The following is a 57,671-nucleotide window of genomic DNA, read 5'->3' on the forward strand; positions in this document are numbered from 1 at the left end:
CCAGCACCGGTAGGCCCGCCTGGGTGCTGCGCACCACGATGTTGCCGAGGTCGGCGACGTTGGCGGCCAAGCCTTCAGTGCGGATGAAGTAGGCAGTGGGCTTCTGGTCGAGGTAGGCACCGCCAGCATTCTGGTTGTTGGCGGCCACGGCCTGGTACACCTGCTCGGAGGTGACGCCCAAGGAGCGCAGGCGGATGGGGTCGAGCTGAATTTCGTACTGCTTGAGCAGGCCGCCGAAGCTGGAAACGTCGGCCACGCCGGGGGTGCCGAGGAGTTGGCGGCGCACTATCCAGTCCTGCATGGTGCGCAGCTCGCGGGCGTCGTACTTCTTTTCGAAGCCGGGCTTAGGACGCAGCACGTACTGGTAAATCTCACCAAGGCCGGTGCTGACGGGGGCCAGCTCGGGGCGGCCGATGCCGGCGGGAATCTGGCCTTCGGCTTCGCGCAGGCGCTCGGCCACTTGCTGGCGGGCCCAATAAATGTCAATGTTGTCTTGGAACACGATGGTGACCACCGAGAGCCCGAACCGGGAAAACGAGCGGACTTCTTCGCGGCCGGGGATGGTGGCCACGCTCTGCTCGACGGGAAAGGACACTAGGCGCTCGATGTCGGCGGTGGCCAGCGAGGGGGCCACCGTGTAAATAATAACCTGGTTGGTGGTGATGTCGGGCACGGCATCAATCGGCAGGCGACTGATGGAATAACTGCCCCACGCCACCAAGGCGAGGGTGAGTAGCCCGATGATGAGCTTGTTGTGAATGGAAAAATGAATCAGCCGGTCAAACATCCGCTATGGGGGTTAGATCTAACGCTTCCGTAAAACCCTGCGGGGCTGCGGCTCCGGGCCTAGATGGGCGGGAACTATGGCACAAAACCTGGCAAGGGAAAAATGCGCACAATGAGGGTAGTAGAAAAGCCACAGGGCTACACTACCCGGCACAGGTCAGCAGGAAATAAGGGGACGGGTTAGGCCTGCGGCGGTTGCCACACAGCCCCGGAAGCCCACGTGGGCGCGGCCACAAGCAAGGTGCCGGGGCGTGGGGTGGTATCCCAAACTGGGTGGGGGACCTGCGTCAGGGCTTGAGCCGTGGGAGTAAGCACTACCGCCCCACCGCAGCAATGGCACTGGCACAGAGGCGAACACCAGTCGCCTAGAGCGTCAGTGGCGCTATCCGAATGCGAAGTTGCAGTGACCGTTGTTTGCGTCTTGTCTTTGCATGCAGGCACCTCGTCCGAGCAGGTCATGCAGGAGAGGCACGCAAAGTAAAAAGCAAATAACAGGGAAAGCAGACGCATCAGAGCAAAGGTAGGTAAAGCACATAATCCGGCGCCGTTTATACCTGCAATTGAGCGTTTCTACTTCTATTCTAAGAGTTAGTAGCTATGTTCTGTGAGAGAGGATAAACGTAATTCATACCTATGTCGCGAACATCCTTTTTCCTGACTAGTTTAGTCCATACGACATAACCTGCAGCTCTAAATTCATTACATTGCTCTTATTGGCTGGGGAAGTATAAGGCATCCATGGCCACCAATAAGCGTAGTAAGTGATAGTAAGACTCTCGGCCTGGTAGGACCATGTCACGCAGTAGGAGGGGGGCATTCAGAAACGCTAATCGGTGCTGACGCTCCTGCTCGCTTGTGAATTGCTCACTGAGCTTCAAGGAGTGACGGGCCGCGAAGGGGCCATAATGGACAACGTGCCCACGGAACTCATTAAAGGCTTTGTATTCCGTCTCCTTGAATGATCGAAGCCATTGATAGGCCTCTAAGTGGTGAAACTCGGCCGGGACCTGATCAATTACGCTGGAGAAATCCACGGCGTAGGGTTTGAGACTTTTAGGCAGAAAGTAGTTGCACAGGGTAGCCTGATGATTCCAGAAGGTGTAGAGCTTCTCGAAGACGCTATCCAGGAAAGTGCTGTAAGGGCGCTCCAGTATCCACCAGGGCCGTAAAGGTGGCTCCCCTTTGCGGTGTCTATGGACGCCGGTCGGCCGGTTGGCTACATGGGGGTGGTAAAGCAAGGCATGGGCTAGGGTGTAAATAGCATCCTCCAGTTGAAAGACCCGTTGGGCTTCGAGAATGAAAAGACCCATTTCCCATTCTAGCTTTTGATCCCATACACGCTGAATTCCCTCTTAAAAGCACTTCTGCAAGTCCAGACCATGGACAATGTAGGTGTTTGGCTTCCCGCCCCAAATACGCTGAAGCCCCTGCTGCTGTAAGATATCCTGGAGTGGCCCTCCAGCGTGTCGATGAACTCTAACTCAGACGTGCCACAAAACTGCCATCTTCTTCCAAGGCACCAGCAATAGATGTAAAATGAATGCGAAAAATTATGTTGTGCCCCAATCTGTACCCCATTAATAAAAAAACGCCCTCAGCTTAGCGCAAAGGGCGTTAATTGTGGTCGCGCCAGGAATCGAACCTGGATCAAGAGCTTCGGAGACTCCTATACTATCCGTTGTACTACGCGACCGTCCGGGTAGGGGTGGCAAAACTAAGCAGAAAACGCTCGGTGCACAACTTCCGGCTTGAATTCCCGGTTGGCAGCTAAGTAGTCAGCGTAAAAGAGAAGCGTAAATTTTTGACTGTTTACGGGTTAAGCATTCGGTTGAGAAACAAAGAAAATTTCTGAACCGAACCTGGGCAGCTATTGGCCGCCGCCGTTGGTAGAATACTCGGCCTTGGCCGCAGGGAGCGGAACCGTGGTAGGTGGCGCGTAGAATGTAGTCAGGGAATGTGTATAGCGCATACCGGAGAGTTTGCGGCGCTGAAACGACAGGAGCTTCTTGGCCCCTTCTGGCAATAGCATCAGGCCGGTAGTAGCGGTTTTTACTCCGAAGCGGTTGTCAAGTACAGTGTCGAAATAGTAGAGATAGGGCTTCAGCCACCGGAAGTAACTTTTGCTGGTAGCCTCGGTGGAGGTACTAATGGAAAGTAATTTGGGCGTAGTAGCCAGTGCCTGCTGCAACTCAACGGCATTCACTGGCTGGCCGGATAGCAACGGTACAATGTCGAACTGACTATCTACCATAATCCATTTGCCTTGGTCTGGTAACCAGGCCTCCGTAAGGGCATGGCCGCCAGCCGAAGCGCGGGTGTCAGCGTCAGGTGCTTTCAGGTATAAAGGCCGGGCCGGAATACCTACTGCGTTGAGGGCAGTAGTAAGTACCGCGCCAAATTCCACGCACTGCACTGATTTTCCGAGCATGGCCGCTCGCAGAATGGCAAATGCGTCACGGGTTTGCAGGTCCTGCCGCCCGTCATGCTCCAATCGATTGTGTACCCACTTTGAAAGAGCCTGCACCCGCTCCAAGTCGGTATCAGCTCCCTGTATGGCTTCATCCAGGCCATACATTTCCCGGAACTGTATCAAGTAGTCGGTGTTGGGTGAGCTATACTGGAAAGCATAGCCGGCCGCATCAGGGGTGGCCTCGAACTCCAGCGCAGGCTCCGAGGGCTCATTGAGAGCCGCAAAGAACTGAGCCTGAGTGGTTGAACTGGAGAAGGTAAGCAAGCAAGAGGCAACTAGTGTATAAATAGATTTTCTCATGGTGCAGCTAGGTGAAGTCGCTTTAACGAAGACAATTCATTCTGGGTTAACCCCAAATTCTTTTCTTCCGTCAAAAGTAGTCTTCTTGGTCTCCCCATGAAATCACATGAATGGGTGATACTGTATCCGAAGAAAATACAAATGCCTCTCTGGCGGACCAGAGAGGCATTTTATTGACCCAAATAGGGGACAAGTATTTTTTAGGAAATGCCCTGCTCCGCCAGCACTTCCTTTACTTTCTGGGCAGCATCCTTCAGTAGCACGGCCGAGTATACCTTCAAGCCGCTTTCGTCGATGATGCGGGCGCCTTCTTCGGCGTTGGTACCCTGCAGGCGCACAATGATGGGCACCTTGATGTCGCCGATGTTCTTGTAGGCTTCTACCACCCCATTGGCCACCCGGTCGCAGCGCACGATGCCACCGAAGATGTTGATGAGGATGGCCTTTACATTCGGATCCTTCAGGATGATGCGGAAACCCGCTTCCACTGTCTGGGCATTGGCTCCACCCCCTACGTCGAGGAAGTTGGCCGGCTCGCCGCCGCTGAGCTTGATGATGTCCATGGTGGCCATAGCCAGGCCGGCGCCGTTAACCATGCAGCCCACGTTGCCGTCGAGCTTCACGTAGTTCAAGTTCGAAGCCGAAGCTTCCACTTCCAGCGGGTCTTCTTCGTTCGTGTCGCGCAGCTCTACGAAGTCTTTGTGGCGGTAGAGGGCGTTTTCGTCGAGGGTTACTTTCGCGTCAACGGCCAGAATCTTGTCGTCCGAGGTTTTCAGCACGGGGTTGATTTCGAACATGCTGGAGTCCGTCTCGTCGTACGCCTTATATAAGGCCTGCACAAACTTCACCATTTCCTTCTGGGCCGGGCCGGTGAGGCCCAGGTTAAAGGCAATTTTGGCGGCCTGGAACGGGCGCAGCCCCACGCGCGGGTCGATGGTTTCCTTGTGGATTTTCTCGGGGTGGGCTTCGGCCACTTCCTCGATGTCCATACCGCCCTCGGTGGTATAGATGATGACGTTTTTGCCGCTGGTACGGTCCAGCAGCACGCTCATATAATATTCCTTGGTTTCGGACGCGCCGGGGTAATACACATCCTGAGCCACCAGCACCTTATGCACTTTACGGCCTTCAGGGCCGGTTTGCTTGGTTACCAATTGCATGCCGATGATGTTGCCGGCTACTTCCTTTACCTGGTCCAGGTTTTTGGCGAGCTTCACTCCACCCCCTTTGCCCCGGCCACCGGCGTGTATCTGCGCCTTAATGACGTGCCAGCCGGTGCCGGTTTCGGCGGTCAGCTTTTTGGCAGCCTCTACGGCTTCTTCGGCGGTGTCGGCCGTGTAGCCTTCCTGCACGCGTACGCCGTAGCGCTTGAGAATTTCTTTACCCTGATACTCGTGAATGTTCATAGAGGGTCGTTTTTAGGGGAAGATTCGGGTGGGTGTTTGCGGCTGCGAAAGTAGGCAGAAATGCGTTAGGAGTTTTTGGTTTTTGGTTTTTAGCTGTTTGCAGGTGGTAGTCCGTCCCGCTGCCTTTCTGGCTGGTACCGGTTGGCCGGATTTCCCAAAATCGAAAAACCAAAAACTGCGACTTCACCGGCCAAACCAGTCCGTCATCACCTGCTCGGCGGGCTTGTGCTGGGGCGTAAAGTCGAGGTGGCGGCGGGTGGCGCGGTCGGGCGTCAAGCCGGGGTACCACTTCCACACAAACAGCCCCCGAAACCACCTCTGCGGCCAGAACGTCTCAAACATAGCGGCGTAGCAGGCCGTCTGGGTGGCTTCGTCGACCGTGGTCAGCACGGCCATGCGGTCGGGCCAGGCCCAGGGCTCAATGGCCGCATCGGGTGTGGTTTTGTAGCCGATTTCGGTGAAGGCCACCGGCTTTTTAAAGCGCCGCTGAATAGCTTTGATCCGACGCAGCGGCTCCTGCCAGGCCCGGAGCAGGGCCGCCTTTTCGGGCCGCTCGGTCTTGCTGAGCGGGAAATACGCCTGAATGCCGATAAAGTCCAGCGCATCCCAGAACGGCACCTGCTCAAACTCCCCACTCCAGTTGGCCGCGTACGTGAGTTGCCCGTGGTATACCCCACGAATCTGCCGGATGAGCGTGCGCCATTCCTGTTCGTGGCCCACGCTGGCGTGCTGGAGCTCCGTGCCTATACATAAGGCTTCCAGCTGATGCTCCTCGGCCAGCCGGGCGTAGTGCAGTATAAACGAGGAGTAGCTGGCAAACCACTGCTGCCAGTCGGCGGCCGAAGTCATGTTGACGTCGCCGGGCCAGGAGCCGGAGCCCCCGCGCAGCCACAGGTGGGGCTTGAGCAGCGTGCTGATGCCACGCTGCCGGGCCCGCTTCGCCGTTTGTACAATGCCCGCGTCACTCTCTCCCCAGTAATGGCGGCTGCCCTTACCGGTTTGCAGGCGTATTTCCGGCACGGCGGCGCCTGCCTGCCAGCCAAAGGGCGTCTGGGCAATCCACGTCACGCGGGCACGCACCAGCGGCTCCAGGTCCAGGGAAGAAACCGAGTCGCCGGCCACCCAGCTCACGCCGCGCAGGCGGCCGTCGGTGGGCGTGGGGCCGGTAGCAGCCGGAGTGGAGCGGGCTGTTGCTGGCTTAGGTTGAGGCGCCCGGCTTAGCTGCCAGGCACCTATGGCCGCAGCAAGTAACAGCACAATCAGCAGCCAGCGGCGCCCGGCGGAAGTAGGAAATGGCATAGCAGCGGGGACGGAACGCATCAACCGCCAAGATAGGCAGCCAGGGCACATGGTGTAGCTTCCGCCGCCGTAGATGCACCCGCAACGCCCGACATTACGTAGATTTGTTTTCCGTACCCGCGGCTCACCTTATTTGCTCCCGATTTTGCTGCAAGCCATAAACGTTCGTAAAAGCTACAACACGCTGGAAGTCCTCAAGGGCATAGATCTGACGATTGAAAAATCTGAAATCGTGTCCATCGTCGGGTCGTCCGGGGCCGGCAAAAGCACGCTATTGCACATCCTGGGCACCCTCGACAATCCCGATTCCGGGGAGGTGCTTTTCGATGGTGAGCCCATCAACTCGCTCAGCCGCTCCAACCTGGCGAAGTTCCGCAACCGCCATATCGGGTTCATCTTTCAGTTTCACAACCTGCTGCCCGAATTTACGGCCCTCGAAAACGTGTGTTTGCCGGCGTACCTGGCCGGCCGCTCTGAGAAAGAAACACGGGTACGGGCCCGCGAATTGCTGGGCATGCTGAACCTGGAGCGCCGCGCTGACCACAAACCCAGCGAAATGAGCGGCGGTGAGCAGCAGCGTACAGCCGTAGCCCGCGCCCTTATCAATTCCCCCGAAATCATCTTCGCCGACGAGCCCAGCGGCAACCTCGACTCTCAGAATGCCCAGGAGCTGCACCAGATTTTCTTTCTGCTGCGCAAGGAACTGGGCCAGACGTTCGTCATCGTAACGCACAACGACCAGCTGGCCGAAATGGCTGACCGCAAGATTGTGATGAAGGACGGGCACATCTGGGAAGGGCAGCTGGCATAACCTCCACCATTGGCCCTGCGTATACAACGCATCCGGAAGGCAACTTCTGGATGCGTTTCTTTTTGACCCCTGGTAATGCGCCCGTTTGTGCCGGGTCATTCAGCTACGGCCGCTGCCGCGTTTTCGAGACGTAGCAGCGGCTGTCTTTTCGTGTCTGAATCGGGGTGATTGAGGTTGAATTCAGGCTTCAGGTATCCATTCAAGGGTATGTTTGAATACTAAAAATATTGGCTGACTATTAAATATTGATTTGGTGCTTGTAATTAATTGATATTCAATGAGAAAATTTACTAAAAAACCGCCCTGTTTTTGCACCTTTTACGTGGTCGGTTCGTTATCTTCACGTAACACAATACGGTACTACAGGACATAAACGGAAAGACGCCATGAGCGAAGCAACCAAGAACATCAAAGAGCCGGTTCGTAAGACTAAAGTGGAGAGCTTTGACATCTCGCGTTCCGACGAGACGCTCCACTTGGCGACGGACCTGGCTAAATTCATCAAGGACAACAAGCTCAGCACCACGGTGCAGGGCAAGGAGTTCGTGAACGTGGAAGGCTGGCAGTACGCCGGGTCGCGTCTGGGTATCGTGCCCATCGTAGACCACGTCATCAACGTTTCCACGGAAGCTGAAATTAAGTATCAGGCCAAAGTGACCCTGTTCGATATGCGCAGCGGCCACACGGTAGGGGCGGGCTTTGCTATCTGCTCCAATAAGGAGCAGGGCAAAAAGTTCTATCAGGAGTTTGCCATCATGAGCATGGCCCAGACGCGGGCCATCGGCAAAGCCTACCGCAACATCCTGGCCTGGATTATCCGAGCTGCCGGTTACGAGCCTACGCCCGCTGAGGAAATGGACTACGGCGGAAACACGCCCGCTGAAGCCAAGCCTGCTGCGGCTCCGGTAGCTGCTCCCGCTGCCGTGACGCCCATGAAGGCGGTGCCCGCCGAGCCCCTGACCCCGGCTGCCGTTGCTTCCGAGCCTGCTCCGGTTGCTTATGCTTCGGCCCCGCAGAAGGAGGAAATCATTCGTCTGCTGAACCATCCGGTTATCACCCGTCAGGAGAAGACCAAGATGCTGCTGAATATCAACCGTCTGGACGAGGAGCGTGCTACAGGCGCCATTGCCAAGCTTAAGAAAGCCATTGAAGACCGCGAAAATGGTCAGGCTGCTACGGCTGCCTAAGGCTCTTATTTATACTGGAAAGCCCGGTTCCGCAAGGAGCCGGGCTTTTTTGTTGGCTGTTGGCGTAGCGCCCGGCCACACTCTACCTTTGCCGATATGCTTCCGCCCACCGACGATATTTTGCATGTGCTCCGTCAGACGTGGGGGCACACCGCGTTTCGGCCGCTGCAGGAGGATATCATCCGGGCGGTGCTAGCGGGGCAGGATGTGCTGGCGCTACTGCCCACGGGCGGCGGCAAGAGCATCTGCTTTCAGGTGCCGGCCCTGGCCCGGCCCGGGCTGTGCGTGGTCGTCTCGCCGCTGATTGCCTTGATGAAGGATCAGGTAGACAACCTGCGCAAGCGCGGCATCAAGGCCGAGGCCGTGTACGCGGGCATGAGCCACCAGGAAATCGACCAAACGCTGGACAATTGCGTGTACGGCCCGGTGAAGTTCCTGTACGTTTCGCCGGAGCGGCTGCTCACGGATATGTTCCGGGCGCGGGTAAGTAAGATGAAGGTGAGCTTGCTGGCCGTGGACGAAGCGCACTGCCTTTCGCAGTGGGGCTACGACTTCCGGCCGCCTTACCTGCGCATTGCCGAGCTGCGCGAGCTGCTGCCCGGCGTGCCCTGCATAGCCCTCACGGCTACCGCTACGGAGCAGGTTCGCCGGGACATTGTAGAGAAGCTGCGGTTCGAGGCCACGCACCGCGTGTTTCAGCAGAGCTTTGCCCGCCCCAACCTGTCGTACTCGGTGCTGAACACGGAAGACAAGCTGCGGCGCCTGCTGGAAGTAGTGCGCGGCGTGGGCGCCGATAAAACCAGCATTGTGTACGCCCGCACCCGTCGCCAGACCGAAGACGCAGCCGCTTACCTGTGTCAGCAGGGTGTGGCCGCCGCCGCCTACCACGCCGGGCTGTCCGCCGAGCTGCGCGCCCGTACCCAGCAGGACTGGATGGCCAACAAAACGCGCTGCATAGTAGCCACCAATGCCTTCGGGATGGGCATCGATAAGCCCGACGTGCGCCTCGTGGTGCACCTCGATGCACCCGACAACCTGGAAGCCTACTACCAGGAAGCTGGCCGCGCTGGTCGTGACGAGAAGTACGCCTTTGCGGTGCTGCTGCATGGCCCCAACGATGCTGATGAGTTGCGCCGCCGCACCCGGCAGGCCTTTCCCGAGCTGGAGGTGGTGCGCCGGGTGTATCAGGCCCTGGCCAATTTCTCGCGCACGGCCGTGGGCGGGGGCGAGCTGGTGGCTTTCGATTTCGACATTCAGCAGTTTGCCGAAACCTACCGCATCAAAGCCCTGGATGCGCACAACAGCCTGCGCCTGCTGGAGCGGGAAGGCTTCGTGCAGGTGAATGAGGCCGTGAACAACCCCGCCCGTGTGCATATCCCCATCGACCACACCGACTTGTACCGGTTTCAGGTGGCCAACGCCCAGCACGACCAACTCATCAAAAGCCTGCTGCGTTTCCACGGTGGGGAGCTGTTCGCGGGCTTCCAGCGGATTTCAGAGAACAGCCTGGCCCAGCATCTGCGCCTGAGCGTAGTGGAGCTGCGCAAGATGCTGCTGTTTCTGCACCGCTCGGGCATCATCCAGTTTCAGCCGCGCCACGAGTCGCCGCAGGCTATGTTTACTACAGCTCGCTTCGATGCGGCCAAGCTGCCATTGGAGCAGAAACGCCTCCATCAGGCCCGGGAGCTGGCCCTGCACAAAACCGAGTCAGTGATTCGGTATGCGGCGGGCGGGGAGTGTCGGCAACAGCTGCTGCTGGAATATTTCGGGGAACTGGAAGCGCCCGCCTGCGGCGTGTGCGACCTGTGCCTGGCCCGCAAAAAAGTCCGGCAGCCAGCGGCGTCCAGCGCCAGCCTGCGCGAACAACTGCTGACCCTGCTGAAAGCCACGCCCCAAACCCCGCGCGAGGTCCTCACGCACTTCCCGCCCGGTCAGGCCACCGTCGTAACGGCGCAACTGCGGGAGCTGGTGGAGCTAGGCGAACTGCGCTACGCGGCCGACGGGCGACTAGAAATAAAGGAACTGAGCTGAAAATTAGCAGTTCATAATAAAGCAATAAACCCCGGCTGCGAGCGTAGCCGGGGTTTGTGTAAAGCCGAAGCTTGCCTGAGAGATTACGCCGGGTTGGTCGTGGCCACCAGATTTACCTCAATGTTGCCGCGGGTAGCGCGCGAGTAGGGGCAGATGCCGTGAGCGGCTTCTACCAGCTGCTCGGCCTGGCTTTGGGCTACGCCGGGAATGTTCACGTGCAGATCGGCCGAGATGCCGAAACCGCCATCTTCTGCTTTACCAAAGCCGATAAAGGCTTCGACCGTCACGTCGTTCAGCCGTACGCCGGCCTGACGGGCAGCTACGCCCAGCGCGCCCTCAAAGCAGGCTGCGTAGCCGGCGGCAAAAAGCTGCTCGGGGTTGGTAGCACCGGCTTTGCCGGGGCCGCCCATAGCTTTTGGGGTGCTCAGAGCCAGGTTCAGCACATCGTCGTTGGACGTTACCTGACCGTCGCGGCCACCTTTGGCTTTGGCCTGGGCCGTGAAGATTTTCTCGATTTTCATAAAGAAAGAAAAGTAAATGGCTGCGCTAGGTCAGCCGGGTTAACAAGGTGTTGAGCTGCTGGCGAAGGGCCTCAAACTCGGGAACCGACAACTGCAGACGTTCGATCAGGTGCTCGGGAATGCGGCAAGCCTGCTGTTGCAGCGCATCACCGGCCGGCTGAATGCCGATGATGACGGAACGCTCGTCGCGCGGGTCGCGGCGGCGGCTCACCCACTGCTTCTGCTCCATGCGCTTGAGCAGGGGCGTAAGCGTGCCCGAGTCGAGCAGCAGCTTGTCGCCCAGGGCTTTCACCGTCAGTTCACGGTGTTCCCACAGCAGCAGCAGCACCAAGTACTGCGGGTAGGTGAGGTCCATTTGCTGCAGGAAGGGCTGATAGGCTTTGGTAAACATCCGCGACACGGCATACAGCGGAAAGCACAGCTGGTTTTCCAGCTTGAGCAGCTCCGGATGGTCGGCAGAAGAAGTCGGCTTGTTCATTGGTTCAGCAAGATTAACGCGTTAGATTGTAGAATGTTTAATTGTGTGCAATTAAAATGTAGTTCCCCGATTAACCGATTAACAGTGAGTAAGTAAAATTCAGGGCGTAATGTTCAGCAAACTGTCCTTCGGCTCAAAAACAACGGGACCCGACACATGGCCGGGTCCCGCACAAGCTCTTCAGAAAAGGCCGCCTACGCTTGTTGGTAGGCCTGCATGCCGCCCAGTAGGTTGCGCACATTGCCAAAGCCCTGTTGGGTGAGAAATGCCTTGGCTGAGGCCGAGCGCCCCCCGCTTTTGCAGTGCACAATAACTTCCTGGTCTTTCAGATCCTCCAGATCGTCGAGCTTGCCGGGTAGCTCGTTCAGGGGAATATTGCGGCTGCCCTCGATGCGGGCTTCCTCATTTTCCCAGGTTTCGCGCACATCAATGATGGTGGGCTTTTCGCCGGCAGCCTGGCGCTGTTTGAGTTCGGTAGGGGTGATATCAGCCATAAAAAGGCAAGGTGAAGGTGGCAGGTTAGAAAAATGGTGCTTCCCGGTAGCCGGAAAACCCAGGGCAAAGGTGCGGATTTCAGCAGAAAAAAGCTGCCTGCCATTGCCTGCGGCCACCGCAACAAATTTAGCGCGTGAGCACCAGCCGGCGCGTAACGTGGGCCGCGCCCGGCAGCTCCAGCTGCACCAGATACACCCCGGCAGGCAGCCCCGTCAGGCGCAGCTCAGGTTGCCCGGCCTCGGCGGCGGGCTGCTGCCACACCGGGCGGCCCAGCGCATCGAGCACGGTAGCGCGCAGGTAGCGGCCCTGCACCTGCACCACCCCGGCGCTGGGGTTAGGAAACAGCGCTACCGTAGCGGCACCAGCCGCAGCCGTACCGGCCGTTACCACCCCCGACATCACCGGCCGCATCATGGGGGCGCCGGCGGGCGTGGTGCTGGTAGTCGTCCAGGCGTTCTGGGCCTGATAGAACAGGTAATCCTGGGGAACGGTGCTGTTCAAATCAAGCCCAAACCGCACGAACTGGCCGATGGAGGGCTGCCCGTAGCCCACCAGAAACGAGCCGCTCACGGGCACCGGGCTGGCAAAGCTGACTTCTACAAACCCATTGCTACCAGCCGTAGCGGGCACAGTGAAGGTGGCATTGGCTTTAGGCTCGGGCTTCGGCTTGCCATCAGTACCCAGCTCCCACACGGCCACCGTAATGCTGCGGCCCGCCGCGTTGGGCAGCTCGGGGTATAACAGCACGCTCTTCACCTGGTCGGGGCGGTTGAGGTCAATTCGGTAAGCAAAATAGGAAAGCGGGCCGCTCGACAAGGCCGGCAGGTTCACGGCCGCTTCGGGCGTGCCATCGTCATAGGCGTAGTAGTCGGCCAGCTCTGTTACGCGCGAAATCGAGTCGTTGGGTTGCGTGAGTGGGTTGGTTTCGCGGGCGTCGAGTACCAGCGTGTGGCGGATGCGCTGGGGGGCGCCCGTCAGCAGCTGGCTTGCTACGGTGCGCAGGTCGCCGGTAATCGGGATTTGCCGGGAGTTGGCATCCACTGAGCGGTTGCCCGTCACGTACGGCAGCTCGGGGCCACCGGGCAGGCTCCGGGCCGTGCCGCGCCACTCAATGGGCGTCGGCTCGGGGCTCACGGCAAAGTTGTTGATGGTCGTAGTCGTCTGGTCGTTGAGCTCCTCGGCGGGGGAAGGAGCCGCGGCCAGCTGCACGGCCGGCATGCTGGCATAGCGCTTCAGCAAAGACGAAAGCGGGGCACTGGTGGCGAAATCCAAGAATGCCAGGTCAGTAGCCGAGCGGTTGCGGTCCAGGCGTACGTAGTCGATGCTCCAGGCGTCGCGGGTAAAGGCCTGGCTGCCGATGCTGTGCAGCCGGAACTGGAAGCCCGCGTGCAAGTACTTTTCGTCGGTCACCGGGAATATTTCCTGCATAAACTCGGTGCGCTGGCCCGTGCTCCGCTGCGTCCAGATGGTTTGCCAGATGTCGTTCTTATCCAGAAATTCCAGGCTCAGGGCCACGGTGCGCGAAGAGCTGGCCGCCGACGGAGCCCCCACGATGCTGCCCGCCTGCCAAAAAAAGCTCAGGTACACGTTGGCGCCCGGCGTTTGCCCGCTCAGGTCGATGGGTAAGGAGGTCAGCGTGTCGGTGTCGCTATACACGGTAGAGCTGCCGTAGGGGGCGCCATTGGCCCGCAGCCCGTCGAAAGTGGCTACGTTGCGCGAGGGCGCCGCTACCGGAAATCGGTTGTTGACCAGCACGCCGCCGCTGGGCTCCCAGTGTTCGGCGTTGGGGTTGCCTTCGGGCTGCTGGGCAAAGTCATCGAAGAATGGTAGCGCCAAAGCCGCCCGGCGAGCGGCCACGCCCCCGCGTGGAGCTGGCGCCTTGCGGGCCGGATCAGCTGAAAGTGGGCTGACTTCCTGGGCCCACGCGTGCTGGCTCAGGAGCAAGGCCGCCAGCAGCACGCCATTAACAATAGAAATACACTTCATCGTAGGCAAGTTACTGGATGTATGCGCTAATGTGGAAAATGTGGTTCTCGTATCATGGCGAGCAGCGACGCCATCCATCCTGAACAGCACCAGACACAGGTTTTGCTCCGTCAATTTCTGGCGCTGGCCAAGCTTCAGCGCATTTCAGGGCTTGGTACGTTGCCTGGGACGGATGGCGTCGCTGCTCGCCATGATCCGAGAACCACTCAACGAAAAAAGCCCGCGGCCAGTGCGGCGGCGGGCTTTTTTCAGACAAAATAGGGGGCTTACTTCACTTCTTTGATGGGCGCCTCGCCGGCCACCCACAAATCGACCAGCTGGCCCGTGCGGATGGTAGCGCCGGGCGCCGACACGGGGCGTTGCCGCACCACGGTGCCCTCGGTCTGGCCTTCCTCCGGCGCTTGGTAGAAAGTAGCACCCAGTAGCAAGCCCTGGCCGGCCAGCAGAGTAGCGGCTTCGTCGGCGGGCATATTCACTACGTTGGGCACCGGGAATTCCTGATTGCCTAGACCGTCACCTACTTGTAGATCTACTTTTGTGCCTTTGGCAATAGGGGCACCGGGGGCTATTTCCTTGCCGTTCACCAGCTGCTTGAGTACCGCGTTCTGAGCTGGGTCGGGCACCAGTTGAATTTGACCGACATTCAAATCATAGCTTTTCAGAATCATCTGGGCATTCTTCACCGAGCCTTCCGTGAGCTTGGGCATCTTGATGACGGGCGGGTTTTTCATGGCCACCGCAATGTAGATTTTGCGGCCTTCCTTTACCCGGTCGCCGGGGCGCGGCTCCTGCGTGAGCACGGTGCCGGGCCGCACCGAGGCATCGTAGCTGCTGTCGTCCACGAAGTAGGCCAGGTTCCGCTCGTCGAGGTAATCTTCCAGGGCTTCCTGGTTCATGCCCGTGATTTTGGGCACCACAATGGTTTCGCCGTGGTTGGTGGTGAAGGGCAGATACACGTAGAAAAAGCCCAGTACCAGCAGGGCCACCAGCGCCGCAATGGCGGCCAGGTGCTTCACCACATCCAGGGGCGTATCCGATTTAAAGAAAGACATGATAGAAAAGGAGGTAGAAGGCGCGAGTAGCTGGCAAAGCTAGGAATTTGGCAGCTATGCCGGAGAGAAGCCAGCAGAGTTTCAATTGATGCTGTCATTCCGAGCAAAGCGAGGAATCTGGGGTTATCATTCACCGGCTTACCTCAGATTCCTCGCTTTGCTCGGAATGACAGTTCTGGTTACACCTGAGCCTTTTCCGTACGCTGCTTGCCGAACTCCAGAATCCGGTCGATGAAGTCGTAGGGTGTGTAGCCGGCCAGGGCAGTCTGGTGGAAGATGCAGGTGGCGGGCGTCATGCCGGGCAGGGAGTTTACCTCGATGATAATCACCTCCACGGCCCCGCTCTGGCGCACCCGCACAAACGCATCAATGCGGGCGTAGCCCTGGATGTTGAGGATTTCCGCCACCCGGCGCAGCTCCTTCTTCACTTCCTCCGAAATGCGCTGGCGCTCCGTGAGGTCAGCGGCGTAGCGGGCTGGGGTAATGTTCTGGCCTTCGCCGGCCAGGAATTTCTCTTCCAGGCTCAGCACTTCACCGGTTGCCAACGCCTCCGAAGCCTCAAACACTTCTATCTGTAGTTGGCCGTTCTCGTCCCAGTGCGTGAGCAAGCCGCCCGTAACTTCCAGGAAGTGGGCCGCGCCGTCGCGGTCGATGAGGGTTTCTACCAGGAAAGCTTCCTTCTGCGGGAATTCTTCCTTGAAGCCCAGGCTGAGCGTGGTAGCTTCGGCGGGCATCAGGTCTTCCTGCTCCCGGAAAATCAGGCGGGTAAAAGCTTCCAGCTCCGCCCGGTTCTTGATTTTCTTCACCGCCGAGGAGCAGCCGTCGTCGGCGGGCTTGGCAATGAAGGGGTAGGGAAACTGCGTTTCGAGGCTGCGGTAGAAGCTTTCGGCGTCGGCGTCCCACTCCAGGCGGTTGGCCATGCGGTGCTCAGCCACGCGCAGGCCCGCCTCGCGCAGGCGCTTGTTGGTTTCGAACTTGTTGATGGTGATGCTGGAGCTTTCCACACCCGAGCCATTGTAGGGCAGGCCGAACTTTTCCAGCTCCCGCTGCAGGGCGCCGTCCTCGCCGGGCCGGCCGTGCAGGGCAATGAACACCTCATCCACCATGCCCGCCAGCTCCTCAAAGGAAACGCGCCGGGGCTGGGCCGTGGGCTGACCAGCGTAGGTGCTGGTAATGGCCGAAGCCTCGCGGCGGATGCGCTCCAGAATGGGGTGCAGGCCGTGGCCCGCTTCCATGTGCTCCACTTTCTCGCGGATGTCGTCGGCATTGTCCTTGAGCATCACGTTGATGGGCAGCACGTAGAGGCGGAACTCTTGGCTGTTGCCGGTCAGGAACACGGGTACCGGCTCGTACTTGACGCTGGAGCTGAGCTTCTCGAAGATGTTGCGGCCGCTTTCCACCGAAATGTGCCGCTCCGAGGAGTAGCCGCCCATAATCACGGCTACCTTGGTGCGGGTACGCTCCTCAGCAGCCCGGGCGGCCACGGCCGCATCCAACCGGGCCAGCAACCCCGCCAGTTTTACTGGCCTCAGCCCGGCCCGCCGCCGCGCCGCCAGGGAGGTGCGAATCAGGTAGGTGAGGAACTGCGAGGGGTTCAGCCCAATTTCGGCAGCCTGGTGGAAAAAGAACGAGGCCGGCAGCATGCCCGACGTGGTGTTCGGGTCGTTGAGAAACAACTGACCATCGGGGCCAATAAACCCGTCGAGGCGGGCATATACCTGGAAGCCGAAGGTGCGGAACATTTCCTCGCAGGCTTCCCGGATGCGCTGGATTTCCGCTTCAGGCAGGTCAATAGGCGTGATTTTGCGGGCCAGGCCGGGGAGGTATTTCGAGCGGTAGTCGAACATTTCCTCGCCCTTCACAATCTCGGTGGGCGGTAGGGCCAGCGGCTGCCCGCTGGGGTCTTCCACCACGATGCAAGAAAACTCGCGGCCCTGTACGAAGCTTTCCACCAACACCTGGGTTTCACCTTCCACGCTGGTCAGGCGCACCGCCTCGGCGGTTTGCAGCCGCTCGTTCAGCGCGTTCAGCAGCTGCTCAGGCTGGTAAATCAGTTGAGTTTCTGGTTTCTGGTTTCTGGTTTCTGGTTGGTCACTCAAACTAGCAACTAGCAACGAGGAACTAGAAACTACAACGGGCAGGCCGATACCCTCGCGGATATCCACCAGCTGCTGCAGCCACATGGTTTTCTGCTGCTCCGATAGCGCCTGCCACTCTGCTTGTGTCACGGTTTTGCGGAACAGGCTGCGCTCTACGGCCGTGGCAAACTTGGCCACGTCGGCTTCGCGCAAGATGCTGATGCCGATGCTGCTGCCCTGGCGCGGGGCCTTGAATACCAAGGGTAGGCCCAACTCCCGCACCAGATAGTCCAGCGTAGCCTGCGCATCGGCCACGTCCCACTCTTCAGCCGTGATAAGGCGGAAATCGGGCGTGGGACGGTTGAGAGCTTTTAGTAGCTTTTTCTGGGCAATTTTATCGATGCCAAAAGCCGAGGGCAGAATGCCGGAGCCCGAGTACGGAATGCCGTACCATTCCAGCAGGCCCTGAATGGCCCCATCCTCACCGCCCGGGCCGTGCAAAGCCAGGAAGGCAAAATCCATGAGGCCAGCTAGCTCCTGGGGCTCCACGCGGCGGCCTACTGCCGAGATGATGCGGTCCTGCTCATCCTGGCTCAGTTCGCCCAGGCTTTCAAAGTACATCTGCACCGGCAGCTCGGTGCGCGGCAGCGCCGACACGGGCGGGTAGAAGTCCCGGATAGTGCCTTTATAGATGTATTCCCACTCCAGCTGAATGAAGTTGCCGCGGCTGTCCACAAATATGGGCACGGCCTCAAACAAGGACTTATCCAGATTATCGTACACGGTGCGGCCGCCCGCGAAGCTGATTTCCCGCTCGCGCGACGGGCCACCGAAGAAGATGCCAATTTTCATATCAAGGGCAAAGGTAAAACATCTGTCATTGCAAGAAGGCACAACAAACCAAAGGCCGATGTATCCCCTGGTAATGACAACTACTCACCGGTCGCGTGTCACCTCATTACCTATCTTCGCCCCAGCCAAACCCAATTCCTGTTCCATGAAAACCCTCGATCAGTACAACTTCGCCGGCAAGCGCGCCGTGGTGCGCGTAGACTTCAACGTGCCGCTCGACAAAAGCTTCACCATCACCGACGATACCCGCATCCGGGCCGCTACGCCCACTATCCGGAAAATCCTGGCCGATGGCGGCTCGGTGGTGCTGCTTTCGCACCTGGGCCGGCCCAAAGGTGGCCCCGAGGACAAGTACTCGCTCAAGCACATTGTGGCCCGCCTGGGTGAGGAGTACGGGCAGGAAGTACAGTTTGCAACTGATGCACTAGACGCTGAGGCCCAGGCCCAGGCCCTGCAGCCCGGCCAGATACTGCTGGTAGAAAACGTGCGCTTTTATGCTGAGGAAGAGAAAGGTAACGCCGATTTTGCGGCCAAGCTGGCTAAGCTCGGCGACGTGTATGTGAACGACGCATTCGGTGCGGCCCACCGTAAGCATGCCTCCACGGCCGTTATTGCTGAGTCGTTTGCCGCCGCAGACCGCGTGGGCGGCTACCTGCTGCAGGGCGAGCTGGACAACGCCAAAAAAGTGCTGGAAGAAGCTGAGCGCCCCTTCACTGCTATTATGGGCGGGGCCAAGATTTCCGACAAAATCCTCATCATTGAAAAGCTGCTCGATAAGGTAGATAACCTGCTCATCGGGGGCGGCATGGCCTATACCTTCGCCAAAGCGCAGGGCGGCAGCATCGGCAATTCCTTGCTGGAGGCCGACAAGATGGATCTGGCGCTGGAGCTGATTGAAAAAGCCAAAGCCAAAGGCGTGAATCTGCTGCTGCCCACCGACAGCCTCATTGCCGACAAGTTTGCCAACGATGCCGAAACGAAAGTGACGCCGAACAACCAGATTCCTGACGGCTGGATGGGCCTCGACCTGGGCCCCGACTCCATCAAGGCATTCAGCGAGGTGGTACGCAACTCCAAAACCATCCTCTGGAACGGGCCCATGGGTGTGTTTGAAATGAGCAGCTTCGCTAAAGGAACCGAAACCATAGCTCAGGCCATTGCTGATGCTACCCAGCAGGGCGCCTTCAGCCTCATCGGCGGCGGCGACTCGGCAGCGGCTGTCAACCAGCTTGGTTTCTCAGAGAAGGTAAGCTACATCAGCACCGGCGGCGGCGCCCTGCTGGAGTACATGGAAGGCAAGGAGCTTCCCGGGGTTACAGCGTTGGGGTAGGTTTAGAAGTGAGTAAGTGATTTAGCGAGTTAGTGAGCTTGTCATTGCGAGGCAGAGCCGAAGCAATCCGTCCTGAACAACGCTCGACACCCTGAAATGTGCAAAGCCCCTGACGTCCGTGCTGACGTCAGGGGCTTTGTGGTAAAAAGATGGGTCTGGTATTGCTCAGGACGGATTGCTTCAGCTCTGCCTCGCAATGACACCCTTACCGTTTCCCTAATTCAGATAAGGTGTTTCCAGGTCCTGGCCCATGAGCTTGATGGAGTCCAGCGACAGGCGGCCGGTGAGGCGGGTGCTGAGCGTGCGCAGCTCCTTTTCCGATAGCACATTGAGGTGGTGCAGCCAGTTGAGGCGGTGCAGCTGCAGCTCGATGGGTCCCAGCGGGTTCACCTGGGCATATTCGTCGCGCAGGTAGCCGTGGGCGCGGCGGCGCAGTTCATCCGTGAAATTTTCCAGCGCGTCGCGGCGGCCGGGCTGGTCGCGTAGCGTCAGGCGCAGGCGGTTGGTGCTGAGCGTTACGCTCCGGCCCAGGTACCGGCGCCCCAGGTATACCAGGCTTAGGCCCGCGCCAAACGCCAGCACGGCTACCCATTCGGCCAGGCCCGCCCCATGCTGCATAGCATGAATGCCAAACTGCACCCCCAGCCACATAAGCACCCACAGCAGAGGCCGGGGCAATGCCAGCGGGCCGGGCACGGCATATTCCAGCGCCACGGGCAGCAGTTCTTCGTAGGGAATTTCACTTTCCAGCCACGCTACCCCGTTGCGCCGCCGCTGGCTCACATACAGCCCATGCCGCCGCAGAACCAGCAGCGTAGTGCCCCGCAGCAGATTTGATTGAGAAAATTGCAGAAACGTCATGAACAATGCCGGCGCGGCAGACGCGCACCCAGCGGATAAAAACTAAGAACTAAACGGCGAAGGCGTAAAGCACAGCACAAAAATAAGCAGCATCAGCCAGCCCAGCACCTTGCGGCCGGCACTAAGTGGCCGCTCATCGGGGGCCGGCGGGTGGTAGATGCCCGTAACCGTACCCAGCAGCAGCCCAAACGCCAGCCAGCCCGGCTGCCCCTGCAGCCCAGGCACCGCCGAGGCCAGGGCTATCTGCGCGGCCCACACGGCCGCCGCCAGCAGCAAACCGCGCCGGGGCGTGGGCAGGGCCTTGCGGAACACCAGAAACAGATACAGCGCGTACGGCCCACCCCAGTACAGCCAGGTTTCGGCGCTGGTAGTGAGCGTGAACAGCCCCAGCCCGGCGTAAAAAATGAAGGCCACGAACAGGGCCGCCGATAGCCGGTTGGCCCGCCGAAAGCCCAGCAGCCCGTACAGAATATGTCCGCCATCGAGCTGGCCGATAGGCACCAGGTTCAGCGCCGTAAAAAACAAGGACAGCGCCCCCGCCAGCAGCACCGGGTAATGCATCAGCTCGTTGGGGTGGGGCAGCCGGCTTGGATCGGCAAACACGTACTCCAACGCCTGGTACAGCAGCGGCTTGGCCAGGGTGAAACTATCTGTCTGGTATTGGTAAACGTACCGGGCATAGTCGGCGCCGTAAGCCCTGTACTCAGGATGAATGCTGAACAGGTATTCCAGGGGCGGCAGGTGCGTGAAGCCGTAGATCAGTACGGGCACGGCCACCAGAAACCCGGCCAGCGGCCCGGCCAGGCCCACATCGAAATATTCCCGCCGCGAGTAGATGCGGTCCTTGATGCGGATAACCGCCCCAAACGTGCCCAGCGTGTTAAAGAAACCGGTAAAAAACGGAATGTAGTACGGCAGCGAGGTGCGGATATCGTTGCGGCGGGCCGTGAAGTAGTGCCCGAACTCATGCACCGTGAGTACCCCCAGAAACGGTACCGAAAACCACAGCCCCTGCAGGATTTCGGCCTGCGTGAGCCAGCCGTTGAGCTTGAATGCATTACCCCGGATAAAGAAGACCTTGCCCGTCAGCCACTCAGCCCCGGCCAGCGTGGTAGTAGTGAGGGTAACGAGAAAGAGCAGCAGATGAAGCGTATACCGCTGCCAGCGGGGCCGTTCAGGCCGTTCGTAGTCGGGGAAATCTATGAGGGCGGCTTCGGCCGGAGCGGGTGCGTCAGGAAAGGGAAGAGGTAGTGGCTCGGAAGGCACGGAGGGCGTCGGGGAGGGCATCGGTGAGGGTAAGGGGCGGAGCCAGAAACAGCGTGTGCAGCCCCAGCCGCCGCGCCGTTTCGATGTGCTGAGAACTGTCCTCGATGAAAAGAGTTTCTCCGGCTTGCCAGTTCATTTCGTGCAGGGCGTGCCGAAAAATTTCTTCCCCTGGCTTGCGCAGCCCTACCTCCTGGGAGTAAAACACCCGGTCGAGGCAGTCGGCAATGCCGTGCTTTAAGCCATACTGGGTTTTGAGTTGCCGGTTGATTTCCTCGATATGAATCTGGTTGGTGTTGGAAAGCAGCGCGGTTTCGTGGCCTTGGGCGCGCAGCTCGGCAAGGTAGGCCAGGCGCTCGGCCGGCACATCCAGCAGCATGGCATTCCAGGCGGCGTCCAGCTCCTCGTCGGTAGCCTCCAGCTCGTAGTGCGTGCGCAGGCCTTCCCGGAAGGCCGCTGGCGTGAGGCGGCCGGTTTCCATTAGATCAAACAGTTCGGCCTGGGCAGCCTGGGTGAAAGCAATGGTGCTGCCACTGCGGTGCAGGCGGGCCATGGCATCCAGGGTGCGCTGATAGTCGATGTTAATAATGACGCCGCCAAAGTCGAACAGCAGGTTGGGTTTCTGGGCCATAAAACGGGCGAAGATTGAGCAAAGAATACCCCCAGGACGCCCTGATGTGGGGCTTTCTGCCGGGGCCGGTTGCAAATTCGCCTGCAAAAGTCGAAGTTTGCAGGGCTGAAACCAACCGCCCGCGGCAGGTTTCGCAAAGGGCCTATAGCTCAATCGGTTAGAGCAGCTGACTCATAATCAGCAGGTCACTGGTTCGATTCCAGTTGGGCCCACAGAAAGCCGGATGGAAGATCTGCTAAGGTCTTCCATCCGGCTTTTCGTTTCAGGCTCTTGCTGGATAACGGGAGTACTAGGCGGAAAATGGTGCCAGCGCCCGAAAGTAAATAAGCCGGTTCAACTCAGCGCAGCAGGAACAGGTCGTCGATGCCCATAGGGCGACGACTGGTGTAGCCTTCCGCAAACTGTACCCCGATGTAGCTGCCCAGCTCCCGGTTGCGGGCTTCCAGAATGCTCAGAAAATCGGGCGAGGAAATGTAGGTCTTCACTTCGTCGGTGGCGTACTCGGGGTGGTAGAACTGGCTGCGGAAAGCGGTAAGGGCGGCCAGCTTCTGCTCCCAGTAATCAGAAATATCCACCACGATATCGGGGCGAACATAGCTGTTATGAATGGCCTGGAGTAGCAGCCGGGGCCGCCAGGGCGCCTGCGGCTGGCCTTCCCACTCGGTTTGCACCTTGGGCAAGCCTGCCAGGAAAGCGGCGTCGTGCACCAGGTCGGCGGCGCGGCCGTGGTCGGGGTGCCGGTCGATGTTGGGGTTGGTCAGAATCAATTCAGGCTGGAAGCGGCGGATGACCTCGATAACGCGGCGCTGGTGCTCTTCGTCGTTGCGGAAAAAACCGTCGCGCATGCGCAGGTTCTCGCGCACGTGCAGACCCAGGATGCGGGCCGCTTCGGCCGCTTCCTGGTCGCGCAGCTCGGCCGAGCCGCGGGAACCCAGCTCGCCCCGCGTTAGATCGACCACGCCCACTTTCCGCCCGGCCGCGGCATAGCGCAGCAGCGTGCCGGCGCAGCCCAGCTCGGCGTCGTCGGGGTGAGCAGCCAGCATCAGCAAATCAAGCTTCATATCAATTTCCATAAATCAAAAAGCAAGCGGCTAGCGCACGAGGCGGCGGCCGGGCTGCACTTCCAGCAGCTGATTGTGGCGCACATCGTACACGTAGCCAAACACCCGCACCTCAGCCGGAAGGTGCGGATGCTGATGGATGCGGGCCAGATCCGCGGCCACTGCCTTCGTAAGGTCCGAAAAAGAAGCTGGAGCCGGAACGACGACCATTGGCACGGCGCTGGAAAGCACGGCGGCCAGCGCCTCATCCGGCAGGCGCACCCCGCAGTCGGTGTGCTGGATGAGAAACCATTCGCGAGTGCCCAGCACCTGGTAGGAGAGCAATAGAGCCTGCAGCGTTTCGTCGGTGACGCGGCCGCCGGCGTTGCGCAGCACATGGGCGCTGCCTTCGGGCACGCCCAGCAGGCGCGTGGGGTCGAGGCGAGCGTCCATGCAAGTGAGTATAGCGAAGCGGCGGGTGGGCACAGCGGAGCAGGTTAGAAAGAAAATCAGCCTATTCCAGGCTAGCGGAACAGGAAATACGCAATCAGCAGCGTGATAAAGATGTTGAAGGTCTGGGCCAGCAGGAAAGCGTAAAGCGGCTTCTTGTTTTCGTGCTTGAACAGGTCCTTGAAGTTGGTTTCCAGCCCAATGCTGGTGAAAGCCAGCGCAAACCACAGCCCCTGAGCACTCTTCAGCCCGCCTTTCACAGCCTCTGTTGTTTCGGGCGTCAGTACGAAGGAGAACAGCAGCGAAGCAGCCACAAAGCCCAGCACAAACTTGGGGAACCGCTCCCAGATGACGCCCAGCGTGGGTTTGGCGCCCGGTTCGTTGGCGTTAGGATGCTGGGTGTAGGTCCAGTACATGGAAATGGCGAAGGCAGCCACGCCCAGCAGCACGTTCTGCGAAAACTTAACGATAGTGCTGATTTTCAGGGCTTCTTCGCCCACCAGCGTGCCCGAGGCCACCACGGCGCCGGTAGTATCGATGCTGCCACCGAGCCAGGCCCCGGTGACCTGCTGCGAAAGGCCCAGCCAGTGCGCGGCGTAGGGCATGAGCAGCATCATGGGAATGGCCGTGATGAGCACCAGAGAGATGACGTAGGAAAGCTTCTTGGCGTCGCCCTTGATGGCCCCCGACGTGGCGATGGCGGCCGACACCCCGCAAATAGACACGGCGCTGGAAATCATCATGGTCAATTCTTCATCCACGCCCAGCCGGCGGCACAGCCAGAACGCGAAGTACCACACCGACAGCACCACCACCAGCGCCTGCACCAGCCCCAGCGAGCCAGCCTTCAGGATATCGGTAAAGATGACGCTCGTGCCCAACAGCACCAGTCCGATTTTCACGAACAGCTCGGTGCTGAGCGTGGCCCGCAGCCAGTCGGGCAGCCCAAGCAGGTTGCCGATGAGCAAACCGGCCAGCAAGCTGAAAATAACGGCTTCCAACCCCAGACTGCGGGCCGTTTTGCTGCCGGCGGCTACCAGCGCCACCAGCGTAAGCAGGTACACAATGGGGAAGCCCAGGGCGTAATTCTTCAGGGAGCGGTTGGTGAGCCAGGCCCCCACCGCACCCACGGCCGCCAGATACCCAAACTGGGTGGCAATCAGCAGCAGGTTGGCCGAACTGAGCACTTTGCCGGTCAGGTCGGCGGCGGAGTCCCAGTTGAACACGGGTACAGCGAAGGGCAAACCGGACAGGGAAAGCCCAATCAGCAGGGCGCCCAGCACTACCACCACCCAGTCTTCGTGCAGGCTGAAAGTGGATTCGACCGGTACGGTTTTAACAGCAGTTGACATACTTGAAAAGAAAAGACGAAGGGAGAGAAAAAGGATTAGCGGCCGGCCGGGGCCAAAGCGGCTTCGCGGTACAGGGGCGCGGCTTCCAGCTGAAACACGTCCCGCAGAGCGCGACGGGCGGCGTGGTAGCCGCACATACCATGTACCCCGCCGCCGGGAGGAGTGGCCGAGGAGCACAGATACAGCCCGGTCTTTGAGGTTCGATAGGGTGAGGCGCGCAGCGCGGGCCGGGTAAACAGCTGGCTGATATCCAGCCGCCCGCCGTTGATGTCGCCGCCCACGTAGTTGGGATTGTAGGCTTCGAGCTGAGCCGTATTGAAGGTGTGCCGGCCGATGATCAGCTCCCGAAAGCCCGGGGCAAAGCGCTCCAACTGCTGCTCGATGCGGGTGGTCATGTCTTTGGTGGAGCCATTCGGCACGTGGCAGTAGGCCCAGGCGGTGTGCTTTCCGGCCGGAGCGCGGGTGTTGTCAAAGAGGCTTTGCTGGGCCAGCAGTACGAAAGGCTTTTCGGGGTGCATCCCGGCGGCAGTGGCCTTTTCACTGGCCGCAATTTCCTCCTGGGTGCCGCCCAGGTGCACCGTGCCGGCTTGCCGGCCCTCGGGGGCCGTGAAGGGAATCGGCCCATCCAGCGCCCAGTCCACTTTAAACACGCCCATGCCGTAGCGGTAGCGTCGCAGCTGCCACCGGTACACGGCCGACAGATCGTGGCCGGCAATCTGCAGCAGCTGGGCGGGCGTCACGTCGAAGAGCACGGCTTTGGCAGAGGGCAGCTGAGCGAGGGAGCGGATGTAGGTGCCGGTTTCAATCTGCCCGCCCAGGGCCACGAAATGCGCGGCCAGGGCGTCGGCAATGGACTGGGAACCGCCTTTGGGCAGCGGCCAGCCTTTGCGGTGGGCCGCCGCCAGCAGCACCAGCCCAATGGCCGAGGTAGTGAGGTTGCCGAGCGGCTGAATGGCGTGAGCGGCCATGCCCGCAAACAGCCCCCGGGCTTCTTTGGTCTGGAAGCGCCGGGCCAGCAGCGTGGCCGGCTGCAGGGCCGACAGGCCGAACCGCGCCATGTCCAGCGGGTGCTCCGGGAAACGTAGCGGGGCCAGCACGTCGTTGGCAATGCGGGGCCAGCTGGCTACTACCGGCTCCAGCAGCTGCCGGTACGCCGGTTCATCGGCCCCCAGACTCTGGGCCGTAGCCGCCAGGGAGTTGACGAGGGCCGCGGCCGTGCCGTCATCAAACGGGTGAGCGGCGGCTACGGGCGGGGTAAGGTATTCCAGGCCATACTGCGCCAGTGGCAGGGTCTGGAAAAACGGGGAGCCGGCCGCCAGCGGGTGAATGGCTGAGCAGATGTCGTGGCGAAAGCCGGGCAGGGTCAGCTCGGCCGTGCGCAGGCCGCCGCCCAGTTCGTTTTTGCCTTCAAGCAGCAGCACCCGCAAGCCGGCCTGCTGCAGCACAATGGCCGCCGCCAGCCCGTTTGGGCCCGAGCCCACTACCACCGCATCAACCTCAGGTTTGCTCATCAGATTCAATATTGGCCGGCCGACAACGTCGACTCCGACAAGGTATACCGGCGGTCTACGCGGTCCAACACCACGTAGAGGGAATCTTTCCGCTCGTTGAGGCCGCGCAGAACCACGTGCCGGCCGCCGTCGGTGGTGCGGTAGGTCAGCGTCATCCGGTCGCGCTTTTCCGGCTTCTGCTCGGCTTTAATGCCCCGCTCGCGCCGGGTGCTCAGGGCCGCTGGGTTGATTTTCAGGGTTTCGTCGCCGATGCGCGCCAGGGCTTCGGGGCTGATCCAGCCGGCCAGCGAAGCCTGGTACTTCGCCTGCTGCTCGGCTTCCTTGCCCCCCACGTAGCTGCCGCCATAGTCGCCGCCGTAGCCGTTGCTGTGGCCGGCCGGAATGCTGCTGCCGCGTACCTGGGAAGTGGTTTTTCCGGCGCCTTCCTCGGCCTGACCGCGCCGACCTCTTTTGCCGGTGAGGACTTTGCTTTGCAGGTAGAGTGTGTGAGTTTGTGGATCGGCATCATAGTAAAAGACACGCTGCCCACCGGCCAGACCAGTCGTTTCGAAGGTGCGGTTGATGTCGCGCATGGCCGCGCCGCCGCCGTTGGAGAGGTCGAGCTTGTGGGGGCGGTTTACTTTGTAGGTGAAGCTGGTCCACTTCTCGAAGGTGGCCTGCTGCCAGCGCACACTATCGAGCGGGGAGTAGGGCAGCACCTGCCCGTTGAGGCGGAACTCGGCCACATTGTAGAGCCCACGCAGCTCGGCAAGGCCCTTCTGGGCGGGCTGCTTGTAGGGGTCGTAGGTGAAGTTGAGGTACTCGAGGTAAGTCAGGTACACCAGGAAGATGCCGATAGTAGCCACTTTCAGCCCCAGCCGGGTGAAGCGCAGCCAGGCTTCTTTGAACTGAGGGGAGTAGTGTCGGGGCACGGTGTATTGCTCCCGAATCAGCAGGTTGTAGAGGTTGGGCAGGTCCTGCACCATTAGGAAAGCGGCCAGCAGCACGAAGTAGGAGCTGTACACGTGCACGCCCCCGTCGTAAGCGAAGTTCACAAATACGATGTCGCCCAGGGCACCTAGGAGCAGAGCCGCGCCCAGGAAAGTGGTGCGCCGGAAAAACAGCATCACCCCAGCCAGCGTTTCTACCACGCCCGTAAACACCTGGTACCAGGGCACAATGCCGATTTGCAGCCAGAAGATTTTCTGGGCCGTCATGTCGCCAAAGTCACTGTTCAACAGGCCAATGGAAGGGTAAGGCATCTGCGTGGGAAACACCTTGGTGAAGCCAAAGCCAATGATGCCGATGCCGGCCCGGAAGCGCACTAGCACGCGCAGCCAGTAGTAAAGCACCTCATATTCTTCCTTTTTGCGGGACAGCAGCGTCCAGATCAGGCCAACGACCAGCGAAATGCCCAGGGCAATAAACCACTTGTCGTAGCCGAGCAGGGCTGGCGCTCCGCCTTCCGCGCCACCCTTCAGAAAGAACGAAGGCGAGAAACGGGCAATGTCGTAGACGTCGCGGTAATGCCCATGCAGCCAGTCGATGGTGAATAGGTTCTTATACCAGCCCAGGTCGCTGGGCAGGGAAAGGAGAATGAAAAATGGGAAGCCCACCCGGAACAGCACGCGCTGCCAGGGTTTCCAGGGCCGCCGCGCGGCGGCCGTTTTAACGGGCGGAGGCGCGTAGCCGGAGCGGCTGGCTTGGGCCACCGGAGCCTCGGGGCCGGGCGCAAGGGTGAAAGAGGTGGTAGACATCGGAACAGTCGTTTTCGGGTAGAGAAATGCTAGAGCTTCAGCTCCCCGCGGCGGCCGGTTTTGGCGGCTTCTTCGAGCAGGTATTTCTTGTCGCGCTTTTCCAGCACCACCTGCAGGTCGCGGCCTTGGGCATCGGTGCCGCTGAGCGTGATGGTGCGGGCATCCGGGCGGGTGAGGCGGAGCGTGAGCTTATCGGCACCCTCACCTGGGTTGCGGTTCTGCAGCATCAGCGTCTGGCCGTCGGGGCTGAGCTGATAGGCGTAGTAATGGCGGCCGGCAGCCCCGGCAAACTCGTAGTTGCGGTTGGCATCCAGGGAGTGAATGGCTTCGGTGTTGCTCTGGTCGAGCGCCACGGGGCGATTGGAGCGCACACTGAGCGTGTTCCATTTTTCCAGCACCACATCCTGCCAGCGCTCCGGGTCGGTAGCGGAGTAAGGGCGCACCTGGCCCGCTAGCCGGAACTCGCGCACGTTGTAGAGGCCGGCTGCACCAGGCAGGCCGGGCGTCTGAGGGTAGTGGTAGGAGCCGCGCTGGTAGGCAGCGTAGGTTTTCACGCCGTACAGCCCCACAAACAAGAGCACGAAGCCCGCTTTCAGGACTTGCCGGCCCGAGCGTTGCCAGCTTTCGGGCAGCACCAGCTGAAAGCGGTTCGGAACGGCCGGGCGCTCCAAGGTCAGCAGGTCATTTACGCGGCGGGCATCGTACCAGAGCACCACCAACGCCAGCGCCAGCAGGTAGAAGCTGTACACGTACTCGCCGCCCTCGTAGGCCAGGTTGGAAAGAAACACGTTGCCCAGAAACGAAATGCTGAGGAAGGCCCCGATGCTAGCCGTGCGCCGGTTCAGCAGCAGCACCGCGCTCAGGATTTCCACCAGCCCCAGAAACGACTGGTACGAAGGCACAATGCCCAAACTCAACGAGAAAATCTTCCAGTTGCTCAGGTCGCCGTAGTGGGTGTTGAGCAAGCTTAGGGAAGGCGGCGGTGACTGCATAGGGAAAAGCTTGAGGAAGCCATAAGCCAGCAGGCCCGCCGCCAGCCGGTAGCGTACCAGCACCCGCAGCCAGTAGTACAGGGTGTTGTACTCCGGGCGGTTTTTATCGATCCAGCTCCAGACCACCGCGCCTACGGCAGCCAGCAAAGCCACTGCCGCCCAGTTGAGGAACGTGTCGGGCCCGTCGAAAAAGCGTGGGCTGTAGTGCGCCACCCGGAAGATGTCGCCAAACGAGAAGCCCGACCAGTTGGCGGCTACGTCGCGGTAGTACTTCCAGTCGAGGGGCAGCACCTGCAGGGCGAAATACAGGAAAGCAAAGCGGAACAGGGCTTTTTCGTAGCCCGCCCACTGGTACTCAGGGGCTGCATTGGGGGCCGGGTCTACGAAACGCGGCCGTTCCAGCACCGGCGCGGCGGGGGATAAGGTTGTGCTCATGGGAGTGTGCAGATGCATGGGAAGAAAATCGTAGTCGACAGGCGCCGATGGAATGTGCCGCCGCTGACGGCCGGCGTGGTAGAAGTCTTCGGGGTCCATCATATACCTGGGCGTAGCACGCCGGAAAATCCACCGGGCTAGTACCCTTCGTTTTGCTTGAGGGCCGCATCAACCTGCAGCTGGCTGATGGGAATGGGCAGCACCAGGCGGAAGTTGGGCAGCGGAGCGTTGGGGTCCAGCGGGTCTTTGAAGAGGGCCGTAGCCCGGCCGGTGCGCGCCAGGTCAAACCAGCGGTGGGGCTCCAGGGCAAACTCCAGCCGCCGCTCGTCTTCCACGGCCAGCAGTGCTTCCTCCAGCGTGGCAGCGGTACTGGCTTCCAGCCCGGCGCGGGCCCGCACAGCATTGAGGTCGGCCAGTGCTTCGGTTAGTTTACCTTGCTGGGCGCGCGCCTCGGCCCGAATCAGATACAGCTCGGCAATGCGGAAGATGTAGCTGGGGTCCGAGGCAGGGCTGCGGTAGTAGAGGTTGCCGTACCAGGTGGTGGGATTCAGCGCCGCAATCAGCGTGCTGCGGCCGTTGGGCGCGTTGTTCGGCGCGGCCGTAAGCAGGCCCACCAGCGCATCGTTCGGGGCCCACTGCCGGGTGCCGCCGTTAGCCGTCGGCTGCCACTGCCCGCGGTGGCCGTTTACCTCGGTGGTGCCGTTGTAGAACACCTCAAATACCGACTCACGGCTGCCACGCACGTTGCCCGCAAACCAGGCATTGAAGGGAGCTACCAGCTGATAGTTTGCGTTGTCGCCGATAAGGCGGCTGGCGTAATCCTCAGCCTGGGCCCAGTTCTGCTGATACAGATACAGCCGCGCTTTCAGGGCCCACACCGTTTTTTGGGTAGCGCGGTACCGGTCGTTGGTGGTCACGGTGGCGGGGTTGGGCAGCAGGGGCTCGGCCGCCTCCAAGTCGCGCAAGGCCTGGGCGTAGGTTTCGGCCTGCGTGGCGCGCGCAATGCCCTGGTTGGAAGTAGCCGTAAGCGTAGGCGCAGTGATGATAGGCACCCCGCCGAAAGTGCGGGCCAGGTCGAAGTAAGCCAGAGCCCGCAGGAAGTAGGCCTCACCCACGTACTGGTTGCGCAGCGCCTCGGTCAGCAGCGGGTCCGTCACGCCGGGCACTTTGCTGATGACGTGGTTGGCGCGGTTGATGGTCACGTAAATCGACGACCACACGGTGCTGATAGTGGAGTTGTCGGCCCGTACGTTGTGGTTGATGAACTCCTGCACCTGCGACTGGGTGCCGGTCCACTTGATGTTGTCGCCAGTCAGGTAGCCGATGCTCTGGAAGCTGGTGGCGTAATAGCCGCCGCTGGCCAGAGCACTATACACCCCGTTCAGAGCTGTAGCGGCCGATTTCTGGTCGGTAATGGTCTGGTCGTCGGCTACCGATTCGCGGGGAGCTACGTCCAGGAAGTCCTCGCAGGCCGATACGCTAAAGGTCAGGGCAATGGAAGCGAAAAGAGCGACGATTTTTAGGTAGGCAGTAGACATGATGATTCGGGTTTCTGGTTCCTGATTTCTGGTTGCAGGTCGATACCTCAGCCCAGCTACCAGCTACTTTCAGAAGGGGAATTAAAAAGTGGCGTTGATGCCGACCTGCACGCTGCGCGGCTGGGGCGGGGTGCCTAGGTCAATGCCCTGCTGGTTGGCGTCGCTGCTGGCCGCCGACTCGGGGTCGAGGCCGCTGTACTTGGTGAGCAGCGCCAGGTTGGTGCCTTGTGCGTACAGCCGCACCGACCCATTGAACACGCCGTGGGTAAGCGAGGCGGGCAGCGTGTAGCCCAGGCTCAGGTTGCGCAGGCGCACAAAGGAGCCGTCTTCCAGCCAGCGGCTGCCGCCATCGAGGTAGTTGTTCACGTTGATGCCGTCGGGGCGGGGGATGTTGGTCTGGTCGCCGGGCTTCTGCCAGCGGTCCAGGTTGCTGGCGAAGATGACGCGGGCCTCGTCGCGGGCACCGCCGCCTTCCCCGAAGAAGCGGTTGTGGTTGTACACTTCGTTGCCGTACTGGAAGGCCACCAGCACGTTGGCATCAAAGCCTTTGTAGCTGATGGAATTGCTCAGCCCGCCAAAGAACTTAGGCCAGATGCTGCCCACAATCTGCCGGTCGGCGGCCGTAATCTTGCCGTCCCCGTTCACGTCGTCGTACACGGCGTTACCGGTTTGCGCATCCACGTACAGCTGCTTGTACACCCAGAAGGAATACAGCGGGTGGCCTTCTTGCTGCAGAATCAGGTCGCGGCTGCCGAACTTGGTGGGCGTGGCCAGCTTTTCGATGTTGTTGGCGTTGCTGGCCACGTTCAGGCTGGTGTTCCAGCTGAAGCCTTCAGTGCGCACGTTCACCGTGTTCAGCACAAATTCTAGCCCTTTGTTGCTTACTTCCACCGCATTGGCCCAGTACCCCCCGAAACCCGTGGTGGCCGGCTCGGCTAGCTGAATCAGGCCGTTTTTGGTGTATTTGTAGTAGGCATTCACTTCCAGGCCCACCCGGCCTTCGAAGAAGGCCACATCCAGTCCCACGTTGGCCTGGGAGGTTTGCTCCCACTTCAGGTCGGCATTGGCCAGCTGCTGGGGTGCAATACCAGCACTGCCCAGGTAGTTGGCCCCGCCTGCCCATAGCCCCCGAGCCGCGAAGTTGCCGATGCCGTTCTGGTTGCCGGTGATGCCGTAGGAGGCGCGCAGCTTCAGGTCGCTCAGAAAAGGCACGTCCTGCAGGAAGCTTTCCTGCTTGATGCGCCAGGCCGCACCCACGCTCGGGAAGTAGCCCCACTGGTTGGCCTTGCCGAAGCGGGAGGAGCCATCGGCCCGGAAGCTCACGTTCAGCAGGTACCGGTCGTCGAAGTTGTAGTCGGCCCGCCCGAAAAACGACGCCAGCCGGTAGGCCGACCAGTTTTTGGTGCTGCTCGTGACCGAGGCGGCCGAAATTTCCCGGAAGGCATTGTTGGGAAAGCCCGTGCCCTGGGCAAACGTGCGGCCGTTGGTGTCGCTCTGCAGCCCCTGCCCCAGCAGCAGGCCCAGGCCGTGCTTGCCCAGCTGCTGGCGGTAGATCAGCGTGTTTTCGTTGAGTAAAGACGTGTACTGGGTGATGCTGGAGGTAGCCAGCCCGCCCACGCCGGCGCCGGCAATGAGCAGCGTGTTCCAGTATTCTTCCTCGTCGTAGTTGTTGTAGTCGACCCCGAAGCTGGTGCGGAACTTCAGGTTGGGCAGCAGCTGCACGTCGCCGTAGAGGTTGCCGATGTAGCGCAGGCTGGTGGAGTTGACGTCGTAGTTGTTGATGAGCAGCTCCACGTTGTCGAAGCTGGCGCGGCCCACCAGCCGGCCGCTGGCATCGTAGGGCGAAAGCAGCGTAGGCGTATGCAGAGCGGCCTGCAGCAGCCCACCGGCCGGGCCGTCGCCGGCGCGGCCCTCGTTGCGGAACGTGCGCGAAAACGAGTTGCTCACCCCAATCTGCACCTTGTCGGAAAGCTGCTGGTCGAGGTTCACCTTGAAGCTGGCCCGCTGAAACCCGATGGGCCGCAGAATGGACTCCTGCTTGGTGTAACCCCCACCTATGTAGTAGCGGGTGCTGGCGCTGCCCCCGGCCACCGATACATCGTAGTTCTGCAGGCGCGCCGTGCGAAACACCTGCCCCAGCCGGTCGAAGGTTGGCTGCTCTTCCGGCAGCCCGCGCCCACCCGCCGCTATGGGCCGGTAGGGCACGTTTTCGGTGGTATGCGGGGTGGGGCCGGTGGTGTTCAGCCAGTTTTCGTTTACCAACCGGGCATGCTCGGGGCCCGTAGTCAGGTCCCAGAGCTTGGCGGCTTTGGCCCAGCCCTGCGACACATTCAGGCTGATACGGGGCTTCTGGTTGTAGCTGCCGCGCTTGGTCGTAATCAGGATAACGCCATTGGCGCCGCGGGCCCCGTACAGAGCCGTGGCGTCGGCGTCTTTTAGCACCTCCACATTTTCGATGTCGGCCGGGTTGAGGTCAGCAATGGGGGAGGAGGCCTTGCCGCCGGTGCTGATAGTTTGCAGGCTGTTGTTGTTCATAAACACCCCGTCCACCACGTACAGCGGCGTGTTGGAGCCGTTGATGGTGGTGGCCCCCCGCACCCGCACGTTCACGGCCCCGCCCGGCACCCCGGAGTTCGACGAAATCTGCACGCCCGACACCTTGCCCTGCAGCTGGGCATCGAAGCTCCCCACGGGCAGCTCCTTGGTGTCCGAGGGGTCTACCTTCACGATGGAGCCGGTCAGGTTTTTGCGCTGCTGGGTGCCGTAGCCCACTACCACCACTTCGTTTAGCTGGCCCTGGTCGGGCACCAGGCGCACCGTCAGGTTGGCCGCCCGCGAGGCTTTGATTTCCTGAGCTTTGTAGCCGATAAAAGATAAAATGAGGGTAGCATTTTCTTCCACGGCCGGCAGCGTGAAGGTGCCATCGGGGGCCGTGGTTGTGCCATCGGTCGTGCCTTTTACGCGCACCGTCACGCCCGGCAGGCCGGCCCCGCTTTCGTCCAGTACTTTACCGGTAACCGGCCCCGCCGCAGTTACGAGGCTGAGGCGGCCGGAAGTAGAAGGCGTCGCCGCTGTCGTCCCTGCAACGCCCAGCGCCAGTATAAGAAAGGGTAAATGATGTTTCATGGAAAGAAGAGGGTTTTTGACTTTTCGGGTAGCCTGCCGCCAGCGCGGATTGGCGCTGCGCATCGGTTTGGCGCCGAGCCTGCGGTATGAAGAAATGGAGTTCGGCGCATCAGCCGCTACGCTATGGCGCTATTGCACTTTAACTGATGCCAGGAATGCACATCCGCTGAATGCAGCCAGCTTCGTTTGACCTAAACAGTTTTGAATTTCTGCTTTTGAGTAGCGAAAGGCCGTTTTTGCAGCTACTACCCAGCCTGTCTAAGACAACGGTATTCAAGGCGGGAATAAGAAAAAACCAGGATGCGCTACCAACTCTGGTGCAGTTGGGCGAGGCATGGCCATACCACCGTGCAAAGCGGAGTAAGCCATACTGTGCCCGGCAGCCAGCTAGGCTGGTTGAGCAAAGGAGAGAAGCACTAGGATTCTGGTGCTGAACCTGAAAGCGCGTCACGTGCTTTTGCACTATGCGCTACCTGCTTTGGCATCAGCCCTTGCCGCCCTGCAGGCGCGATAGTCAGGCTAGCCCAAGCTATTTGGTGCTCGTGTGTAGCACTCAGACTGAACAGCGGTAGACCTCGCTCAACAACCCCGGCTTACGACCATGCCCATCCACTCCAGAGCAGCGCGGCAACAACAGCCAGACTGAGCAGCAAAGAAGGCAGATGGCAAAGCGTACGGCTGGATGTTAGCGTCCACAACAACTTGCTTTATGTGGTCAGGGCTTGGGGTAGCTTCGTTTCGGAAGGCTGTGGGTTGACGACGCGTTGTTAAGTTGATTGCTACGCGCCACTGTCTAAAAACAATCCTGCTTAGGCAAGGATTGGTACAGCAAATGTAGAAGACGTTTTTCTGAAAACGCAAATGCCTTTCTGTGTTTACTGCTGTATAACAGTGCTATAGGCGCTCGAAAAGGCTTCGGGTGGATTTTGGCATCATAACGAAAGCTTATGAATGCCCCGCTTGCTGGATAGAACAAGAACAGGCCGCCTGCTGGCAATTTCCCGGTAACAGATGGTGGATTGAAAATGCCATTAGCCTCATTGTGCGTTCAGTATAGTGGGTTTCATCCAGCGCATACCAGATTCAGATAGCTCATATGGCAAGTACATGCGAAAAATCAGAAGCGGAGCAACTTTGAATTACCTGGAGTTATATGGTATAACTTAAAGTTATCATACAGGGTGAAAAATATTTTTTCTAAAATTTTATCGTCCAACCTATTCAACGTGTGCCTACTGTTCTGAAAGCGCTTTTTCACGAGCAAAATGTCCGCTGCATAGAAAAAGCCCCTACCAGATTATCCATCCTGATAGGGGCTTTCTTTGTCAGCCGGTAAGGCCACCGAGGAACCTAGTCTACTGCCTTCTTCTGCGTTTGCAGCGTGATTGTAGCGCCTTTCAGGCCGGGGGCAGTGGCTTTCAGCTGCACTTCCCCGGCTTGCTCAGATGCTTGAACTATAGCTGCCAGCATCCCCTGGAAAGCCTTCATACGCGGCTGATGAAAGACTTCCAGGTTGGTGGCGTCGCCATTGGCTACGGCCCGGAAGCGGCCCGCTCCGCTCACCTTAAACTGCAGCTGGGAAGTGGCTTCGGGGCAGAGGTTGCCTTGAGCGTCTTCGATGCGGGCCGTCACGTAGGCTAGGTCCTGGCCGTCGGCGGCAAGGTTGGTGCGGTCGGCTACGAGACGGATATGGTGGGGCTTACCGGCGGTACGCACTTCCTCTTCGGCCACAGCCTTGCCGGCGGCGTCATAGGCTACCACCTTGATGCTGCCGGGCTGGTACTTCACCTCATTCCACATCAGGCGGTAGCGCGTCTGGGGCTGGTCGGAAGAAGCTTTGGTCTGGCGGCCCTGGCTTACGCCGTTCACAAATAGCTCGGCCGAGGGGTAATTGGTGTAGGCGAAAACGGGCGTGGTTTGGCCTTCGCGGCCGGGCCAGGTCCAGTGCGGCAGCAGGTGCAGCGTGGGCTTGTTGGCATTCCAGCGCGCCCGGTATAGGTAGTAGCGGTCCTTTGGGATGCCGGCCAAATCAAAGATGCCGAAGTAGGAGCTGTGCGAAGGCCACTTTTCGTCGTAGGGCCACGGCTCCCCCAGGTAGTCGAACCCCGTCCAGACGAACTCGCCTAGGTTGTAAGGCAGATCATCCTGCATCACGAACTCCTCGTCGGGCGTCTGCGACCAGTTGCTGGCCTCCAGGTCGTACGACGACGACTGGTTGTCGGGGTACTGCTTGTCCTTGGCCTTCACCACCGGGAACTTGTACACCCCACGCGAGCTGACGGTGGAAGCCGTTTCCGAGCCCATCAGCATGCCCTGCGGCAGCTTGCCGTAGGCCTCGGCGTAGCGGTGGGGCTTGTAGTTGAAGCCCGGCACGTCGAGCAGTGCAGCAAAGCCATTGCTCACGGCCGCATCAAACTGGTCCATGCCGGCCGTGACGGGGCGAGTGGGGTCTTCGCGGTGCACAATGTCCTGCAGGCGCCGGGCGAGCTTGGTGCCACCGGGGGCCCACTGGTCGGGCACTTCGTTGCCGATGCTCCACAGCACAACCGAGGGGTGGTTCCGGTCGCGGCGTACCATGTTCACCACATCTTTTTCCGACCACTCGTCGAAGTACTGGCTGTAGCCATTTTTCACCTTGGGCGTTTTCCACTCATCAAAAGCCTCTACGATGAGCATAAAGCCCATTTCGTCGGCCAGGCTCACCAACTCCGGAGCCGGCATGTTGTGGGTGGTCCGAATGGCATCGGCTCCCAGTTCCTTGAGTAGCGTAAGCTGGCGGCGCAAAGCCGCGGTGTTGACGGCCGCGCCCAGCGGGCCCAGGTCGTGGTGGTTGCACACACCCTTGAACCTGCGTGGCTGCCCGTTCAGCGAAAAGCCTTTCTCCGGCTCAAACTTAAAAGAGCGAATCCCGAAGCGCGTCTGGTACTCGTCGGTTAGCCGGAAGGCGGTATCGGCCCGCGCATCTTTAACATAGAGCCGCGAAACCGCCGTGTAGAGCGTAGGGGTTTCCGGGCTCCACAGTTGCGGCTGAAGGATGGTGAAAGCCTGCTCACATACAGGCAGGCCGCTTTCCAGCGGCGTGCTGCTGGTGGCCACCACCTGGCCGTCGGCCGTCTGAATGTCCGTATCGAGGCGCAAAAACAGCACCTTCTTCATGGCGCCCCGGCCAATGTGCTCGTCGTGGCTGCCTTTCACGTCGATTTCGGCACCCTTGCGGCCGATCAGCCGGCCAGGCGGCACGGCCACTTCGGTAGCCAGCTTTACCCGGGCGTAGTCGGCCGTAACTTCCGGCGTGGTGAGATAAGTGCCCCACACCGGAATATACACGTCGTCGGTGACGATGAGGTGGACGTTGCGGTAGAGGCCGGCCCCGGGGTACCAGCGCGACGACTCCGGCTGATTTTGCAGGCGCACGGCCAGGGTGTTGCGGCCGTCAGGGCGGAGAAAGTCGGTGATGTCGAAGGAAAACGAGTTGTAGCCGTAAGGCCAGTAGCCTACCTCGCGGCCATTCACGAACACGTGGGCGTTGCTCATGGCTCCATCAAACAGCAGCACGGCCCGCTTGCCCGGCCCGAACTGGGGCAACTCCAGCCGCCGCCGGTACCAGCCCGTGCCAATGAACGGCAGCCCGCCGGTGCGGCCGGCTTTGGTTTTGGCTTCCTTCTCGTTGTTCTGCTCAATACGAACTTTCTGTAGGTCGTTGCGGCTATCGAACGGCCCGTAGATGGCCCAGTCGTGGGGCACCTGCACGGTTTGCCACTTGGCGTCCGAAAATTCGGGCCGGGCAGCGTCGGGCAGGTCGCCCAGCGCGAATTTCCAGTCGGAGGTCAGCAGGTATTCCCGGCGGGCCTGGGCCGTGGCCGCCAGGGAAGATGCCAGCAGGGCGCCTGCCAGCATACCGCGCCGGGCGTACCGAGCAATAAAATCTTTCATGATAGAGGCAAAAGAAAAGCGGGAATGAAAGATGGCGCACGTAAGCCAGCAGGTTTTGGCGGAAGAAACACTTTGTGAGTACCAATGGGTTTTGCGTACCACATTCCTTACCTTTGTGCAAACGTTTGCACAAAGGTAAGCGCTTCATCGATATTATGGCCACCGCGTCTGTTGCAGCGTTGCACAATCGGTTGTTCAACTTGGTTGCCTTTCTTTCCAGTTGGCTGGAAAACAGCCCACAAGCTACTTGTCTTTCCCGTAGAATTTACCCGTCGGGCTTTTCCATGAAAAAGTTTCTCCGCGCACTAAACGTCCGCCAGCTATTTCTGGTCGGGCTGTTGCTGGGCAGCGTCTGGCTTCGCCCAACGCTGGTTTCGGCCCAAGCCTTTGCCAAGGGCGCCGACACGAGTTGGCTCCAGCAGATGGAAGCCAATGGCTATAAGTTCTACGACGAGCAGGGTGTGCAGCAGGACTGCTTTCAGCTGCTCAAGGACAAAGGCATCAACTCCATCCGGCTGCGGGTGTGGGTCAATCCGTCGATGGTGGACTGGGTGAACGGGCACTGCAGCCCCGCCGAGGTAGTGGCCATGGCTACCCGGGCCAAAGACATGGGGTTCCGTCTCATGATTGACTTCCACTACAGCGACAGTTGGGCTGACCCCGGCCAGCAAACCAAGCCCGCCGCCTGGAAAGACCACACCTTCAGCCAGCTGCAGCAGGACGTGTACGACCATACCTACGAGGTACTCAGCAGCCTGAAGGCCAACGGCGTGACGCCGGAATGGGTGCAGGTCGGCAACGAAATACCGGGCGGCATGCTGTGGCCCGAAGGCAGCACTGCCAACTTCGGGCAGCTTACCCAGCTCATCAACAAAGGCTACGACGCGGTGAAGGCCGTTAGCCCCACCAGCAAAGTGGTTGTTCACCTTGATAAGGGCAACGACAATGCCCGGTTCCGCTCGTTTTTCGACAAGCTCACGGCCAACGGCGGCAAGTACGACGTGATAGGCCTGTCGTACTACCCTTACTGGCTCAACCAGGACTATACCGTTTCCCTCAGCAGCCTGCAATACAACCTTAACGACATGGCCAGCCGCTACGGCAAGCAGGTGGTCGTGTCGGAAATAGGCGGCGACTGTGCCAACGAGCCCCAGAAAGTGTACGACATGCTGGTGGCGGTGCAGAACGCGGTGTTTGCCGTGCCCAACAGCCAGGGCCTGGGCGTATTCTACTGGGAGCCGCAGGGCTACCGCAGCTTCAGCGGCTACCAGCTCAGCGCCTTCAGCAACGACGGCAAGCCCACCGCGGCCCTGAATGCCTTCCTGGTGACGCCCACACTCCCACCTACCACGCCCACGGGCACCAACGTGCTGGCTAACCCCGGCTTCGAGGCCGACGGCGCCACGCAGACGCCCACGGCCTGGTCGAGCTGGGCCAACACCGCCGGCAACTACGCCGCCGACAAAACTGAAACCGGCGGCCAGGCCAGCCCCTACCGCCTCACGCACTGGCTGGGTTCCGCGTACCAGGCCAGCACCTATCAGCTTAAAACCGGCTTGCCCAATGGCACCTATATGCTGAAAGCCTGGGCCATGAACGGAGGGGGCCAGAAAGCCTGCCAGCTGTACGCCAAAAGCTTCGGGGGCGCCGAAATGAACGTGGCCCTGCCCGTTGCCAGCACCTGGACGCAGATTCAGCTTACGGGAATTCAGGTAACGAACGGGCAGTGCGAAATCGGCCTGTGGTCGGACGCCAACGCCGGCAACTGGTGCAGCCTCGATAACGTGGAGCTGTTTGCCACACCCACAGCTACTGCCGCCAGCGGCCAAGCAGTGGGTGCGGCCCGCGCCAGTCTTTACCCCAACCCCGCCACGGAAACCCTACACGTTGAGTTGCCCTTGGGGGCGCCAGCTACTACGCTGCGCATCTACTCCGCCACCGGCAAGCTGGTGCTGACGCAGGCGCTGCAAGGCTTCCGTCGGCAGGCGGTGGACGTTTCCCGGCTGGCCGCCGGCTTGTACCAGCTCCGGCTGGAAAGCGCGGGCCATACGGAAAAGCATACGTTTGTAAAGCAGTAGCCAGAAACCTGCCGCTTGGGGTAGCCCACTTCCAACTGCTGTTTCCTGAAAAGGGAATATGCAGCCAGAGGTGGGCTGCTGCTTTCGGGGAAAGTACAAGCTGTTTTCAGCCGGTAGGTAGAAACCTGGGAAGGGTAGGAGTAGGACTGCAGTAGGGTCAAAACGGAAGCCGGCCGACTCGGGAGCACCGAATCGGCCGGCTACACTGCTTTCGGTTACCAGCGGCGGCCGATCAGGCGCGCAGTACTCGAAAAACGCCAGATGGGGTGGGGTTACACCTGGCAAACAGGACGTGGGAATTTCATTATCAGCAAGCCGGGGGGATTTGCTTGCTGATAACGTTACAATAGTACGACATATCCTTTGATTGAAAGTAAGTACTGCCTCACTATTTTTTGTGAGTAGTCACTCACCGCCGCAATCGTGCCCGCAAACGTTTGATTTATTGACTTTTGGGCGATTGTACATAATTTTGTCATTGTTGGTTCATGAGCTGTGGGAGGTGAGCCAGGGCGTTTCAGCAGGCGAAAATTCAGCGAGCAGCCAACGACGGCTTAAGCCCGGAAGTCAGTCCAGCCTGTTACTTTCGGGGTGTGGTAGCCGGGCAGAAGTGCAACCGCCCGGCCTGCTACCTTTGGCTGGCAGCTCTTAAAGCGCCGCTTTCATTCTATGATTTACGCATTCAACGGTTTTGTGCCGGTGGTTCACGAAACGGCTTTTGTGCATCCGCAGGCGACGGTTACAGGCAACGTCATCATTGGCCGGCAGGTGTACATCGGTCCGGGCGCCGCCATCCGCGGCGACTGGGGGCAGATCATCATTGAAGACAACTGCAACGTGCAGGAAAACTGCACCGTGCATATGTTCCCGGGTACTACTGTGCTGCTGCAGCAAATGGCCCATATCGGCCACGGTGCCATCATTCACGGCGCCACCATTGGCCGCAATGTGCTGGTAGGCATGAATGCCGTCATCATGGACCGCGTGCAGGTCGGCGACGAAAGCATCATCGGGGCGCTCAGCTTTATCCGGGCCGATGAGGTGATTCCGCCGCGCAGCCTCGTGGTGGGCAACCCCCACAAAATCATCCGGCAGGTGAGCGACGACATGCTGGCCTGGAAAACCGAGGGCACCCGCGTGTACATGCAGCTGCCCGCCGACTGCCAAGCTACGCTGCAGGCCTGCGAGCCCCTGCGCGAAATCCCCGCCGACCGGCCGGTGCAGGAAACGCATTACCAGACCTGGAATGAGCGCAGGCAGTAGCCCGAGCCTGCTTCCTTGATCCTAACTCGTTAGTAAACCCCGCGAGCTGTAAAGCTCCCGCTTCTCTTTTCCCACCCCTATGATCCCCACCCTCGAAAACTACGCCCTGGGCCGCTGGATGCCCGGCACCGGCGCCCAACAGGAACTTTACGATGCCAGCACCGGCGAAGTCGTAGCCATTGCCAACGGTGAAGGCCTCGACTTTGAGGCTATGCTCGACTACGGCCGCCGCGTGGGCAACAAGGCCCTGCGTAAGATGACCTTCCACGAGCGGGGCCGCATGATCAAGGCCCTGGCCCTGCACCTGGACAGCAAGAAGGAAGACTTCTACACGCTCAGCTACCGCAGCGGAGCCACCCGCGCCGACTCCTGGATTGATATTGAAGGCGGTATCGGCAACCTGTTCGCCAATGCCTCCCTGCGCCGCAAGTTTCCCGACAAACCGTTCTACGTGGAGTCGGACCCGATTGCGCTGTCGAAGGCCGGCAACTTCATGGGCCACCACATTCTGGTGCCGAAAGAAGGAGTAGCGGTGCACATCAACGCCTACAACTTCCCCATCTGGGGTATGCTGGAGAAAATTGCGGTGAACCTGCTGGCCGGTATGCCTGCCATCGTGAAGCCGGCCGTGCCCACCGCCTACCTGACCGAGGCCGTGGTGCGCGAAATCATCAAGTCGAAAATTCTGCCCGAGGGGGCGTTGCAGCTCGTGTGCGGCTCCGGCCACGGCATTCTGGACCACGTCACGTACCAGGATGTCGTCACCTTCACCGGCTCGGCCGAAACCGGCCGCAAGCTCAAGAGCCACCCGCGCATCATTTCCGAAGCCGTGCCCTTCAACCTGGAGGCCGACTCGTTGAACTCGGCCGTGCTGGGACCCGACGCTGTGCCGGGAACCGCGGAGTTCGACCTGTTCATCAAGGAAGTGCGCAAGGAAATGACGGCCAAAGCCGGGCAGAAATGCACCGCCATCCGCCGCATTATCGTGCCCTCAACCCTGGTGGAGGATGTGCAGATTGCGCTGGGGAAGGCCCTGGCGCAAACCACCGTGGGCCACCCGCAGGCCGAGGGGGTGCGCATGGGCGCACTGGCCGGCATGGACCAGGTGCGCAAAGTGCGCCAGCAGGTAGAGCAGCTGGCCAAAAATACGCCCATCGTGTACGGCGACTTGGACAACGTGCAGGTTATCGGTGGCGACTGCAAAGTAGGCGCGTTTATGTCGCCCATCGTGCTGCTGAACTCCGAGCCATTCCGGTTCACCGATACCCACGAGGTGGAAGCCTTTGGGCCGGTCGCTACGCTCATGCCTTATAAGGATGTGGACGAAGCCATTGCGCTTTCCAACCTGGGCAAAGGTTCCCTGGTATGCTCCGTGGCTACCAACGACCCCCACGTGGCGCAGGACTTTGTGCTGGGCGCGGCCACCCACCACGGCCGCATTCTGGTGCTGAACGGGGAAGTAGCTAAGGAAAGTACCGGGCACGGCTCCCCGCTGCCGCTGCTGGTGCACGGCGGACCCGGCCGGGCCGGCGGCGGACAGGAAATGGGCGGCATGCGCGGCGTGGAGCACTTTATGCAGCGCGTGGCCATTCAGGGCTCCCCCAGCATGATTACGGCCATTACGGAGGTGTATCAGCCCAAAGCCCGGCAGATCGAAAAGGACAAGCACCCGTTTCAGCACTACTTCGAGGAGCTGGAAATCGGGCAGACGTACACTACCCACCGCCACACCGTCACGGAAGCCGATATTACCAGCTTTGCCCAGGTATCGGGCGACAATTTCTACGCCCACGTAGACGCCACCTCGTTGGAAGGGACCTTGTTTACGGGGCGCGTGGCCCACGGCTACTATATCCTGAGTAAGGCCGCCGGCATGTTTGTGGACCCGCGCAAAGGCCCGGTGCTACTCAACTACGGCCTCGACGAGTGCCGCTTCACCAAACCGGTGTACCCGGGCATGACCATCGGGGTGAAGCTGACGGTGAAAGAAAAAATCGGGCAGGAAAAGCGCGACGCCGAGGACGTAGCCAAGGGCATTGTACGCTGGCTGGTGGACGTATCCGACGAAACCGGCGAAACTGTGGCCGTGGCTACCATCCTGACGATGGTAAAAAAACGCGACCAGGCATAACCGGAACGGCTGCGCCGGGGTTGGCAGCTAAGCACACCTAATTTTTTTGCCCTGATGAAGATACTGCTGGTAGAAGACGAGCCCAAAGTGGCGGCTTTCCTGGAAAAGGGCCTGAGCGAGCAAACCCATGCCGTGGACGTAGCCTACGACGGGCTGCAGGGCCTGCAGCAGGCCCTGGCCTCCAGCTACGACCTGATTGTGCTGGACCAGATGCTGCCGGGCCTTAATGGGCTGGATGTGTGCCGCCGCATCCGGGCGCAGAACACCAGCGTGCCCATACTAATGCTCACGGCCCTGGGCGAAACGGACGACAAAATCCGGGGCCTCGATGCCGGGGCCGACGACTACCTGGTGAAGCCCTTTGCGTTTCAGGAGCTGCTGGCGCGCATCCGGGCCCTCACGCGGCGGCGCCAGGAAAACCCCACCGGCGAGGCCCCGCTGCGCCTGGCCGACCTCACGCTGGACCCCGTGCGCAAGCAGGTAATGCGCGCCGGGCAGCCCATTCAGCTCACGGCCCGGGAGTTTGCCCTGCTGCATTTTCTGCTACGCAACCAGGGCAGGGTCGTGTCGCGGGTGGATATTCTGGAGCAGGTCTGGGAAACGTCCTTCGATACCGGCTCCAACGTTATCGACGTGTACATCAACTTCCTCCGCAAAAAAATTGACAAGGACTTCTCGCCCAAGCTCATCCACACCCTCGTGGGCATGGGCTACGTGCTGAAGGAGGACTGAAATGGGTAGATGGTTGAATGGGTTGCTAGTCGAATGTCGTTCCGAGGGGCGCATCAGGCCATGTACCGGGCCCGTTTGCCCGCGTGGTCATTGCAATGACAATATTCGCACCCGGAATGCCTCGACAAGCCCGACAGGACGTTCAGCCAGACAGCCATTCAGCCAGAAAACCATTCGACCAGCAACCCATTCAAGCAACCAAGCATTATGACGATACGGATGCGGCTGGCTTTGCAGTTTGGAGTCATTCTGGCCGTGACGCTGATTCTGTTTTCGAGCCTGGTGTACTACTTCAGCTACCGCACCGGCCGCGACGCCTTCACCAGCAGCCTGTTTGCGCGGGCGCTGGTGGTAGGCCACGTATACGCCGATGGGGCCAACCGCACCGATGAAGTCAGCCGCGCCTCGTATAGGCGCTACCTGCGCCAGTTCTACCGTACCCTGCCCGAGGAGGAGGTGCGCGTGTATGATGAACGGTCCCGGCTGGTTTTCCGCGAAGGCGCCACGCCCCAGGCCAAGGTGCCATCCAACCGGCTGCAGGCCGTGCGACAGACCGGGCGGGAAGTATGGCGGGAGCACAATTTCCGGCAAACAGTAGGCCTGCGCTACCACGACCTGCAGCGGCACCGCACCTTCGTCGTCATAGCCTCGTCGATGGACACCGACCACGCCAAGCAACTGACCAGCCTGCGCGTGATTCTGGGCGGCGGGCTGCTGGTGGCGCTGGTACTGGTAGGCATTGGGGGGTGGTTTTTTGCCGGACAGGCCTTGCGGCCCATGCAGCGCATGGTACAGGAGGTGGATGGCATTACGGGCTCCGACCTGCACCGCCGCCTTTCGCAGGCCCAGAACGGGCAGGACGAGGTGTCGCACCTGGCGCAGCGCTTCAACCGCCTGCTCGACCGGCTGGAAACCGCTTTCGTGGGCCAGCGCACGTTTGTGCGCGACGCCTCCCACGAGTTGCGCACCCCGCTTACCTCACTCATTGGCGAGCTGGAAGTGGCGTTGCTCCAGAAGGAGCGCCCGGCCGCCGAGTACCGGCGCGTGCTGCAAAGTATTCTGGATGCGGCCCGTCTGCTCAAAGACCTCACCAACGGTCTGCTGCAGATTGCCCGCGCCTCCGACGACCCTTCGCAGATTGCCCGCACCAACCTCCGCCTCGACGAATTGCTGCTGCAGGCCCACGAGGAAATGCAGCGCCGCCACCCCACCAGCCGCATCGACCTGGAGTTTCAGGAAGCGGCGTCGGCCACGCCGTATCTGGTGTGGGGCAATGAGGCGCTGCTGCTCTCGGCTATGCTGAACGTGCTCGAAAATGCCTGCAAGTTTTCCGTTCAAACCGACCAGCCTATAGTGGCCAGCTTGAGCACCCAGGCGGGCCGCGTGAGTTTGCTGGTGCACGACCAGGGCATGGGCATGAGTGAGGCCGACCGCAAGCAGGTTTTCGTGCCATTCTTCCGGGCCGAAGCCGTGCGCACTGTGCCCGGTCACGGCATCGGCCTGCCGCTCACGGCTAAGATTATGGCTTTGCACGGGGGCGAAATCCGGGTGCAAAGCCAGTTGGGGCAGGGCACCAGCGTATGGCTGGAAATGCCCGCTGCCTAGAAACAAGGGGTTTAATCTGAATTTAATTCTCTTTTAACCGGGGCTTAACCCCCCAGACATAATCTTGTAGTCCGAAGTTGGCTTGCTCCGAGTGGAGCGCTTTACCCTCCTTGTCCTGCATGGTTTCTCAATCTCCTGTTTCCGGCGCCTCCACCGTTGCGCCGGCGCCCCGTTCTCCTTTCAGCTCCCTAGCCAGCGACCTGCCCGCCGGGCTGGTTGTTTTTCTGGTTGCCCTGCCGCTGTGCTTGGGCATTGCCCTGGCTTCCAATGCGCCGCTGCTGTCGGGCATCATTGCCGGTATGGTAGGCGGGTTGATCGTCTCTATGCTTAGCGGCTCGCAGCTGAGCGTGAGCGGTCCAGCCGCGGGGCTTACGGCTATCATCGTTACGGCCATTCAAACGCTCGGCTCCTTTGAGGCGCTCCTGGCGGCCGTGGTTATAGCAGGAGCCGTGCAAGTGCTGCTGGGCGTGTTCCGGGCTGGCTTTGTGGCACTGTATTTCCCTTCCTCGGTTATCCGGGGTATGCTGGCAGCTATTGGACTTATCTTGATTCTCAAGCAGATACCTCACTTTCTGGGGGCAGATACCGACTACTTCGAGGACATGACCTTTCTGCAGTTCAACGGGCAGAATACCTTTTCAGCCATCCAAAGCGCCCTGAACGCCATCAGCCCAGGCTCGGCCCTGATTGGTCTTTTCTCGCTGGGACTGCTGCTGCTGTGGGATAATGTGCTGGTAAAGAAAGTGAAGACGCTACGTTTGGTGCCGGCGGCGCTGGTAGTTGTTATCCTCTCCATTCTGATCAACATGGTGCTTGATACGGCCGCTCCCACGCTGCGTATCCGCCCCGAGCACTTGGTGCAGCTGCCCAGAATTACTTCCCTGAATGACTTTCTGAACACGTTTACCGCACCCGACTGGTCGGCCTTCATGCGGCCAGCCACTTACACCGTGGGTCTGACGATTGCCATTGTGGCCTCGCTGGAAAGCCTGCTGAGTGTAGAAGCCGTGGATAAGTTGGATCCGCACAACCGCGTGACGCCGCCCAACCGTGAACTGCTGGCTCAGGGCTTGGGAAACATGGTGAGCGGGGTGCTGGGCGGCCTGCCGCTCACGGCCGTTATCGTGCGTAGCTCGGCCAACATCAACGCCGGCGCCCAGACGCGCCTATCGGCTTTTGTTCACGGGCTGCTGCTGTTGGTAAGTCTGCTGTTTCTGGGCCCGTTGCTCAACCGTATTCCGCTTTCGGCGCTGGCCGCGGTGCTGCTGGTAGTTGGTTTCCGCCTGACTCGCCCTATGCTCTACCGCAACCAGTTTCAGTTGGGCTGGCAGCAGTTTCTACCCTTTATTATCACGGTGCTGGCCATCCTGTTCACGGATCTGCTGAAAGGTGTGACGATAGGATTGGTTGTAGGTATTTTCTTTGTGCTGAAGGCCAACTACGAGCAGGCCTTTTTCCTGAGTGCCGCCACCACCCCGCACCAGCCCGATACCATCTACCTGAAGCTGGCTGAGCAGGTTTCTTTTCTCAATAAAGCCAGCATAGTGAAAGTGCTGACTGAGTTGCCCGACAACGCGCACGTGGTCATCGACGGCTCCAACTCCGCCTCCATCGACTACGATGTGCTGGAGGTAATTGAAAACTTCCGCCTGGCGGCCCCCGACCGGGGTATCCGTTTGGAACTCGTAGACGTACCTCAGGTAGCCGTGCTGGGTCACTAGTCAGCCGGCGTCCTGCCACCCGCTTTTTCTTCCTACCGTTTCCCTTTTCCCTGTATGCAAGGCATCGAATCCATCCTGGACAACAACCGCAAGTGGGTGAAAACCATGCGCACCTCCGATCCGGACTTTTTCAACCGGCTGGCCGATGGCCAGAAGCCCCGTTACCTGTTCATCGGGTGCTCCGATTCCCGCGTGCCCGGTAGCGCCATCACCGGCACCGGCCCGGGCGAAATGTTCACCCACCGCAACATTGCCAACATGGTGGTGAATACCGATTTTAACCTGCTTTCAGTGCTGCAATACGCGGTGGAAGTGCTAGGCGTACAGGATATTATGGTAGTAGGCCACTACGGCTGCGGTGGAGTGGCAGCAGCAGCCAGCAACAAGCAGTACGGCCTTATCGACAACTGGCTCACCAACATCCGCGACGTTATCCGGGTGCACGAAACCGAGCTGCTGCGCATCACCGACGAAGATGCCCGCCTGCGCCGCCTCGTGGAGCTGAATGTAGTAGAGCAGGTGCGCAACCTGGCCAAAACCAGCATCATCCAGAATGCCCGCAAGCGCGAAAACCCGCCTCGTCTGCACGGCCTCGTCTACGATATCAAGGAAGGCTTGCTGAAGGATCTGAAAGTTGAAGACGACCTGATTCAGGAGCTGGAGCACATCTACGGCACCAAAACCGCCGCCGAGCATGCCCAGGATGAGCACGAGCAGTACGCCGAGAAAGTGCTGGAAGAGCAGGTGGATATGCAGCTACCTGACGATGTAACCGCTGCTGCGAAATCAACCAACAGCAAGGCTAAAGCCGAGAAATAAATCCGTAGCGCCTTCAGATAAAAGCCCCTGGCAATTCCTTTCCGGCACACGGAAGGGAAATTGCCAGGGGCTTTTATTGGTAGAATAGCGGTTGTCGGCTGGACTATAAGGGGTTTTTATTTTATAATCTTCAAGGAGTCGACCAGCGCGTTTGGGGTTATTTCCAATAGCGCGGGCTCAACGTTGACGCGGCCATTAACCACGGTCTTCTGGCGGTTGTAGTACAGCTTCCCGTTCAGCGTGCGGATGATGACAATGCTGACTTCGCTTCCCAGCGGAATGCCCGGGCTCTTGATTTTGCCTGGGCCCGCGTATTCGCAGAACTTGAAAGCGGTGTTGTCGGAGTGAAACAGGATGTAGGCCATGGTATTCTTGGCCAGATCTACCTCTTCCCCCACGATGTTGGCAATGATGGTGTCTTTCGGGGCATCGGGCAGAAACCGGTCGAAATTGATCCAGTCGTAGCCGGCGTTGAGCACCGCCCCGCTTACCCGGCCCGAAGCGGTTTGCCCATCCGTGGTCAGCGCCGAGCTATCAACGGGCTGCCAGTGAAAGCAGTCGGTAGAGCCCATGCCGGGCGTAGTACCCACAAACAGCTGCATCCCATTCATAGAGGTAACGGAGGCGGGAATGGCCGCGCTGAACCTGACGGAGGCTTTGTCAGCCCACTTTACCTTTTCCTGCGGGGCCAGGTAAAATTCCCCGGCCGATTCCAGCGGCTGCCCGTTGCTGATGGTAGGCATAGCCGACAGAACCATATCCGCCTTGCTGAAAACCTCCCGCATTTCCAGGTGTACCGGGCCGGTAACCGGCTGCCCGTTCTCGGTCACAAAAGCATTGGGCGAAACCTGAATAACGGTGCCCTGGCTGCCGGTAAAGACGTTTTCCCGGGTAGGATCGTAAGTGAACTGCTGCACGGGCGGCCCCAGCTTACTGGGTATGTCCTGGATGGTAGCGGGCGTCGTGAGTACCGGGGGTGGGGGAGGACCGTCCTCGCAGATTAGCACGCTGGGAGTAAGCTCGCACCCGGCCAGAACGGCCAGCAGCAAAGCCGCTCCAAAAACTTGTTGGTAGGTCAGTTTCATATCAAAAAGAGAAGCCTAGACAAGGGAATAATTATTTTTTGCGCGGGTTCAGCTCCCAGCTCATGCCCACTTCCACGCCCAGGTTCCAGGGGCGGCGCGGCGCTTTCGATTGAGCGGGGTTGGTGATGGAGGTGAGGAAGTACTGGGCCTGGGGCCGCACGCTCAGCCACTGGCCCAGTGCGGTCTGGTAGTTGGCAAAGGCCCCCGCCGTGAGCAGCAGGCTGCTGGACCTATAAGGCGAGGACACGCCGGGCGCCCATTCCTGCTGTGTGCAGGCACAGGCACTGCCCTCCGTGGTGCGCGAGCCGGTGCGCAAAGCCACGGTGGCCCCGCCCATCGAGCCCACACTCCAGCGGTGGTTGCCGGCCAGCCGGTAGCGGGCCTGCACCGGAATAATGAAATAGCGGTGCACGTCGCGGAAGGAAACCCGCGTGGCCGTTTCCTGGGAAGTCTTGCGCAGCATGTAGTCGAGCGAAGTAGCGTACTCCGAGTAACCCACGCCCGCCGAAGCGGTCAGCAACCGGTTGAGGGCATACGTGACGCCTACGCGACCCGAGAAGCTGGTGCCGGGCCTTTCCAGCTTTTCTAGCTGGGTAGGCGAGCCGCCGAGCGTGCGGTAGGAAATGCCGGAACCACCCAGCAGTTCCACACCAAAGCCGCGCAGGATGATGTCTTTGCGGGAGCGTTTCACCCGGGGGCGGCGCTTTTTGTGTACTTCCGGCTCCTCCGGCGTCAGGTCGGGCGCCTGCATGTGACGGAGCGCAATGGGCTCGTAGCTGATTTTGACGGGCTTGGTTTTCCCGGTAGCTTCCCGGCGCTTGCCGGCCGCTGCGCTGTTGGCCGCGCCTGCCGCCCAGCCCAGTTGCCCGGAACGCCCGGCGCGCCGGCGCGCGGCTTTGTTGGAGCTGCCGGCAAGGCTGTGGCCCAGCGACGCTTCCCGCGTTGCAGCATCTAGAGTGCCTGAGTTCCGGGAAGGCCGGGAACCGGTGCGGCTGCGGCGGCCATTCACGGTAGCTGCCAGGGCCACCAGTCCCGCTTTTTTGCGGCGGGTAGAGGTAGATGCCACGCTACGCCGGGATGCGTCGGATTCTTCCCCCGTTTCTTCGCCAGGCACCGGTTTGCGCGTGCGGCCCGCAAGGGGCAGCAGGGTTGGCCGCACCTTGCGGGTAGGCACTGCTGCCAGGTTGCCGGCCACGCCAGATCCATCAGCGCTTTTCAAGCTAGCGGAGGCTAGCTCGTGGCTGGCTGTCTGACTGCCGGCTGTCTGGCCTGCCTCGGAACCCGCAGTAACTCCGGGCGCGCCGGCAGCCCGGGCACCTGCCAGATCCGACGTTTCATCAGCCTGCCGGGCATGTCCTACTTTCGCTACCGACACCGCTTCTGGCCCGGATGGCCCGGCCAGGCCCGTGCGCAGCATGGAGGAAGGCACTACTCCTTCGTAGATAACGAAGCTGCCGATCAGCAAAAGCAACAGGACCGGCCATCGGCGCCGGTTTTTGGGCTTGGGTAGCTGTTGCTGAATCCCGGACCAGACGGCCTCGGGCACAGGGCTGCCGAAATCGTGCAGCTTGTGGCGCAGATCGTTGTAGAATTGTTCCGATTCTTGTTCAGTCATTACCGTGAGTTGTAGAGGCTAACACGAACAGCCGCTCTTCGAGAAGACGACGTGCCCGCGACAGTTGTGATTTGCTGGTACCTTCCGAGATGCCCAGCAGCGTGCTAATCTCGGCGTGGCTGTAGCCCTCAATGGCGTACAGGTTGAGAACGGTACGGTAGCCCAGGGGCAGCTGGCCGATCATCTGTACGAGCTCCTCAGCCGACATCTGGTCGAAGGGAGTGCCATCGGGGTGAGCCAGGTCCAGGGCTTCTTCGGCTTCCACCTGCTGGCCCCGCTGCCGGTGCTGGTGGTAGGCGTTCAGGGCCGTGGTGACGGCAATACGCCGGGCCCAGGCCTCGAAGGGCCCCTGGCCGCGGTATTGCTCCAGGCGGGTAAATAGTTTGACGAACGTGAGCTGCAGCGCGTCTTCCGCCTCTTCGCGGGTAGGGCAGTAGCGCAGGCACACGCCCATCAGCTGGTAGCCCAGCCGCTCGTATAAGGCTCTTTGGGCTGCTGGCTGATTGCGGCGGCATCCTTCAAGTAGAGCGTCAATCGTATCAGCCATTGGCAGATAAATAAAAAAGTAGTAGATGTATTTACGCTAGCGTTCTGCCCCATGACCGGGGTGGCCGGGCGGCGGTTGCGTGAAGAAAAAATATATTTCAGAGCTGGGCGCTAGGCCGGCGCAGCTAGGAAAGAAATAGCGGGCGCCGTAGCTTCGGCTGCCGGCAGCCATCCTGCCCCATTGTAGCTCTTTCCCCGCGCCTATGCAACTCCCGCTCTACCAGGTCGACGCCTTTACCGATACCCTGTTTGCCGGCAACCCCGCCGCTGTGTGCCCGCTCGCGGAGTGGCTGCCCGCTGAAACCATGCAGGCCATAGCTGCCGAAAACAACCTGGCCGAAACGGCCTTTTTCGTGCCGCGCAGCGGGCCTGAGTTTGAAATCCGCTGGTTTACGCCCACGGTGGAGGTAGAGCTATGCGGCCACGCTACACTGGCTTCGGCCCACGTACTCTACCAGCACCGGGGTTTCGCGGGCCCGGAAATCGTGTTTCATAGCCAGAGCGGCCCGCTGCGGGTAAGCCGGGCCGAAGCCGGCCGTCTGACCCTGGACTTCCCGGCCCGGCCCCCGCAGCCCATCAGCCTGCACCCCGAGGGGCTGCTCGACGGCCTGCGGGCCACGCCCCTGCAGCTGCTGGCCGGCCCCGACTTGGTGTGCGTGTTTGGTAGCGAGGACGAGGTGCGGGCCCTGCGCCCCGATATGGCCCACCTTATCAAAGTAGAGTACCGCGCCGTTATTGCCACGGCCCCAGGCTCGGATGGGGTTGACTTTGTATCCCGGTTCTTTGGTCCCCGCGTAGGCGTGCCCGAAGACCCGGTGACGGGTTCGGCGCACACCACGCTGGTGCCGTACTGGGCTGCCCGCCTCGGCAAAACTCATCTGCACGCCCGCCAGGTTTCGGCCCGGGGCGGCGACCTGTGGTGCGAGCTGCGCGACGACCGGGTGCTGATGAGCGGCCACGCCGTCACGTATTTGCGCGGGGAGATTGAAGTGTAGTGGGAGCTAATGGGGCTACTAGAGCAGTTTCGGCACGGGCTTAGGTACGGTATAGTAGCGGTATGGCTAGTTAATGGGATGCTGTGTAAGGTGATGAACCTGGTGCCGCGCCACGAGGCTATTGTGAGCCGCATCCTAGGCGCTACGTATGCCGCGCCCATCACCAAGCTGATTGGCTTGGCCGAAATCGGTATGGCTATTTGGGTGCTAAGCAAGCGCTGGGTAAAGCTGAACACTGCTACCCAGATAGGGCTGGTGCTGACAATGAACGTACTGGAATACCACCTGGCGGCCGACTTGCTGCTCTGGCACGGCTGGAATCTGGTCTTTGCGGGCTTGTTTGCGTTGCTGCTGTATTATTACGGTTTTCGGTTATCGGCTGGGGCATATAAGCATAAGTAAAATGGCCTCTAAACTCACGCATCATCCTTTTGCCGTGGAGGCACTGCTGGCCCGAACGACGGTGCTCACGTATGCAGCACCCGCTGACGAGTTGAAGCGCCTGCTGCCAGAGTGCCTCACTCCCGATACGCTGGACGACACGTGGGGATTTGTGGCGGCCGCATTGGTGCAAACCCGTAACCTGCGGCCCAAAGGGCTGCCTGCGTGGTTGGGCCAAAGCTTTTTTCTGATTGGATACCGGGTATTTGTGCGCTATACTACCCCCGCCGGCAAGCGGCTACGCGGCCTCTACATTCTCAAATCCGAAACCGATAAGCGGCAAATGCAGTGGTTGGGGAATCTGCTCACGGCCTACCGCTACAGCACCATTGATATTGCGTATACGGCCACGGAAACGTCGCTTGAGTTTGCTTCGCGGCGAGCCGAATTAGCCATTCAGGTCAGCCTGCTGCCGGAAGAGGTAGGGCTACCAGATGCATCACCGTTCGGGAGCTGGCAACAAGCCCAGCGGTTTGCCGGCCCTTTACCGTTTACCTTTTCTTATGTGCCCGCAACTCAAGAGGTCATTATCGTGGAAGGAGTGCGGGAGGCGTGGCACCCCAGACCCGTGCAGGTGGAGCAGGCGCACGTAGGTTTTCTGGCCCATCTCTCCTTAAGTGAGTTGCATTTAGCCAGCGCGTTTACGATGGAGAACATTCCTTACAGCTGGAAAAAAGGCCGGTCTGAACAATGGCGCGCATGAGAAAGCCGGCCGAGGGCGTCTGGAACATCGTTCGGTTCAATTGGCATTTCTACGCCCTTGCGGCTGGGACCGTGTCACTGCTGCTGGTAGCGGCCGGCTTACATTCAGGCGTGCGGCCCTATGCGTTGGCGCTTGTAGCGCTGATTAGCGTACCTGTGGTGGTTTCGCTGCTGGTTTCCTACTACGTTTACGACTACTCCGGTTTGTATTCATTTAACTGGCTGACAATAGAGGAGGCTTCTATACCAGCGACGATTGTAAACATTCACGCTGGGTTTGATGAAACCAGCCAGCTGCTGCATGAGAAGTACCCCCCGGGCAACCCTGCGGGTTTTTGACTTCTACAACCCGACAGTGCATACCGAAGTATCCATCCGGCGGGCACGGGCAGCCTGCGCGCCGTTTCCGGGAACCGAGCCTGTCCAACCGCACGCGCTGCCCCTGACAAAGGCTTCCGCCGACGGGGTATTCGTTTTGTTATCTGCCCATGAGATACGGCAACCAGCCCAACGTGAAATCTTTCTCGCGGAACTCCGGCGCGTCCTCCAGCCTCAGGGCAAGCTGGTAATAGTGGAGCACCTGCGCGACCCAGCTAATTTTATGGCCTATACCATCGGCTTTCTGCATTTTTACTCCCGTGCTACCTGGCTGAGAGCGTTCCGGCAGGCTGGATTCAGGCTACTGCAGGAAAAGAAAATAACGCCGTTCGTTTCGGCTTTCACCTTGCAGCCCGATGGAACTGCAGCTTAAACTCATCGGGGCCTTGCTGCTACTGCTGGCCGGGCTGCACGCCGGCTTTCCCCGCTACTTTAATTGGGCGGGGGAACTGAAGCCGTTGAGCTTAATCAACCGGCAGATGATGTACGTGCATACGCTCTTCATTGCCCTGGTGGTCCTGCTCATGGGGCTTTTATGCCTAGGCTACGCTTCGGACCTGCTGCATACCCGTTTAGGGCACGGCGTGGCGCTGGGTCTGAGTGTTTTCTGGCTGGTGCGCCTGGTCGTGCAGTTCTTCGGCTATTCCGCAGAGCTATGGCGAGGCAAGCGGTTTGAAACCACTATTCATGTGGTGTTTTCGTTGCTATGGCTGTACCTGACTGGTTTTTTCTTTCTGATTTATTGGCAGTAGCACTTAGCAACACTGGCCTACGCCTCCTCTACGCCGCTGGCTTTTTGCGGGCGGCGGCCAGCTTCTTGCCGGCTACTGGGGCGGCCAGCTTGTCGGGGTTGTCGGCCAGGAACTTGCCCCAGCTTTTGCCGCCGGCCTTCACGTTGTTGCCTTTCTGGTAGTGGTGGCAGAGGGCCACGCCCAGGGCATCGGTGGCATCCAGAAACTTGGACGCTTCCTCAATGGGGGGCAGCCGCAGCGTCTGGCGCAGCATGTGCGCCACCTGTTCTTTGGTAGCATTGCCAGAGCCCGTTACGGCCTGCTTGACCTTAGTGGGCGCATACTCCACGTACGGAATCTGGCGCGACAGGCAAGCGGCAATAGCCACGCCCTGGGCCCGCCCCAGTTTGAGCATGCTCTGCACATTCACCCCAAAAAACGGCGCTTCAATAGCCAGCTCATCGGGCAGAAACTCGTCAATCAGCTCCAGCATCCGCTCAAAAATCCGCTTGAGCTTGAGGGCGTGGTTGCTGCCTATTTTCTTCATGTCAATGACGTCGTAGCACAGCACGGTCACCTGCTGGCCCCGCACCTCAATCACGGCGTAGCCCATAATCTGGGTGCCGGGGTCTACGCCCATGATGACTTTGGGCAGCAGCTCAGAGGAAGAGGCAAGGGGCAGAATCATAGAAGAAAGCTGTTAGCGGCGGGCTACCGGCGGTTGGCTGGATCAAACAAGAAAACCGGCAGGCGGAGGGTCTGGTAGCCAACAGCCAGAAGCTAACGGCTAACTTGCCGAAGTTACGCAACAACCCGCCGTTTTGCCCCAGCCCAAGCCCCAAAACTACGCACGAAAGCCCGAAGAACCCGCAAGCCGCCGGCGCTTCTGGGTGATTCTGGGCAAGCTGCTCATCACCGGGCTCACGCTGGCGTTGCTGTATCACTCGGTAGTGGCCGATGCTGCCACGGCCGCTGCTTGGCGCCAGCTGCTACACACGGCCCTGGCCGGCGCCGGGCGTGGCCCCGTGCTGCTGGCTTTGGCGCTGGTACCCGTCAACTGGGGCCTGGAAGCCTGGAAGTGGTGGCGGCTGGCCCGGCACCTGGAGCCGGTATCGTTTCGGCGGGCCTTCCGAGCAGTACTGGTGGGCCTCACCCTGGGTTTTGTAACCCCCAACCGCGTGGGCGACTACGCCGGCCGCATCATCGAGCTCAAAAGCCGCCGCCTCGACGCCCTGGGGGCGGTGTTTCTGGGGCGCTACTGCCAGCTGGTGGCCACGGTGGTAGCCGGCTCCCTGGGCCTTATGTACTTCTTGTTTCGATTTTACCTGCCCGGGTACGCTGCCACCAAGCTGGGCGTGTTGGTGGCCGTACTGCTGCTGAACGCGGCCGTGCTGGTGCCGCTTTACCGCAGCCGCCTGCTGCTAAGCCTGTTCACGGCAGTGCGGCCGCTACGACGCTTCCGGCGCTATCTGGCCGTAATGCCTACATATCCGGCCCGACTGCTTTCGGCGGTGCTGGCCGGGGCGGGCCTGCGCTACGCCGTGTTCTGCCTGCAATTCGGGCTGCTACTCTATGCTTACGGGGCCCGGCCGGCCGTAGGGCCGGCCCTAGCGGCCATTGCGGGCACGTTGCTGCTCAAGTCGCTGGTGCCCTCACTTAATGCTCTGGCCGATGTAGGAGTGCGGGAGCTGTCGGCCACGCACCTGTTTGGGCTGCTGGGCGAGCCGGTGCTGCCCGTGCTCAGCGCCAGCCTCAGCTTGTGGGTCATCAACATTGCCTTGCCCAGTGCCGCCGGGCTGCTGTTCGTGCTGCGGCTGCGGGTGTTTCGGAAGCGTCAACCCACTGCCCCATGATGAGCCTGTTCACGCTGCTGGGCGCAGGCCTGGCCACTGCTTACCTGGAGCAGATGGTCCGCTTCCGCCGGGCCTGGCAGCGCCTGCCGGTGGTATACGCAACTGCCGTTGAGCCAAGCCCTGCATCTGGGCTAGCTTCTGCTGCCAGCCCGGCGTTTTCCATCCTCATTGCGGCCCGCAACGAAGTGGCCACGCTGCCCGATCTACTGGCCGATCTGGCCCGGCAGCAGTCAGTACTCGGTGGGTTTGAAGTGCTGATTGTGGACGACCACTCCACCGATACTACCGCGGCGCTGGTAGCCCAGGCTGCTGCGGCCGCGCCGTTCCCACTCCGCCTGCTGCGCCTGTCCGACAACCCCACGCAGCCTACCGGCAAAAAAGCCGCCATTGCCGCCGCCATTGCCGCCGCCCGTGCCCCCTGGCTGCTGCTCACCGACGCCGACTGCCGCGTGCCCGCCGGCTGGGTGCGCGCCTACGCCGCCGTAGCACAGGCCGAGCCCGCCGTGCAGTTTATCAGCGGTCCGGTGCTGCTTACGAGCCGGGGCTGGCTGGCTACGCTGCAAGGCCTAGAGCTGGCCGGATTGGTAGGCGTGGGGGCCGCTTCCATCGGGCTGAATGCGCCCACCATGTGCAACGGTGCCAACCTGGCCTACCGCCGCGACGCCTTCGAGGCCGTGCGGGGCTTCGCTGGCAACGAAGCCATTGCCAGCGGCGACGACGAATTTTTGCTGCATAAGCTCCACCAGCAGTTCCCCGAAGGTATCCGCTTTCTGAAAACGCCCGAGGCTATCGTCCGGACGGCCGCCCAGCCTACGCTGCGGCAACTTTTGGCCCAACGGGTGCGCTGGGCCAGCAAATGGCAGCATTACCAGACGGCCGCGCCCCGGCAACTGGCCGTGCTGGTGCTCCTGGCTAACCTGCTGTTCCCATTGGGGGCGCTGCTGTGGTGGTTTCGCCCCCAGGATGGCCTCTGGATTATGGGCGCCTGGCTGCTGAAGCTGCTCGGTGACGGGCTGCTACTGGGGC

General features: G+C 60.4%; 47 protein-coding genes and 2 tRNA genes (2 of these 49 cut by a window edge). 20 read left to right on the plus strand and 29 right to left on the minus strand.

All coding sequences use genetic code 11. From position 1 onward, the window contains the following. The 7 genes from I5L79_RS20265 to I5L79_RS20290 form a co-directional block, all read right to left on the minus strand. On the minus strand, positions 1–787 hold the start of the coding sequence (locus I5L79_RS20265; protein WP_196956905.1) for a CusA/CzcA family heavy metal efflux RND transporter. 3,620 nt of this gene lie to the left of the window's left edge; only the first 787 of its 4,407 coding nucleotides appear in the window; its start codon is at positions 785–787; its stop codon lies off the left edge, out of view. A 179-nt stretch (positions 788–966) separates the two neighbouring features. Further along, positions 967–1,296, minus strand: coding sequence for a DUF6660 family protein (locus I5L79_RS23830; RefSeq protein ID WP_394368817.1), 330 nt, complete (start codon positions 1,294–1,296; stop codon positions 967–969). A gap of 200 nt (positions 1,297–1,496) precedes the next feature. Next, positions 1,497–2,096, minus strand: a complete 600-nt coding sequence (locus I5L79_RS20270) for a hypothetical protein (protein ID WP_196956906.1) — start codon at positions 2,094–2,096, stop codon at positions 1,497–1,499. A gap of 311 nt (positions 2,097–2,407) precedes the next feature. Beyond that, positions 2,408–2,479 (minus strand) — tRNA-Arg (locus I5L79_RS20275). A 174-nt stretch (positions 2,480–2,653) separates the two neighbouring features. Beyond that, positions 2,654–3,520 (minus strand): transglutaminase-like domain-containing protein, encoded by an 867-nt coding sequence (locus tag I5L79_RS20280; protein ID WP_231403233.1) that lies wholly within the window; start codon positions 3,518–3,520, stop codon positions 2,654–2,656. A 236-nt stretch (positions 3,521–3,756) separates the two neighbouring features. After that, entirely contained in the window at positions 3,757–4,962 is a 1,206-nt protein-coding gene (gene sucC, locus I5L79_RS20285; protein WP_196956908.1) for an ADP-forming succinate--CoA ligase subunit beta, read from the minus strand. A gap of 183 nt (positions 4,963–5,145) precedes the next feature. Next, complete coding sequence (locus I5L79_RS20290) at positions 5,146–6,261, minus strand: glycoside hydrolase family 113 (RefSeq protein ID WP_196956909.1); 1,116 nt, start codon at positions 6,259–6,261, stop codon at positions 5,146–5,148. A gap of 145 nt (positions 6,262–6,406) precedes the next feature. On the opposite strand from I5L79_RS20290, the gene I5L79_RS20295 reads away from it, so the two are divergent. The 3 genes from I5L79_RS20295 (at position 6,407) to I5L79_RS20305 (ending at position 10,290) form a co-directional block, all read left to right on the plus strand. After that, a complete protein-coding gene (locus I5L79_RS20295; RefSeq protein ID WP_196956910.1) occupies positions 6,407–7,072 on the plus strand; it encodes an ABC transporter ATP-binding protein in 666 nt (221 codons plus the stop codon). 386 nt (positions 7,073–7,458) lie between these two features. After that, positions 7,459–8,259, plus strand: coding sequence for a hypothetical protein (locus I5L79_RS20300; protein ID WP_196956911.1), 801 nt, complete (start codon positions 7,459–7,461; stop codon positions 8,257–8,259). Between the two features lie 96 nt (positions 8,260–8,355). Further along, the gene (locus I5L79_RS20305; protein WP_196956912.1) at positions 8,356–10,290 is read left to right on the plus strand and encodes a RecQ family ATP-dependent DNA helicase; all 1,935 of its coding nucleotides are present in this window, start codon (positions 8,356–8,358) and stop codon (positions 10,288–10,290) included. A gap of 83 nt (positions 10,291–10,373) precedes the next feature. On the opposite strand, the gene I5L79_RS20310 is transcribed toward I5L79_RS20305, so the two are convergent. From I5L79_RS20310 to I5L79_RS20335, 6 genes are all read right to left on the minus strand, one after another. Beyond that, entirely contained in the window at positions 10,374–10,811 is a 438-nt protein-coding gene (locus I5L79_RS20310; RefSeq protein WP_196956913.1) for an organic hydroperoxide resistance protein, read from the minus strand. Between the two features lie 25 nt (positions 10,812–10,836). After that, the gene (locus tag I5L79_RS20315) at positions 10,837–11,289 is read right to left on the minus strand and encodes a MarR family winged helix-turn-helix transcriptional regulator (RefSeq protein WP_196956914.1); all 453 of its coding nucleotides are present in this window, start codon (positions 11,287–11,289) and stop codon (positions 10,837–10,839) included. 194 nt (positions 11,290–11,483) lie between these two features. Further along, on the minus strand, positions 11,484–11,783 hold the full coding sequence (locus I5L79_RS20320) for a rhodanese-like domain-containing protein (protein WP_196956915.1): 300 nt from the start codon (positions 11,781–11,783) through the stop codon (positions 11,484–11,486). 127 nt (positions 11,784–11,910) lie between these two features. Next, entirely contained in the window at positions 11,911–13,770 is a 1,860-nt protein-coding gene (locus I5L79_RS20325; protein ID WP_196956916.1) for a T9SS type A sorting domain-containing protein, read from the minus strand. A 266-nt stretch (positions 13,771–14,036) separates the two neighbouring features. After that, positions 14,037–14,822, minus strand: coding sequence for a PASTA domain-containing protein (locus I5L79_RS20330; RefSeq protein ID WP_196956917.1), 786 nt, complete (start codon positions 14,820–14,822; stop codon positions 14,037–14,039). Between the two features lie 179 nt (positions 14,823–15,001). Next, on the minus strand, positions 15,002–17,752 hold the full coding sequence (locus I5L79_RS20335) for a D-alanine--D-alanine ligase family protein (protein WP_196956918.1): 2,751 nt from the start codon (positions 17,750–17,752) through the stop codon (positions 15,002–15,004). 145 nt (positions 17,753–17,897) lie between these two features. On the opposite strand from I5L79_RS20335, the gene I5L79_RS20340 reads away from it, so the two are divergent. Further along, positions 17,898–19,082: a phosphoglycerate kinase gene (locus tag I5L79_RS20340; RefSeq protein ID WP_196956919.1), complete on the plus strand. Its 1,185-nt coding sequence runs from the start codon at positions 17,898–17,900 to the stop codon at positions 19,080–19,082. A 216-nt stretch (positions 19,083–19,298) separates the two neighbouring features. On the opposite strand, the gene I5L79_RS20345 is transcribed toward I5L79_RS20340, so the two are convergent. From I5L79_RS20345 to I5L79_RS20355, 3 genes are read right to left on the minus strand one after another with little or no spacing between them, the layout of a single operon-like run. Further along, entirely contained in the window at positions 19,299–19,943 is a 645-nt protein-coding gene (locus I5L79_RS20345) for a hypothetical protein (protein ID WP_196956920.1), read from the minus strand. A gap of 42 nt (positions 19,944–19,985) precedes the next feature. Beyond that, positions 19,986–21,230: a site-2 protease family protein gene (locus tag I5L79_RS20350; RefSeq protein ID WP_196956921.1), complete on the minus strand. Its 1,245-nt coding sequence runs from the start codon at positions 21,228–21,230 to the stop codon at positions 19,986–19,988. Beyond that, positions 21,175–21,837, minus strand: a complete 663-nt coding sequence (locus I5L79_RS20355) for an HAD family hydrolase (protein ID WP_196956922.1) — start codon at positions 21,835–21,837, stop codon at positions 21,175–21,177. The genes I5L79_RS20350 and I5L79_RS20355 overlap by 56 nt, the downstream gene beginning before the upstream one ends. Before the next feature lie 138 nt (positions 21,838–21,975). On the opposite strand from I5L79_RS20355, the gene I5L79_RS20360 reads away from it, so the two are divergent. Further along, positions 21,976–22,049 (plus strand) — tRNA-Ile (locus tag I5L79_RS20360). A 126-nt stretch (positions 22,050–22,175) separates the two neighbouring features. Here I5L79_RS20360 and bshB1 read toward each other — a convergent pair. The 9 genes from bshB1 to galB all read right to left on the minus strand — a co-directional run bounded on the left by bshB1 (position 22,176) and on the right by galB (position 37,950). Beyond that, positions 22,176–22,910, minus strand: a complete 735-nt coding sequence (bshB1, locus tag I5L79_RS20365) for a bacillithiol biosynthesis deacetylase BshB1 (protein WP_231403234.1) — start codon at positions 22,908–22,910, stop codon at positions 22,176–22,178. Between the two features lie 18 nt (positions 22,911–22,928). After that, positions 22,929–23,363, minus strand: coding sequence for a beta-class carbonic anhydrase (locus I5L79_RS20370; protein ID WP_196956923.1), 435 nt, complete (start codon positions 23,361–23,363; stop codon positions 22,929–22,931). A gap of 38 nt (positions 23,364–23,401) precedes the next feature. Beyond that, complete coding sequence (locus I5L79_RS20375; protein WP_196956924.1) at positions 23,402–24,679, minus strand: YeiH family protein; 1,278 nt, start codon at positions 24,677–24,679, stop codon at positions 23,402–23,404. Positions 24,680–24,714: 35 nt separating this feature from the next. Further along, positions 24,715–26,190 carry a phytoene desaturase family protein gene (locus I5L79_RS20380; protein WP_196956925.1) on the minus strand — a complete coding sequence of 492 codons (1,476 nt, stop codon included), beginning with the start codon at positions 26,188–26,190 and terminating at the stop codon, positions 24,715–24,717. Positions 26,191–26,195: 5 nt separating this feature from the next. Next, on the minus strand, positions 26,196–27,926 hold the full coding sequence (locus tag I5L79_RS20385) for a hypothetical protein (protein ID WP_231403235.1): 1,731 nt from the start codon (positions 27,924–27,926) through the stop codon (positions 26,196–26,198). A gap of 29 nt (positions 27,927–27,955) precedes the next feature. Further along, positions 27,956–29,455 carry a DoxX family protein gene (locus tag I5L79_RS20390; RefSeq protein ID WP_231403236.1) on the minus strand — a complete coding sequence of 500 codons (1,500 nt, stop codon included), beginning with the start codon at positions 29,453–29,455 and terminating at the stop codon, positions 27,956–27,958. Between the two features lie 35 nt (positions 29,456–29,490). Continuing rightward, positions 29,491–30,891: a RagB/SusD family nutrient uptake outer membrane protein gene (locus tag I5L79_RS20395; protein ID WP_196956926.1), complete on the minus strand. Its 1,401-nt coding sequence runs from the start codon at positions 30,889–30,891 to the stop codon at positions 29,491–29,493. Between the two features lie 81 nt (positions 30,892–30,972). Beyond that, positions 30,973–34,017 carry a SusC/RagA family TonB-linked outer membrane protein gene (locus tag I5L79_RS20400; protein ID WP_196956927.1) on the minus strand — a complete coding sequence of 1,015 codons (3,045 nt, stop codon included), beginning with the start codon at positions 34,015–34,017 and terminating at the stop codon, positions 30,973–30,975. Between the two features lie 1,350 nt (positions 34,018–35,367). Then, on the minus strand, positions 35,368–37,950 hold the full coding sequence (gene galB, locus I5L79_RS20405; protein ID WP_231403237.1) for a beta-galactosidase GalB: 2,583 nt from the start codon (positions 37,948–37,950) through the stop codon (positions 35,368–35,370). Between the two features lie 284 nt (positions 37,951–38,234). Between galB and I5L79_RS20410 the strand changes: the two genes are divergently transcribed. The 7 genes from I5L79_RS20410 to I5L79_RS20440 all read left to right on the plus strand — a co-directional run bounded on the left by I5L79_RS20410 (position 38,235) and on the right by I5L79_RS20440 (position 48,299). Next, positions 38,235–40,028 (plus strand): glycosyl hydrolase 53 family protein, encoded by a 1,794-nt coding sequence (locus I5L79_RS20410; protein WP_196956928.1) that lies wholly within the window; start codon positions 38,235–38,237, stop codon positions 40,026–40,028. Positions 40,029–40,697: 669 nt separating this feature from the next. Further along, the gene (locus I5L79_RS20415) at positions 40,698–41,291 is read left to right on the plus strand and encodes an acyltransferase (RefSeq protein WP_196956929.1); all 594 of its coding nucleotides are present in this window, start codon (positions 40,698–40,700) and stop codon (positions 41,289–41,291) included. Between the two features lie 79 nt (positions 41,292–41,370). After that, complete coding sequence (gene paaZ / locus I5L79_RS20420; protein WP_196956930.1) at positions 41,371–43,422, plus strand: phenylacetic acid degradation bifunctional protein PaaZ; 2,052 nt, start codon at positions 41,371–41,373, stop codon at positions 43,420–43,422. Between the two features lie 54 nt (positions 43,423–43,476). Further along, complete coding sequence (locus tag I5L79_RS20425) at positions 43,477–44,154, plus strand: response regulator transcription factor (RefSeq protein ID WP_196956931.1); 678 nt, start codon at positions 43,477–43,479, stop codon at positions 44,152–44,154. A 207-nt stretch (positions 44,155–44,361) separates the two neighbouring features. Then, positions 44,362–45,759, plus strand: coding sequence for a sensor histidine kinase (locus tag I5L79_RS20430; RefSeq protein WP_196956932.1), 1,398 nt, complete (start codon positions 44,362–44,364; stop codon positions 45,757–45,759). A gap of 119 nt (positions 45,760–45,878) precedes the next feature. Further along, positions 45,879–47,480 carry a SulP family inorganic anion transporter gene (locus tag I5L79_RS20435; protein ID WP_196956933.1) on the plus strand — a complete coding sequence of 534 codons (1,602 nt, stop codon included), beginning with the start codon at positions 45,879–45,881 and terminating at the stop codon, positions 47,478–47,480. A gap of 54 nt (positions 47,481–47,534) precedes the next feature. After that, on the plus strand, positions 47,535–48,299 hold the full coding sequence (locus I5L79_RS20440; RefSeq protein ID WP_196956934.1) for a carbonic anhydrase: 765 nt from the start codon (positions 47,535–47,537) through the stop codon (positions 48,297–48,299). A 116-nt stretch (positions 48,300–48,415) separates the two neighbouring features. Here the strand turns inward: I5L79_RS20440 and I5L79_RS20445 are convergent, their stop codons facing one another. From I5L79_RS20445 to I5L79_RS20455, 3 genes are read right to left on the minus strand one after another with little or no spacing between them, the layout of a single operon-like run. After that, complete coding sequence (locus tag I5L79_RS20445) at positions 48,416–49,384, minus strand: hypothetical protein (protein ID WP_196956935.1); 969 nt, start codon at positions 49,382–49,384, stop codon at positions 48,416–48,418. 31 nt (positions 49,385–49,415) lie between these two features. Next, entirely contained in the window at positions 49,416–50,999 is a 1,584-nt protein-coding gene (locus I5L79_RS20450) for a porin family protein (protein ID WP_196956936.1), read from the minus strand. Next, positions 50,992–51,546, minus strand: a complete 555-nt coding sequence (locus I5L79_RS20455; protein ID WP_196956937.1) for an RNA polymerase sigma factor — start codon at positions 51,544–51,546, stop codon at positions 50,992–50,994. Before I5L79_RS20455 ends, I5L79_RS20450 begins: the two co-directional genes overlap by 8 nt. A gap of 202 nt (positions 51,547–51,748) precedes the next feature. Between I5L79_RS20455 and I5L79_RS20460 the strand changes: the two genes are divergently transcribed. Genes I5L79_RS20460 through I5L79_RS20485 form a run of 6 tightly spaced genes read left to right on the plus strand, consistent with a single transcriptional unit; the run spans position 51,749 to position 54,813 of the window. Then, complete coding sequence (locus I5L79_RS20460) at positions 51,749–52,540, plus strand: PhzF family phenazine biosynthesis protein (protein ID WP_196956938.1); 792 nt, start codon at positions 51,749–51,751, stop codon at positions 52,538–52,540. A 9-nt stretch (positions 52,541–52,549) separates the two neighbouring features. Next, a complete protein-coding gene (locus tag I5L79_RS20465) occupies positions 52,550–52,942 on the plus strand; it encodes a DoxX-like family protein (RefSeq protein WP_196956939.1) in 393 nt (130 codons plus the stop codon). 1 nt (position 52,943) lies between these two features. Next, on the plus strand, positions 52,944–53,684 hold the full coding sequence (locus I5L79_RS20470) for a DUF2071 domain-containing protein (RefSeq protein ID WP_196956940.1): 741 nt from the start codon (positions 52,944–52,946) through the stop codon (positions 53,682–53,684). Continuing rightward, positions 53,681–54,022, plus strand: coding sequence for a hypothetical protein (locus I5L79_RS20475; protein ID WP_196956941.1), 342 nt, complete (start codon positions 53,681–53,683; stop codon positions 54,020–54,022). Before I5L79_RS20470 ends, I5L79_RS20475 begins: the two co-directional genes overlap by 4 nt. Continuing rightward, on the plus strand, positions 53,985–54,434 hold the full coding sequence (locus tag I5L79_RS20480; RefSeq protein WP_196956942.1) for a class I SAM-dependent methyltransferase: 450 nt from the start codon (positions 53,985–53,987) through the stop codon (positions 54,432–54,434). Before I5L79_RS20475 ends, I5L79_RS20480 begins: the two co-directional genes overlap by 38 nt. Next, positions 54,418–54,813, plus strand: a complete 396-nt coding sequence (locus I5L79_RS20485) for a hypothetical protein (RefSeq protein ID WP_196956943.1) — start codon at positions 54,418–54,420, stop codon at positions 54,811–54,813. The genes I5L79_RS20480 and I5L79_RS20485 overlap by 17 nt, the downstream gene beginning before the upstream one ends. 28 nt (positions 54,814–54,841) lie before the next feature. On the opposite strand, the gene ruvC is transcribed toward I5L79_RS20485, so the two are convergent. Further along, on the minus strand, positions 54,842–55,480 hold the full coding sequence (gene ruvC, locus I5L79_RS20490) for a crossover junction endodeoxyribonuclease RuvC (RefSeq protein ID WP_196956944.1): 639 nt from the start codon (positions 55,478–55,480) through the stop codon (positions 54,842–54,844). A 133-nt stretch (positions 55,481–55,613) separates the two neighbouring features. Here ruvC and I5L79_RS20495 point away from each other — a divergent pair, with 133 nt between their 5' ends. Further along, positions 55,614–56,645: a lysylphosphatidylglycerol synthase transmembrane domain-containing protein gene (locus I5L79_RS20495; protein WP_196956945.1), complete on the plus strand. Its 1,032-nt coding sequence runs from the start codon at positions 55,614–55,616 to the stop codon at positions 56,643–56,645. After that, a protein-coding gene (locus tag I5L79_RS20500) for a glycosyltransferase (RefSeq protein ID WP_196956946.1) crosses the window boundary here: on the plus strand, positions 56,642–57,671 show its 5' portion. It continues 143 nt past the right edge of the window; only the first 1,030 of its 1,173 coding nucleotides appear in the window; the start codon lies at positions 56,642–56,644; its stop codon lies beyond the right edge, outside the window. The genes I5L79_RS20495 and I5L79_RS20500 overlap by 4 nt, the downstream gene beginning before the upstream one ends.

This window comes from Hymenobacter guriensis, assembly GCF_015773195.1.
GTDB lineage: Bacteria > Bacteroidota > Bacteroidia > Cytophagales > Hymenobacteraceae > Hymenobacter > Hymenobacter guriensis.

Bases quoted from the DNA above. Each gene is read 5' to 3' on its own strand.
- I5L79_RS20465 (WP_196956939.1), top strand. From the start codon at position 52,550: ATGGGGCTACTAGAGCAGTTTCGGCACGGGCTTAGGTACGGTATAGTA.
- I5L79_RS20375 (WP_196956924.1), bottom strand. From the start codon at position 24,679: ATGTCAACTGCTGTTAAAACCGTACCGGTCGAATCCACTTTCAGCCTG.
- I5L79_RS20435 (WP_196956933.1), top strand. From the start codon at position 45,879: ATGGTTTCTCAATCTCCTGTTTCCGGCGCCTCCACCGTTGCGCCGGCG.
- I5L79_RS20320 (WP_196956915.1), bottom strand. From the start codon at position 11,783: ATGGCTGATATCACCCCTACCGAACTCAAACAGCGCCAGGCTGCCGGC.
- I5L79_RS20415 (WP_196956929.1), top strand. From the start codon at position 40,698: ATGATTTACGCATTCAACGGTTTTGTGCCGGTGGTTCACGAAACGGCT.
- I5L79_RS20480 (WP_196956942.1), top strand. From the start codon at position 53,985: ATGAGAAGTACCCCCCGGGCAACCCTGCGGGTTTTTGACTTCTACAAC.
- I5L79_RS20450 (WP_196956936.1), bottom strand. From the start codon at position 50,999: ATGACTGAACAAGAATCGGAACAATTCTACAACGATCTGCGCCACAAG.
- I5L79_RS20340 (WP_196956919.1), top strand. From the start codon at position 17,898: ATGAAAACCCTCGATCAGTACAACTTCGCCGGCAAGCGCGCCGTGGTG.
- I5L79_RS20390 (WP_231403236.1), bottom strand. From the start codon at position 29,455: ATGATGGACCCCGAAGACTTCTACCACGCCGGCCGTCAGCGGCGGCAC.
- I5L79_RS20470 (WP_196956940.1), top strand. From the start codon at position 52,944: ATGGCCTCTAAACTCACGCATCATCCTTTTGCCGTGGAGGCACTGCTG.
- ruvC (WP_196956944.1), bottom strand. From the start codon at position 55,480: ATGATTCTGCCCCTTGCCTCTTCCTCTGAGCTGCTGCCCAAAGTCATC.
- I5L79_RS20355 (WP_196956922.1), bottom strand. From the start codon at position 21,837: ATGGCCCAGAAACCCAACCTGCTGTTCGACTTTGGCGGCGTCATTATT.
- I5L79_RS20440 (WP_196956934.1), top strand. From the start codon at position 47,535: ATGCAAGGCATCGAATCCATCCTGGACAACAACCGCAAGTGGGTGAAA.
- I5L79_RS20290 (WP_196956909.1), bottom strand. From the start codon at position 6,261: ATGCCATTTCCTACTTCCGCCGGGCGCCGCTGGCTGCTGATTGTGCTG.
- I5L79_RS20300 (WP_196956911.1), top strand. From the start codon at position 7,459: ATGAGCGAAGCAACCAAGAACATCAAAGAGCCGGTTCGTAAGACTAAA.
- bshB1 (WP_231403234.1), bottom strand. From the start codon at position 22,910: ATGGAAATTGATATGAAGCTTGATTTGCTGATGCTGGCTGCTCACCCC.
- I5L79_RS20310 (WP_196956913.1), bottom strand. From the start codon at position 10,811: ATGAAAATCGAGAAAATCTTCACGGCCCAGGCCAAAGCCAAAGGTGGC.
- galB (WP_231403237.1), bottom strand. From the start codon at position 37,950: ATGAAAGATTTTATTGCTCGGTACGCCCGGCGCGGTATGCTGGCAGGC.
- I5L79_RS20475 (WP_196956941.1), top strand. From the start codon at position 53,681: ATGAGAAAGCCGGCCGAGGGCGTCTGGAACATCGTTCGGTTCAATTGG.
- I5L79_RS20455 (WP_196956937.1), bottom strand. From the start codon at position 51,546: ATGGCTGATACGATTGACGCTCTACTTGAAGGATGCCGCCGCAATCAG.
- I5L79_RS20345 (WP_196956920.1), bottom strand. From the start codon at position 19,943: ATGACGTTTCTGCAATTTTCTCAATCAAATCTGCTGCGGGGCACTACG.
- I5L79_RS20330 (WP_196956917.1), bottom strand. From the start codon at position 14,822: ATGTCTTTCTTTAAATCGGATACGCCCCTGGATGTGGTGAAGCACCTG.
- I5L79_RS20335 (WP_196956918.1), bottom strand. From the start codon at position 17,752: ATGAAAATTGGCATCTTCTTCGGTGGCCCGTCGCGCGAGCGGGAAATC.
- I5L79_RS20315 (WP_196956914.1), bottom strand. From the start codon at position 11,289: ATGAACAAGCCGACTTCTTCTGCCGACCATCCGGAGCTGCTCAAGCTG.
- I5L79_RS20305 (WP_196956912.1), top strand. From the start codon at position 8,356: ATGCTTCCGCCCACCGACGATATTTTGCATGTGCTCCGTCAGACGTGG.
- I5L79_RS20425 (WP_196956931.1), top strand. From the start codon at position 43,477: ATGAAGATACTGCTGGTAGAAGACGAGCCCAAAGTGGCGGCTTTCCTG.
- I5L79_RS20350 (WP_196956921.1), bottom strand. From the start codon at position 21,230: ATGCCCTCCCCGACGCCCTCCGTGCCTTCCGAGCCACTACCTCTTCCC.
- I5L79_RS20380 (WP_196956925.1), bottom strand. From the start codon at position 26,190: ATGAGCAAACCTGAGGTTGATGCGGTGGTAGTGGGCTCGGGCCCAAAC.
- I5L79_RS20400 (WP_196956927.1), bottom strand. From the start codon at position 34,017: ATGAAACATCATTTACCCTTTCTTATACTGGCGCTGGGCGTTGCAGGG.
- I5L79_RS20385 (WP_231403235.1), bottom strand. From the start codon at position 27,926: ATGTCTACCACCTCTTTCACCCTTGCGCCCGGCCCCGAGGCTCCGGTG.
- I5L79_RS20460 (WP_196956938.1), top strand. From the start codon at position 51,749: ATGCAACTCCCGCTCTACCAGGTCGACGCCTTTACCGATACCCTGTTT.
- paaZ (WP_196956930.1), top strand. From the start codon at position 41,371: ATGATCCCCACCCTCGAAAACTACGCCCTGGGCCGCTGGATGCCCGGC.
- I5L79_RS20395 (WP_196956926.1), bottom strand. From the start codon at position 30,891: ATGTCTACTGCCTACCTAAAAATCGTCGCTCTTTTCGCTTCCATTGCC.
- I5L79_RS20485 (WP_196956943.1), top strand. From the start codon at position 54,418: ATGGAACTGCAGCTTAAACTCATCGGGGCCTTGCTGCTACTGCTGGCC.
- sucC (WP_196956908.1), bottom strand. From the start codon at position 4,962: ATGAACATTCACGAGTATCAGGGTAAAGAAATTCTCAAGCGCTACGGC.
- I5L79_RS20445 (WP_196956935.1), bottom strand. From the start codon at position 49,384: ATGAAACTGACCTACCAACAAGTTTTTGGAGCGGCTTTGCTGCTGGCC.
- I5L79_RS20270 (WP_196956906.1), bottom strand. From the start codon at position 2,096: ATGGGTCTTTTCATTCTCGAAGCCCAACGGGTCTTTCAACTGGAGGAT.
- I5L79_RS20410 (WP_196956928.1), top strand. From the start codon at position 38,235: ATGAAAAAGTTTCTCCGCGCACTAAACGTCCGCCAGCTATTTCTGGTC.
- I5L79_RS20430 (WP_196956932.1), top strand. From the start codon at position 44,362: ATGACGATACGGATGCGGCTGGCTTTGCAGTTTGGAGTCATTCTGGCC.
- I5L79_RS20325 (WP_196956916.1), bottom strand. From the start codon at position 13,770: ATGAAGTGTATTTCTATTGTTAATGGCGTGCTGCTGGCGGCCTTGCTC.
- I5L79_RS23830 (WP_394368817.1), bottom strand. From the start codon at position 1,296: ATGCGTCTGCTTTCCCTGTTATTTGCTTTTTACTTTGCGTGCCTCTCC.